The sequence below is a fragment of the Mycobacterium sp. VKM Ac-1816D genome (genome assembly GCF_000416385.1).
Taxonomy (GTDB): Bacteria; Actinomycetota; Actinomycetes; order Mycobacteriales; family Mycobacteriaceae; genus Mycobacterium; species Mycobacterium neoaurum_A.
In genome coordinates this window covers 1-57,671 of sequence record NZ_AOHQ01000118.1, presented here as the reverse complement: position 1 = coordinate 57,671, position 57,671 = coordinate 1, and the positions used below count along the sequence as shown (strand labels likewise).

Here is a 57,671-nt window from a genome sequence, read left to right as displayed (position 1 = left end):
TTCCGGTCCCAGCGCGCCACCATCACCCTCACCCCGTCGACCGTCGCGAAGGTCACCGAGCTGGCCCGCGAAACCGGGTCGACCCCGTACATGGTGCTGCTGGCGGCGTTCGGTGCGCTGATCCATCGCTACACCCATACCGATGACTTCCTGGTCGCCACACCGGTGCTCAACCGCGGCTCCCAGGATGTGCTCGGCTACTACGGCAACACCGTCGTCATGCGCCTGCGGCCGCAGGGCCGCAACGGGTTCCGGGAGCTACTGGCGGCAACCCGGGACACCGCCCTCGGGGCCTTCGCCCACCAGCGCATCAACCTCGACCGCGTCGTCGCGGAGATCAATCCCGACCGCCGGCACGGCGCCGAGCGGATGACCAGGATCAGCTTCGGGTTCCGCGAACCCGACGGCGGTGGCTTCCGCCCCCACGGTGTGCACTGCGTGCGCGGTGAGCTGCGCGGCCACGTGACCCAGTTGCCGCTGGGCTTCATGGTCGAATGGGACGGTCGTGAAAACGGGACAGTCACCGTGGAAGCCGAGCACCTCACCGAGGTCATCGGCGCCGACCTCGCAGCGAGGATGCTCGATTCCTTCGCCGTGCTGCTCGACGACGCGCTGACCGATCCCGACCGCGCGCTGGCGCGACTCGACCTGCTCTCACCCGCCGACGCCGAATGGTTGCGCGCGGTGTCGACCGGCGAGGACTTCCGCACGCCGCCGCTGACCCTCAGCCAAGCGGTGGAGAACCAGGCGGCCGCGACACCGGACAACATCGCCGTCGTCTACGAGGGACGGCACTACACCTACCGGGAGATCAACGAGACCTCGAACCGGTTGGCGCACTGGCTGATCGCCCAGGGCATCGGCGCCGAGGACCGGGTGGCGGTGCTCATGGACAAGTCCCCGGAACTGGTCATCAGCGCGCTCGGCATCATCAAATCGGGTGCGGTCTATCTGCCCGTCGACCCCGGCTATCCCGAGGATCGGCTGACCTACATCCTTGCCGACTCCGATCCCAAGGTGATCCTGCGTGAACTCCCCGCCGAGCTGACCGGCTGTCGGGACGACAACCCCACCGACACCGACCGGGTGCGCCCGCTGCACCTGGCGAACACCGCCTACCTGATCTACACCTCGGGGTCGACCGGCCTGCCCAAGGGCGTACCGGTGCCACACCGCCCCGTCGCCGAATACTTCGCCTGGTTCGGTGCGGAATACCAGGTGACCGAGGCCGACCGGCTGCTACAGGTGGCCTCGCAGGGTTTCGACGTGTCGATCGGAGAGATCTTCGGCATGCTCGCCGGCGGCGCCCGACTGGTCATCCCCAAACCGGACGGCCTCACCGATATCGGCTACCTGACCGACCTGCTGCGCGACGAGGGCGTCACCTCCATGCACTTCGTGCCCTCGCTGCTGGGACTGTTCCTGTCCCTGCCCGGCGTGAACGAATGGCGCACCCTGCAACGGGTCCCGATCGGCGGTGAGGCGTTGCCCGGTGAGGTCGCCGACAAGTTCCACGCCATGTTCGACGCACTGCTGCACAATTTCTACGGTCCCACCGAGACCGTGATCAACTGCTCCCGCTACAAGGTCGACGGCAAACAGGGATCACGGATCGTGCCGATCGGCACCCCGAAGATCAATACCACCATCCACCTGCTCGACGATCACCTGCAACCGGTTCCGGTCGGGGTGATCGGTGAGATCTACATCGGTGGTACACATGTCGCGCACGGATACCATCAGCGCTTCGGCCTGACGGCAGAACGGTTCGTGGCCGACCCGTTCAGTCCCGGTCGACGGATGTACCGCTCGGGTGACCTGGCCCGCCGAAACGCCGACGGGGACATCGAATTCGTCGGTCGCGCCGATGAGCAGGTCAAGATTCGCGGATTCCGCATCGAGCTCGGTGAGGTGTCCGCCGCCATCTCGGTCGACCCGTCGGTCGGGCAAGCCGTCGTCATCGCCACCGACGTTCCCGGCCTCGGCAAGAGTCTGGTCGCCTATGTCACCCCGGCAGCCGACGGCGCCACCGTGGAGATCGATCGTATCCGCAGCCGCGTCGCGGCTGCCCTGCCGGAGTACATGATCCCGGCCGCCTATGTGGAGATCGGCGAGATCCCGATCACCGCGCACGGCAAGATCGATCGCAGAGCGCTTCCCGAGCCGGAGATCTCGGTGGCCACCGCCTACCGCGAGCCCACCACCGATACCGAGCGGCAGGTCGCCGGCCTGTTCGGTGAGCTACTCGGTCGCGAGCAGGTCGGCGCCGACGACTCGTTCTTCGAATTGGGCGGGCATTCGCTACTGGCCACCAAGTTGGTCGCCGCCGTGCGGTCACGGTGCCGGATCGATATTGGTGTGCAGGAGATCTTCGAGCTGGCCACCGTCGGCGCCATCGCCGGGCACATCGACACCGTGATCGCCGCGGGCGGCGGCTCGGATCGCCCACCGATGGTGACGGTGCCGCGCGGTGGACCGCTGCAGATGTCGGCCGCCCAGCTGCGCCAATGGTTCCAGTTCCGTATCGACGGACCCAACCCGGTCAACAACATCCCGTTCGCCGCCAGGCTCACGGGCCCCGCCGACCCGGCCGCTTTCGTCGCGGCCATCAACGATGTGGTCGCCAGGCACGAAATCCTGCGCACCACCTATCGCGAGATCGACGGTGCCCCTTACCAGGTCGTGAATCCGGTCGCTGACGTCCCGGTGCGCCGGGCGCGCGGTGAGGGTGAGGCGTGGCTGCAGGCCGAGCTGACCGCCGAGCGCCGGTACTGCTTCGACCTGGAGAACGACCGGCCCCTGCGCGCCGCCGTGCTCAGCACCGGCGATGCTCATGTGCTGTCGCTGGTGGTGCATCACATCGCCGCCGACCACTGGTCGGCGGGCGTGTTGTTCACCGACGTGTTGACTGCCTACCGGGCTCGCAGCGCCGGGCAGGCACCGGATTTCGCGCCGCTGCCGATCCAGTACGCCGATTACGCGGCCTGGCAGGCGCAGCTGCTGGGTGGTCAGACCCCCAGCATCGAGGCTCAGCGCGACTACTGGGTGGAGCAGCTTGCCGGGCTGCCGGAGGAGAACGGGCTGCGCCCGGACTTCCCGAGGCCACCGGTACCCGATGGTGAGGGTGCTGCGCTGCCGTTCACCATCGACACCGACACCCGCGCCAAGCTGACCGAACTCACCAGGGAATTGGGCATCACCGAGTTCATGCTGTTACAGGCCGCCGTCGCCGTCGCGTTGCACAAGGCCGGTGAGGGCACGGACATCGCGCTGGGCACCCCGGTCGCCGGCCGGACCGAGCCCGAACTCGAGGGCCTGATCGGCTTTTTCATCAACATCCTCGTGTTGCGCAACAACCTGGACGGCAACCCGACCGTGCGGGAGGTGTTGCGCCGGACCAGGGAGATGGCCCTCAGCGCCTACGCACATCAGGACCTGCCATTCGACCGGGTGGTCGACGCGGTGGCGCCGGTGCGCTCGCTGTCGCGCAACCCGCTGTTCGGTGTCGTCGTGCATGTCCGTGAGGAACTGCCCGCCGACCGGGTCATCGCCACCGGATCCGATGGTGCCGGTGAAACCCGTTTCACCGCGCTGGAACCGACCTTCGACGTCGCGCACGCGGACCTGTCGCTGAACTTCTTCGCCGAGACCGCCGCAGACGGCGGCCCCGCCGGATACCAGGGCACCGTCATCTACCGCACCGAGCTCTACCGGCCGGACACCGCGGCGCGCCTGATCAGCTGGCTGGCGCGGGTCATCGAGGCGTTCGCCGACAACCCCGATGCCACCCTGCGCGATATCACAATCGCCGGTGGAGATCAGGTCGTGACACGGTTCGCCGGCACGACCGCGCCGCGGACCGGGCTACCCCAGACCGCAGGTGCCGACCGGGTTTTCGTGCTCGACGAATGGCTGAGCCCGGTGGCGGTCGGTGTCACCGGTGATCTCTACTACTCCGGTGGAGCCATCGACACCGCGGCCGCGGCCGCGTCGCCCGCCGCGGCGTCCCGCTACCCGGCGAACCCGTTCGGCAGCGGGTTCCTGTATCGCACCGGCGATCGGGCACGCTGGACCGCCGATGGTGAGCTGCAGTACCTGGAGAGCGGCGATCCCGAGGTTCAGGCCGCCCTGGAGGCGGTGCCCGGGGTGGCCGCCGCGCTGACCAGGACCTGGGAGACCCGCAGTGGCGCGGTGCTCGGCGGGTACGTGGTGCTGTCGGATGCCGGCGCCGAGTTCGACCGCAGCGCACTGCCCGAACACCTTGCCGCGCTACCGGTCACCGTGCTGGCGGCGCTGACCGACCCGTTGCCGCGCCCCGTCGTCACCACCACCGCACCGAGCGAGCCCGCCCGCACCGATACCGAGCGCGTGCTGGCGGACATGCTGACCGACCTGCTGGCCGCGGCCGAGGTCGGCCGACACGACGACTTCTTCACTCTCGGCGGCGACAGCATCCTGGCCGTGCAACTGGCCGCGCGGGCCCGCGACGCCGGTGTGCCGTTGACCGCGCGGATGGTGTTCGAGCATCCGGTCCTTGCCGAGCTGGCCGCCACCGTCGACGAGAAGTCACGGCTGGCCACCGCCTCCGGGATGAACAACGACACCCACCATGCACCGATGGCCGTCTCCGGGCTGTCTCCGGAGGAGCTGGCCGCCCTGACCGCGGGGTGGGGAAACGAAAAGCCATGAGTGACAAGCCACGAGTGACAAGACATGGGTGACGCACCGGCCATCATCGACGTGATGGCACTGAGTCCGCTGCAACAGGGGTTGTACTCGCTTGCCGGACTGACCGACAGCGAGGCCGGAGCTGACCCGTACATCATCGCGATGGCCGCCGACGTGTCCGGTGCCCTGGACGCCGATCTGCTGCGGTCGTGTGCCGAGGCGATGTTGGAGCGCCATCCCAACATCCGGGTCAGCTTCTTCCAGGGCAACCTCAGCAGACCGGTCGCGGTGGTCCCCGCGACCTTCGACCTGCCCTGGCAGCACGTGGTGGTCGCCGATGCCGACGAGGCCGCCGCGGTGGAACTGCAGGCCCGCGCGCGGCCTTTCGATCTGGCGCACGGACCGGCGATCCGGTTCGTATTGGCCGAACTGCCGGACGCGCAGTGGCGATTCGTGGTCGTCGCCCATCACATCGTGATCGACGGCTGGTCGCTGCCGGTGTTCGTCAGCGAGCTCATGGCGCTCTACGGTGCCGGCGGCGACACCGCCGTCCTGCCGCCGGCCCGGCCCTACCGCGACTACATCGGCTGGCTGGCCGCCAGGGACCCGGGGGCCAGCAGGCAACGCTGGCACACCCACCTGCACGGCCTGGACGGGCCGACGATGCTGACACCGGCGCTGTCCGGGGACACCTCGGGCGGGTTGCCCGAGCGTACCGAGGCCGATCTCGACGAGCAGACCACCGAGCGCCTGGTCGAGGCCGCCCGCGCCCGTGGCGTCACCGTCAGCACGTTGTTCCAGATGGCCTGGGCGACGATCCTTTCCGCGTTCACCGACCGCGACGATGTGGTGTTCGGGGTGACGGTGTCGGGGCGACCCGACGAATTGTCCGGTGTCGAGTCGATGGTGGGGCTGTTCATCAACACCGTCCCGCTGCGGATCCGGTTGAACCCGGCTGAGCGAGCGGGCCGGCAGTGCCTTGCGGTGCAGCGCGAAGCCGCCGAACTGCGCGAGCACAGCTTCCTCAGCCACGCCGAGCTACGCGCCGCGGGCGGCGTCGGCGAGCTGTACGACACCCTGCTGGTCTACGAGAACTTCCCGCCCGGCGGCCTGGTCGGTGGCGGCGATGTCACGATGGGCGATGCGGTGATCCGGCCCGCGGCGTTGGAGAGCCTGTCGCATTTCCCGGTGACGATCGCCGCGCACCCGACCGATGGCCGGCTGACGGTGCTTGTCGAAACCCTCGACGGCGCACTCGGTCTGCTCGACCCGGCCACGCTCGCCGAGCGGGTACTGGTGGTGGTGCAGCGGTTGCTCGCCGGCTGGGACCGTCCGCTGCGCGATATCGCCGTCACCCTCGACGGCGAGCTCGACGTGACGCAATCCCAACCCCGATCCGTGCCCGCCGGCGGCGGTATCCACGCCGCGATCACCGCGGTTGCCCTTACGCGTCCTGATGCGCCCGCGCTCAGCTGGGATTCCGGCAGTCTGACCTACCGTGAACTCGACACCGCCGCAGACCGATTGGCCGCGGGACTGCAGCGCAGGGGAGTGGGGGCCGAGACGCCCGTACCGATCCTGTTGGCCCGCGGACCCGATTACGTGGTGGCGATGCTCGCCGTGCTCAAGGCCGGTGGGTTGATCGTGCCACTGGACCCGGCGATGCCCTCGCAGCGCGTGCAGGAGATCATCTCCCAGACCGGTGCCGAACTCGTCGTCGACGATGCGCTGCTGGCCGGTCTCGGCGATACCGCCGCCGACTCCACGACCGTGGCGGTCCGCCCAGGCCAGGGCGCCTACGTCGTCTTCACCTCGGGCACCACCGGAAAACCCAAGGGTGTCATCGGAACCCACCAGGCCGTGCTCGCCTACGGCGCCGACCACGCGGCCCGGATGTTGCGACCGGCGCGGGACCGGCTCGGTCGGGACTTGCGGATCGCGCACGCCTGGTCGTTCACCTTCGACGCGGCGTGGCAGCCACTGGTGGCCCTTTTCGAGGGCCATTGCGTCCACATCGTCAGCGATGCGGTGCAACGGGACGCCGAGGCGCTGGTCGCCGAGATCGGCCGGTTCGGCGTCGACATGATCGACACCACCCCGTCGATGTTCAGCCAGTTGCGCGCCGCCGGCCTGCTGTCGACCGTGCCGTTGGCCGTGCTGGCCCTCGGTGGGGAGAACATCGACACCGCGGCGTGGCAGGGCATCCGCACCGAATGTGAACGCAGCGGGATGCGCGCGCACAACTGCTACGGGCCGACCGAGACCACCGTCGAGGCGGTGGTCGCCGCAATCGCCGACCACCCGCAACCGTGCATCGGCGACCCGACGGCGACGAGCGCCGCCCATGTGCTGGACTCGTGGTTGCGTGCGGTTCCCGACGGCGTGGCCGGCGAGTTGTACCTCAGCGGTGGGCAGCTCACTCGCGGCTATCTCGGCAGGCCGGGGGAGACCGCGGCCCGGTTCGTCGCCGATCCGACCCATCCGGGCCGCCGGATGTACCGCACCGGGGACGTCGTGCGGCGGCTACCGGGGTCGGGTGCGTTGCACTACCTCGGGCGCAGCGATGACCAGGTCAAGATCCGGGGCTTCCGGGTGGAGCCCGGTGAGGTGACCGCCGCGCTGTACCGGCACCCCGAGGTGCGACACGCCCATGTCGCGGTGCGCAGGCACCGCAGCGGTCCGCGGCTGACGGCGTATGTGGTGTCCGAGGTGGCCACCTCGGAACTGCGCAGGATGCTCACCGCGACGCTGCCCAAGTACCTTGTCCCGCACCACATCATCGATGTGAATGAGATCCCGCTGACCGCCCACGGGAAGGTCGACGACCGGGCACTGGCCGCACTCGACGCCGATCGCGGTGTCGGGGTGGCCGCGGAGTTCGCCGCGCCGAGCACCGAGACCGAGATCGCGATCGCCGAGGTGCTCGGGGATCTGCTCGATGCCCGAGTGGTCGACGTCAACGCCGATTTCCTGGATCTGGGACTGGACAGCATCGTGGCGTTGTCGGTGGTGCAGGCGGTGCGCCGGCGCGGAATTCCGCTGCGGGCCAGGCTGATGCTGGAATGTGCGACCGTGCGCGAGCTGGCGAGCGCCATCGACGGCGATATCGTCGGCGATCCGGTGGACACCGACGACACCGGAGTGATCCCGCTGCTGCCCGCGGCACACTGGCTACTGGCCCACGGGGATGCCCGCCGACTGGCCCAGACCGAGGCGATCCGGCTGCCCGCCGATGTCACCCGGGAGCGCCTGGAGCTGTTGCTGGGCAACGTGATCGACGGTCACGAGGTGCTCCGATGCCGACTCGACCGGGCCGCGATGAACCTGGTCGAGCAGTCGCGCGAGAGGGATCTGCTCACCGAGGCGCGGGCGACCGGTGATCTGGCGGCCGCCGTCGCCGAGCACACCGACTCCTCGATCCAACGGCTCGATCCCGAACGCGGCGTGCTGTTCGACGCGGTCTGGCTGCACCATGACAGCGGTGCCGAGGTCCTGGTGTTGACCGCGCATGTGTTGGCGATGGATCCCGCGTCCTGGCAGATCGTGCTCGGTGAACTCGAAACCGGCTGGCACGCACTGGCTGCCGACCACAATCCGATGCCGGTCCGCGAGCACACCTCGCTACGGCGTTGGTCGAGACTGCTCGCCGAGCGCGCGTTGAAACTGGACACCTGCGATTTCTGGGAACGTCAACTCGCGGGCCCCGATCCCGATCTGGGTGCCCGGCGGGTCCGTCCGGATACGGACCGGGCCGCCGATGCCGAGATCAGCATGGCGTTCGTCGGCAGAGCGCTCACCGCCCGGGTGCTGGCGGCTCCGGTCGGGGTGACCGAGGTGCTGGCGGCGGCGACCGCGCGCACGATCACCGCGTGGCGACATCGGCACGGACATGTCGTGGGCACACCGCTATTGGCCATCGAGACCCACGGCCGGGCCGATATCGCGGTCTCGGAAGGGGTGGCCGACGACAACCGGCAGATCGACACCGGCGATACCGTCGGACTGCTCAGTGCCATCTACCCGGTGCGGTTGGCCTCCGAGGATGCTCTCGGGGTGGCCGCCGAGCTGGCCGCCATACCCGGTGACGGCATCGACTACGCCCTGCTGCGATACCTGCGCGGTGACACCGCCGAACGTCTCGGCGGCCACCGCGACCCGCAGGTGCTGCTGAACTATCTCGGCCGGCTCCGCCAGGTCCCCGGGCGGTCGGCGCTCACGGTTGACCGGGCGCTGCTCAACGATGTGTCGCGGATCCCGGAGCCGAATCTGGCCATTCGCCACGAGATCACACTCAACGTGCTGATCGTCGAGAAGGACGGAGCTCCCGTGCTCGGAACCCAGTGGCGCACACTGCCTGACATCTTCACCGCCGAGGATGTCGCGACCTGGCAGGCGCTGTGGCAGGAAGCACTGAACGAGGTGATCTCATGACCAAGACGCTTGCCGTCATCGGTGCCGGGGTGAAGGCCATCGCGGTGGCGGCCAAGGCCGCCGAGCTGCGGGCGATGGGGGTTCCCGCCCCCGAGGTGGTGGCGATCGAGCGCACCGCGGTGGCGGCCAACTGGCAGGCCGCCGGCGGCTGGACCGACGGCCAGCACCGCCTGGGCACCGGACCGGAGAAGGATATCGGTTTCCCGTACCAGTCCGCACTCGTCGCGCGGCGCAACGCCGAGCTCGACGAGCGGATGATGCGGCACAGCTGGCAGTCCTATCTCGTCTCGTCGGGGCAGTTCGCGGAGTGGATCGACCGCGGCAGGCCCGCGCCGACGCACAAACGATGGAGCCAGTACCTGAACTGGGTGGCGAGCAATATCGGGATGCAGGTGCGCACCGGCGATGTCACCGAGATCGGGTTGCAATACACCGACGACGCGACCCGTTGGGAGCTGGGCACCCGCGAGGGCGTCGTGCATGCCGACGCGTTGATGATCACCGGGCCGGGGCAGGCCGAGCGGTCCCTGCTGCCCGGCAACCCACGGGTGCTCTCGATCGCGCAATTCTGGCATCGGGCCGCCCAGAACGAGCTGATCTCGGCGGACCGCGTCGCCGTCATCGGTGGCGGCGAGACGGCCGGCACCATGCTCGACGAGCTTTTCCGCCACCGGGTTTCGACCATCACGGTGATCTCACCGCAGGTCACCCTGTTCACCCGCGGCGAGGGATTCTTCGAGAACTCGCTGTACTCCGATCCCATCCACTGGGCAGGGCTGACACCCGCGGAGAAACGCGACGCGATGAACCGCACCGACCGCGGCGTGTTCTCGGTGCGGGTGCAGGACGCGCTGCTGGCCGATGACCGGATCCGGCACCTGCGCGGCCGGGTGGCGCACGCGGTGGCCCGCGACGAGCGGATCCGGCTCACCTTGCAGACCGAGCGCGGCGGCGAACGGCTGGAGACGGTGCACGGTTTCGACCTGGTGATCGACGGGTCCGGCGCCAACGCCATGTGGTTCGTCCCGCTGCTGCGGCAGGAGGCGCTCGATGTGCTGGAGCTCGGACTGGGCGGACCGCTGACCGCCGACAGCATCACCGAATCCATCGGCTATGACCTGTCGGTCGACGATGTCGACCCGAAGTTGTTCCTGCCCGGACTCGCCGGGTTGACCCAGGGACCCGGTTTCCCCAACCTCAGCTGCCTGGGCCGGTTGTCCGACCGGGTGCTGGGATCCGATGTTTTCGCCACCCCCGCAGTGCAGACCGACAACAGGAGGAAAGCCCATGAGCAACAATCCATTCGATGACGAGGACGGCGCCTTCTTCGTGCTGATCAACGACGAGGAGCAGTACAGCCTCTGGCCGACGTTCGCCGATGTGCCCGCCGGCTGGCGGGTGGTGTTCGGGGAGAGCACCCGCGCCGACTGCCTGGCCTATGTCGAGGAGAACTGGAACGACCTGCGACCCAAGAGCCTGCGCGACGCCATGTCCTGACGGTCGCCATTCTCCCGCGAGGAGACGCATGTACCCCCGCAAAGGTGGGCATTGAGGGGTATATGAGACTGCTCGCCGGTGAGGGGGTGGGGCCTGCCGCGGCGCTGTGGATCCTCGGGGCCGTCGGATACTTCGCCGCCGAGGCGCTGGCCGCCGCGGCGCTGCCGGGATACCGCTACGGCGACGACTACATCAGCGCCCTGGGCAACCCGGCCGTCTCACCGCACGCAACGTGGATGAACGTGGCGTTCGCCCTGCAGGGTCTCTGTTTCGCCGCGGCCGCCCTGCTCGCCACACGCGCATCGCGGCGACGCCGCTGGTTCTCGGCGTTCGCGGTGGCCAACGGTCTCGGCAACATCCTGATCGCGGTGGTGCACAGCGGGCAGGGCAACAGCTGGCATGTCATCGGGGCGGGGTTGGCGATCATCGGCGGTAATGCCGCGGCCCTGGGCGGCGCCGGGTGGCCCGCCCCGTGGTGGTACCGCGGCGCCTCGGCGCTGCTCGGCCTCACCGGGCTGGTATGCCTGGCGGTCACCGTCGTCGGACCGGCTGCGATCGGGGCGTGGGAACGCGCGGCCGTGTATCCGATCTTCGCCTGGCAGTTGATGACCGCCGGCTACCTGCTGAGCGGACGGAGTCACGCCGGCAGCGGGTCGTCCATGTTGTAGACGCGTGCATGCAGGACCGTCCGGTTGCGCAGGGCGGCGCGCACGGCACGGTGCAGCCCGTCCTCCAGATAGATGATTCCCTGCCAGCGCACGGCGTGCGGGAAAAGGTCGCCGTAGAACGTGGAGTCCTCCGACAGCAACCGATCCAGGGCCAGCACGGTGGTCGTGGTCACCAACTCGTCGAGCCGGATCTGGCGGGGCGGGATCTGCGCCCACTGCCGGTAGGACAGGCCGTGTTCGGGATACGGCTTCCCGTCGCGGACACCTTTGAAGATCACCGGCCGTCTCCCATGAAGGTGAGGTTAATCGCAAACGACCGGCGATGTCGGCAATGTCTTTGCCTTGTCAACCACGCACCGGCGACTCGATCCGGCGTTACGCGCCGTCGCTGCGAATCCGCCCTGCTGATGCCCGTAAAATAACGGCATAACCTGCCCACATCGAGGGTAAGTACAGGTGAACTTCCGGAGGTGAATGCATGGGTAGTGCCGATGACCGTCGCTTCGAGGTGTTGCGAGCCATCGTCGCCGACTTCGTCGCCACCAAGGAACCGATCGGGTCCAAGACGCTCGTGGAACGGCACAACCTCGGCGTATCGAGCGCCACGGTGCGCAACGACATGGCCGTACTGGAAGCCGAGGGGTACATCACCCAGCCGCACACCAGTTCGGGCCGGGTGCCCACCGAGAAGGGTTACCGCGAGTTCGTCGACCGTCTCGACAATGTGAAACCCATGTCGTCCGCCGAGCGCCGGGCGATCCTGGGCTTCCTGGAATCCGGGGTGGACCTCGACGATGTGCTGCGCCGCGCCGTGCGCCTGCTGGCCCAGCTGACCCGGCAGGTCGCCATCATCCAGTACCCGACGCTGTCGGCGTCGACCGTCCGCCATCTCGAGGTCGTGGCGCTGACACCGGCCAAGCTGCTGCTGGTGGTCATCACCGACAGCGGCCGCGTCGACCAGCGGGTGGTGGAACTGGGCGATGCCATCGACGATCATCAACTGTCCCAGTTGCGTGAGCGCCTCGGCGCGGCATTGGAGGGCAAGCCGCTGTCGGCGGCCTCGGTGGCGGTCGCCGATCTGGCGAGCACCCTCGACGGTCACGGTGGCCTGGGTGATGCAGTGGGCCGAGCCGCGACCGTGCTGGTGGAAACCCTCGTCGAACACACCGAGGAGCGCCTGGTGCTGGGCGGCACCGCCAACCTCACCCGCAACACCGCGGACTTCGGTGGCTCGCTGCGGTCGGTGCTCGAGGCACTGGAAGAGCAGGTGGTGGTGCTGCGGCTGCTCGCGGCGCAGCAGGAGGCCGGTAAGGTCACCGTGCGTATCGGGCACGAGACCGAGGCCGAGCAGATGCTGGGGACGTCGGTGGTCAGCACCACCTACGGCAGCTCGGGCAAGGTGTTCGGCGGCATGGGTGTGGTCGGTCCCACACGGATGGACTATCCGGGAACGATCGCCAACGTCGCCGCAGTTGCTCTCTACATAGGTGAAGTTCTGGGCACCCGATAGTCGGGGCGTCAACAGCAGTGGCATGCCGCCGATGGCGGTACGAGAGAGGTTTCAAGCGTGGCACGCGATTATTACGGCCTGCTCGGTGTGAGCAAGGGCGCCAGTGATTCGGAGCTCAAGCGCGCCTACCGCAAGCTGGCCCGTGAACTGCATCCCGATGTCAATCCCGATGAGGCGGCACAGGCGCGGTTCACCGAGATCCAGGTCGCCTACGAGGTGCTCTCCGATCCGGAGAAGCGGCGCATCGTCGACCTCGGCGGCGATCCGATGGAGAACGCGGCCGCCGGCGGTGGCGGATTCGCCGGTGGATTCGGCGGCCTCGGCGATGTCTTCGAGGCCTTCTTCGGCGGCGGCGCCGGCTCACGCGGCCCGATCGGCCGGGTCCGCCCCGGCTCGGACTCGCTGCTGCGGATGCGCCTGACGCTGGCCGAATGCGCGACCGGGGTGACCAAGCAGGTCACCGTCGACACCGCGGTGTTGTGCGATCTGTGCCAAGGCAAGGGCACCCACGGCAACTCCAAGCCCCAGACCTGTGGCACCTGCCATGGTCAGGGCGAGGTGCAGACCGTGCAGCGCTCACTTCTGGGTCAGGTCATGACCTCGCGTCCCTGCCCGGTCTGCGGCGGGGTCGGCGAGACCATCCCGGATCCGTGCCATCGCTGCGGTGGTGACGGCCGCGTACAGGCCCGCCGCGAGATCAGCGTGAAGATCCCGGCAGGCGTCGGCGATGGGATGCGAGTGCGGCTGGCCGCCCAGGGTGAGGTCGGCCCCGGCGGTGGCCCCGCCGGCGACCTCTATGTCGAGGTGCACGAACAGCAGCACGAGGTGTTCGTCCGTGACGGCGACGATCTGCACTGCACCGTCACCGTGCCGATGTTCGACGCGGCACTGGGCACCACGGTCACGGTCGACGCCATCCTCGACGGCCCGATCGAAATGGAGATTCCGGCGGGCACCCAGCCCGGCGCGGTGACGACCCTGCGCGGGCACGGGATGCCGCATCTGCGCTCCGGGGTGCGCGGCAATCTGCACGCCCATATCGAGGTGCTGATCCCGACCAGGCTCGACCACACCGATACCGAACTGCTGACCAAGCTCAAGGAACACCGCCCGCGTGATGTGGCGGAGGTGAGGTCGGCCAACGGCTCGGCGGCAGGAGCGGCCGGCGGGCTGTTCAGCCGGCTGCGCGAGACCTTCTCCGGTCGGTGATCGCGCCGAACCAGGCGGCCTGAGCTGCGATGCGGAGCCTGTTCTACGTCGACGCGCTGCCCGATGTCGGGACAGTCGTGGTGGTCGACGGTGACGAGGGTCATCACGCCGCCACCGTGCGCCGCACCCGCGTCGGGGAGGAACTCGACCTCGGCGACGGTGCCGGCACCGTCGCCCACGTCATCGTCGAAGAGGCGGCCAAGGGCCGGCTCGCGGCTCGGGTGCTGGCCGTCACCGAGGTCGCACCCGCACGGCCGGCGGTGACCGTCGTGCAGGCGCTGCCCAAGTCCGAGCGTTCCGAGCTGGCCGTCGAACTCGCCACCGAGGCCGGCGCGGACACCTTCCTGGCCTGGCAGGCCGGCCGCTGCGTGGCCCGCTGGGAATCACCGGCCAAGATCGACAAGGGACTCGCCCGCTGGGCGGCGGTCGCCCGCGCGGCCGCCCGACAGTCGCGGCGCCCACACATCCCGGCCGTCGAGGCGATGGTGTCCACCAAGGACCTGCTCGCCAGGGTCGCAGGCACCCCGACCCTGGTCCTGCACGAGTCGGCGACCGTGGGCATCGCCGAGGCACTGTCGGCCGGTGTCGAGGAGTTGATGCTGGTGATCGGGCCAGAAGGTGGGATCGCCCCGGAAGAGTTGGCCGCGTTGACCGAGGCCGGTGCGCAGCCGGTGCGGCTGGGGCCGTCGGTGCTGCGTACCTCCACGGCCGCGGCCGTCGCGCTCGGTGCCATCGGTGTGCTCAGCGGCCGCTGGGACCTGCAGAACTGACCGTTGGGCCACGTCGGTACCCGGCGGTAAACTCGGTGAGCACCATTCGAGAAACCAGAAAGCAGGCACGAAACTCCACGTGACGCCCCGCGAGACGACCGCTGGCCCGATCACCGGACCGGTACGAAGCAGCATCACAGTTCCGCCCGACACCATCGTGGGCCTGCTCGGCTCGGCCGACGAGAATCTGCGTGCGCTGGAAGGACTGCTCACCGCCGATATCCATGTCCGCGGTAATGCCATCACCTTCAGCGGTGAGCCCGCCGACGTGGCGCTGGCCGAGCGTGTCGTCGGCGAGTTGGTCGCGGTGGTGACACGCGGCCAGCCGCTGACCCCGGATGCGATCAGGCAGAGCGTGTCGATGCTCACCGGTGGATCCGATGCCTCCCCGGCCGAGGTGTTGACGCTGGACATCCTGTCCCGACGCGGGAAGACGATCAGGCCCAAGACGCTCAACCAGAAGCACTATGTCGATGCGATCGATTCGCACACCATCGTGTTCGGCATCGGGCCCGCCGGCACCGGGAAGACCTATCTCGCGATGGCCAAGGCGGTCGCCGCGCTGCAGGCCAAGGATGTCAACCGGATCATCCTGACCCGGCCCGCGGTCGAGGCCGGTGAACGGCTGGGCTTCCTGCCCGGCACGTTGACCGAGAAGATCGACCCCTACCTGCGTCCGCTGTACGACGCGCTGCACGACATGATGGACCCGGCGGCGATCCCGAACCTGTTGGCGGCCGGGGTCATCGAGGTCGCGCCGCTGGCGTTCATGCGCGGCCGCAGCCTCAACGATGCGTTCATCATCCTCGACGAGGCGCAGAACACCACGCCCGAGCAGATGAAGATGTTTCTGACCCGGCTGGGCTTCGGCTCCAAGATGGTGGTCACCGGTGACGTCACCCAGGTCGACCTGCCCGGTGGTGCGCAGTCCGGATTGCGGGCCGCCTCGGACATCCTCGCCGGTATCGACGATATCCACTTCTCCCGCCTCACCAGCGCCGATGTGGTGCGGCACCGGCTGGTGTCGGAGATCGTGGACGCCTATTCGCGCCACGAGGGGCAACCCGATCTGGTCAACCGTGCGCAGCGGCGCTCCTCGGCCGGTCGGCCGCGACGATGAATGACGGAAAACTACTGACATGAGCATCGAAGTCTCCAACGAGTCGGGCATCGACGTCTCCGAACAGGAACTCATCAGCGTCGCGAAATTCGTGATCGCCCAGATGGATGTCAATCCGGCCGCCGAGTTGTCCATGGTGTTGCTCGACGAGACCGCGATGGCCGACCTGCACATGCGCTGGATGGACCTGCCCGGGCCCACCGACGTGATGAGTTTCCCGATGGACGAGCTGGAACCCGGCGGTCGTCCCGACGCCGCCGAGCCCGGACCGTCGATGCTCGGCGATATCGTGCTGTGCCCGGAGTTCGCCGCCAAGCAGGCCGAGAAGGCGGGGCACTCCCTGGGTCAGGAGCTGGCGCTGCTGACCGTGCACGGTGTGCTGCACCTGCTCGGCTACGACCATGCCGAACCCGACGAGGAGAAGGAGATGTTCGCCTTGCAGCGTCGCCTCCTCGAGGAATGGGTGGCCGCCCAGGTCGAGGCATATCGCCAGGATCTGCAGAACGCGAAGGATCGCCGGCTGCTGGACGGGTCGCGATACTTCGATCAGCCGTGACCGGGATAGCACCGTTGATCGGTGCCGTGCTGCTGATCGGGCTCGGCGGACTCTTCGCCGCCGTCGACGCGGCGATCAGCACCGCCTCGCTGGCCAGGGTCGAGGAGATGGTGCGCGATGAGCGCCCCGGTGCGATGCGGCTGGCCCGGGTGTTGGCCGACCGGCCCCGCTACATCAATCTCGTTGTGCTGCTGCGCATCACCTGCGAGGTGAGCGCCACCGTGCTGTTGGTGTCCTATCTGGACGGTCCGCTCGGTGTCGAATGGGGCCTGTTCACCGCCGCGGCCACCATGGTGGTGGTCAGCTTCGTGGTCATCGGTGTCGGCCCGCGCACCGTCGGCAGGCAGAATGCCTACACCATCGCGCTCGCCTCGGCGTTGCCGTTGCACGCGATCTCGGTGCTGCTCACCCCGGTCAGCCGGCTCCTGGTGCTGATCGGTAACGCACTCACCCCGGGGCGCGGATTCCGCAACGGCCCGTTCGCCTCCGAGATCGAGCTGCGCGAGGTGGTCGATCTGGCCCAGCAGCGTGGCGTGGTGGCCGATGACGAGCGCCGGATGATCCAGTCGGTGTTCGAACTCGGTGACACCCCGGCACGCGAGGTGATGGTGCCGCGCACCGAGATGGTGTGGATCGAGAGCGACAAGACCGTTGCCCAGGCGACGTCGCTGGCGGTGCGCAGCGGGCATTCCCGTCTTCCGGTCATCGGGGAGAACGTCGACGATGTCGTCGGTGTCATCTACCTCAAGGACCTTGTGCAGCAGACCCGGCTGGAACGCGCCAGGATGGACATCCGGGTCGGCGACCTGATGCGCCCCGCGGTGTTCGTGCCCGACTCCAAACCGTTGGACACCCTGCTGCGGGAAATGCAGCGCGACCGAAATCACATGGCCCTGCTGGTCGACGAGTACGGCGCCATCGCCGGGCTGGTCACCATCGAGGACGTGCTTGAGGAGATCGTCGGGGAGATCAACGACGAGTATGACGCCGGTGAGGTGGCGCCGTGGGAGGAACTGGGGGACAGCACCTTCCGGGTGTCGGCGCGGGTGCCCATCGAAGATCTCACTGAGCTCTACGACGATCTGCGGATCGACGAGGACCTGGAGGTCGACACCGTCGGCGGCCTGCTGGCCCACGAGTTGGGCCGGGTTCCGTTGCCCGGCGCGCAGGTCAGCTGGAACGGGCTGCGGTTGCGTGCCGAGGGCGGACCGGACCATCGCGGGCGGGTGCGCGTCGGCACCGTGTTGATCAGCCCTGAAGAACCCAGCCCCAGCGAGGAGAGCGGTACATGACTGTGCAGGACGAGGACGCCAAGCTGGTGACGCTGGCGCGCGGGGCGATGGGCCGCGCCGAGGCGCCCGAGGGCGCGGCGGTGCGTGATCTCGACGGCCGCACCTACGCCGGTGCGCCGGTCCGGTTGGCGGCGCTGCAGCTGACCGCCCTGCAGGCCGCGGTGGCGGCCGCGGTGTCCAGCGGTGCCGCGGGCCTGGAGGCCGCGGTGCTGGTCGGCGGATCGGCAGACGACGCCGGGATCGCCGCGGTGACCGAGCTGTCGCCAGGGGCGGCGGTCATCGTCACCGACCGCGCGGGAACCCCACTGGAGTCCCGGTGAGTGTCGAGTTCCGGTCCGGTTTCGTCTGTTTCGTCGGCCGCCCCAACACCGGCAAGTCCACCCTGACCAACGCGCTGGTGGGGCAGAAGGTCGCCATCACCTCCAACCGGCCGCAGACCACCCGGCACACTATCCGCGGCATCGTGCACCGGGAGAATTTCCAGATCGTCCTCGTCGACACCCCCGGCCTGCACCGGCCGCGCACCCTGCTCGGGAAGCGACTCAACGAGCTGGTGAAGGACACCTACTCGGAGGTCGACGTGATCGGCTTCTGCATCCCCGCCGACGAGGGCATCGGTCCCGGCGACCGCTGGATCTTCGAACAGATCTGCGCCGTCGCACCGCGCACCACGCTGATCGTCGTGGTCACCAAGACCGACAAGGTGTCCCGTGAGAAGGTGGCCGAGCAACTGGTCGCCGTCCAGGAGGAGTTCGGCGCCAAGGCTGCCGATATCGTCCCGGTCTCGGCGACCGCCGGGCAGCAGATCGACGTCCTCACCGATGTGCTGGTCTCCCACCTCGAACCGGGGCCCGCGTTCTATCCCGACGGCGAGCTGACCGACGAGCCCGAGGAAGTCCTGATGGCCGAGCTGATCCGCGAGGCCGCACTCGAGGGCGTGCGCGACGAGCTACCGCACTCACTGGCCGTCGTCATCGACGAGGTCGAAGAACGCGAGGGACGCCCCGACGACGACCCGCTGTTGGACGTGCGTGCCATTCTCTACGTCGAACGGGACAGTCAGAAGGGCATCGTGATCGGCAAGGGCGGGGCGCGGTTGCGCGAGGTCGGTACCGCGGCCCGTCACCAGATCGAGAAGCTGTTGGGCACCAAGGTGTTCCTGGAGCTGCGGGTCAAGGTCGCCAAGAACTGGCAGCGTGATCCCAAACAGCTCGGCCGCCTCGGGTTCTGAGCCCTACGGCGTCCAGCCGGGAACCTGCCCGAAGTCACGGATGTTCGAGGGCACCGGCGGTGCGCCGTCACCCTTGCCGTACACCGCGACCACGACGGTGCGGTCCAGCACGCTCTCCGACCACACGCCGATGTCGACGTTGGTGCAATCGGCCATGATCGCGTAGTAGTCGGGCCGGTGATACCACTGGTTGATCAGCTCGATACCGCTGATCGCCAGCGCCGGGTTGATCGCCACCGTCTCGGCCACCGCACCGGCGTACCCGGCATTGCGGGCGCGGTCGGCGACGGTCGTGCCGTCGGAACCGATATCGGCGTTCAGCGCTCGGTTGTTCAGCACATCGTTGGTGTGCCACTGGGCGGCCAGCCGCAGCTTCGGGTTGATCTTCACATCGTTGTTGCAGCCGGCCTGGTGCTGGACGGTGTAGACATTGGCGACCACACCGTCGTTGAGGCGACGGTTGTCGGCATGGGCGGCCGGTGCGGTCAGCACCGTCCCGGCAGCCAGCGCCACCACCGGCAGGGCGGTCACCCAGCGGCGGGACGACATCGAGGGCGACAGCAGCAACGACGACATGAACGAGCACATTACGTGAGCGTCGGCTCCTGCCACCAGGGTTCGGGCTGCTGGGCCATCCACCCGTTGACCGCCTCCAGCTGACCGGCCAGCGAGATCAGCAACGGTTCGCTGTCGGCAGGCCCCATCAGCTGGACCCCGATGGGCAGGCCGTCGGCGGTGAATCCGGCGGGGATGTTGATCGAGGGCCAGCCGAGCAGATTCCACGGCCAGGTCACCGGACAGGCGCGGATCATCGCCCGATCGGTGGCCAGCGGACCGCGATCGTCGTACTCGTCGACCAGCGGCGGGGGCTGGGCCGTGGTCGGTGCGAGCACGACATCGGCGATATTGAAGATCCAGCCGATCCGGCGCTGGGCGTCGGCCTCGGCCGCGCGCGCCTTGCGCAGGGTGTTCTGGGAGAGCGCCCAGCCGGTGCGGATGTTGCCGATGGTGCGCTTGTCGAGGTCGACATCGGAGCCCAACCGCTGCGACCACTCCACCAGGCCTGCGGTGGAGCGGGACAGGAAGTTCCAGGACATCTTGAGGTGGTAGTCCGGGTCCGCCCGGACGGTGTGGTGGCCGAGCTGTTCGAGTTGGCCTGCGACGCGCTGCAGGGCCGTGGTGATCTCCGGGTGCAGTGTGGACCGGAAGAAGGTGAACGGCAGGGCGGTGGACACCGCCACCCGCAGCGCCCCCGGCGCCCGGCCGACATGGTCGGACACCCGCACCGGAGCCGGTTTGTGCAGATCGCCGTCGGCGTTGCCGGACGCGGCGTCCAGCACGATGGCGGCATCGGTGACGGTGCGGGCCAGCACGCCGTTGACGGTGATCCCGTTGAACGCCTCGGGCAGCGGCCAGGTGGATATCCGGCCACGCTGGGGTTTGATGCCCACCAGATGGGTCCAGGCCGCCGGGATGCGCACGCTGCCGGCCCCGTCGGAACCGATGGCCGCGGTGACTAGTCCGGCGGCCACGGCCGCGGCGCTGCCGCCGGAGGACCCGCCCGGGCTGTGCCGTGGTGACCACGGGTTGTAGGTGTGTCCGAAGCCGGGTCCGCTGGTGAACGGCCACTGGCCCAGTTCGCAGGTGTTGGTCTTGCCGACGATGACCGCCCCGGCCGCACGCAGCCGGCGCACCACCTCGGCGTCGGCGGTGGCGGGCGGCGGGTTGCCGACGGTCCCGAAACGGGTGGGCACGCCGGCGACGTCCACGTCATCCTTGACCGCAATGGGGATGCCGAGTAATGGAAGGTGTTGTCCGGCAGCGCGTTTGCGGTCGGCTTCGGCGGCGTCGGCGAGGGCCTGCTCGGTGAGCACGACGCGGAACGCGTTCAGGCGGGATTGGCTGGCCTCGATGGCGGTCAGGGACTGGCGTACCAGTTCCTCGGAGGTCGTGGCGCCGCTGGCGAGCCGGTACAGCTGTTGGGTGAGGGTGGGAAAGACGCGCATACGAACGGGATTCTTCTGGGTGACAGACATACGATGTCCGAGGATATCCGGCGTTGCGATGGCGCCGATGTCACCGTGCGGTGCGACACTGGGCGGATGCGGTTGTACCGGGATCGAGCGGTCGTGCTGCGCCAGCACAAGCTCGGCGAGGCCGACCGGATCGTGACGCTGCTCACTCGTGAGAACGGTGTGGTGCGCGCGGTGGCCAAGGGGGTGCGCCGTACCCGCAGCAAGTTCGGGGCGCGGCTGGAGCCGTTTGCGCACATCGATGTTCAGCTGCATCCCGGCCGTAACCTCGACATCGTCACCCAGGTGCAGTCCATCGACGCCTTCGCCGTCGACATCGTCAGTGATTACGGCCGCTACACCTGCGCCTGCGCGGTGCTGGAGACCGCCGAACGGCTCGCCGGCGAGGAACGCGCCCCCGTCCCGCAACTGCACGGTCTCACCGTGGCGGCGCTGCGGGCGGTCGCCGAGGGCCGCCGTCCCCGTGAGCTGGTGCTCGACGCGTACCTGCTGCGGGCGATGGGGATCGCCGGCTGGGCGCCTGCACTGACCGAATGTGCCCGCTGTGCCGCGCCGGGCCCACACCGGGCCTTCAATGTGGCCGCAGGTGGCAGCGTGTGCGTGCATTGCCGACCGTCTGGATCGGCAACCCCCGCTCAGGCTGTGCTGGAGCTCATGTCCGCGCTGCACGATGGGGATTGGGAGTTTGCGCAAGCCTCCACCACCTCGCACCGCAGCCAGGCCAGCGGTCTGGTGGCCGCGCACCTGCAATGGCATCTTGAACGTCAGCTGCGGACATTGCCGCTGGTGGAGCGGGTCTACCGGGTCGATAGTGCGGCCGTTGAACGCCGGACGGCGGTGTTCGGGCAGGATATGGCGCATGGCAATCAAACGGGGCAAGGTCACCTACCCGCAGCTGCCCCCGGCGCCTGAGGACTATCCGGAATTCCCGGACACCTCGACGTGGCCGGTGGTGTTCCCCGACCTGCCACCCAAGACCAACGGCCGGTTCTCCCGGCCGCCGCAGCACCCTTCCAAGGCGGTTCCCCCGCAGATCCCCGCCGACCAGGTCCCCAACCACGTCGCGGTGGTGATGGACGGTAACGGCCGCTGGGCCACCCAGCGTGGGTTGGGCCGCACCGAGGGACACAAGATGGGTGAGGCGGTGCTGATCGACATCACCTGCGGAGCCATCGAACTGGGTATCAAGCACCTGTCGGTGTACGCGTTCTCCACCGAGAACTGGAAGCGCAGCACCGAGGAGGTGCGCTTCCTGATGGGCTTCAACCGCGAGGTGGTGCGCCGACGCCGGGAGAACCTGGACGCGATGGGCGTCAACATGCGCTGGGTCGGATCGCGCCCGCGGATGTGGAGCAGCGTCATCAAGGAGTTCGACATCGCCGAGCAGATGACGGTCGGCAACGACGTCATCACCGTCAACTACTGCGTCAACTACGGCGGGCGCACCGAGATCGTCGAGGCCGCACGGCAACTCGCCGAGGAGGCGGCGGAGGGCAAGATCAACCCCGGCCGGATCAGCGAAGCGTCGTTCGCCAGGCATCTGCACCGTCCCGACATCCCCGATGTCGACCTGTTCATCCGGACCTCCGGTGAGCAACGTGCCAGCAACTTCCTGCTCTGGCAGGCCGCGTATGCCGAGTATGTCTTCCAGGACAAGCTCTGGCCGGACTACGATCGCCGGGATCTGTGGGCGGCGTGCGAGGAGTACGTGCACCGTAATCGTCGCTTCGGGCGGGCCGAATGATGAGCCTGAGCGGGAGGGCCTGATGAATCTGCAGGAGCGGCTGGCGGCCGTCGTGGAGGCCTTGCTGCCTGCCACCCGCGAAGAGGACGGCGCGCTGACGGTGCACCATGACGGCACGTTCGCCTCGCTGCGGGTCGTCAGTGTGGGCGAGGGGCTGGACATGGTGTCGTTGAACCAGATCCTGGCCTGGGATAAGCCGCTCGATGACGCGCTGCGCGGGACCGTCGCCGGGCACACCCGGAACACCCTGTTGGGCACCGTCTCACTGGTCGAAAAGGATGGGTCGGCAGATGTGCTGCTGCGCTACAACTTTCCCGCGTCGGGACTGACCGATGAGGCGCTCAGCACGTTGATCATGATGGTGCTGGCGACCGGCGCCGATGTGCGTCGCACGTTGGTGGCATGAGCGCCGTCATCCGGGTGGTCGCCGCCGTCGTGCTCGACGCGCGTGCGCACGTACTGGTGGTGCGCAAGCGCGGGACGACGGCGTTCATGCAGCCCGGCGGCAAGATCGAACCGGGGGAGACGCCACTGCAGGCCCTGCATCGGGAGATCGCCGAGGAGCTCGGGGCGGGTATCGTCGCCGACTCGGTGCGCGACCTTGGCCACCACGACGCGGCCGCGGCCAACGAGCCCGGTCACCGGGTGGCCGCCGATCTCTTCCTCGTCGAACTCGATGGTCCGCCGAGCGCGGCGGCCGAGATCGCCGAGATGGCGTGGATCGATCCGCACGCGCCCGGCGATATCGAACTCGCCCCGTTGACCAGGGACACGGTGCTGGAGTTCGTGCGGGTCAGCTGACCGCGCAGGGGCCGCACAGTCCGAAGATCTCGATGGTGTGGCTCACCTCGGTGAATCCGTGTTCGGCGGCCACCTCGTCGGCCCAGACTTCGGCGGCACCGCCGTCGACCTCCACGGTGCTGCCGCACACCCGGCACACCAGGTGATGGTGGTGATGGGCCGAGCAGCGGCGGTAGACCGACTCGCCGGTGTCGGTGCGCAGGGTGTCGACCTGGCCTGCGGCGGCCATCGACTGCAGGGTGCGATACACGGTCGTCAGCCCGATGCCCTCACCCTGCTTGCGCAGCTCATCGTGTAACTCCTGCGCGGACCGGAAGTCGTCGATGTTCTCCAGCAAGGTGGAGATGGCCGCGCGTTGCTTGGTCGATCGCACCGGTGTGCTCATCGGTCGTCCTCCGAGGCGTGTGTGACGGCGGCGATGACGATCTCGGCCAGGTGATGGTCGACCAGGCGGTACATCACCTCGCGGCCGCTGCGCTCCCCGGCCACCACGCCGGCGGATTTCAGGATCCGCAGGTGCTGGCTGACCAGCGGTTGGGGCACGTCGAGCGCGTCCACCAGCTCGTGCACGCAGCGTATCGACTCGCGCAGCTGCAGCACGATCGCGATGCGGAGCGGTGCGGCGAGCGCACGCAGCAGGTCGCCGGCGTTGTCCAGAACCGCGCGCGGGGGCAACTCGGGGAACGGCGCGCTCTCATGGGAGTGCGCGGAATGGTCCTCGGCCGTGGCAGAATTGGAAATGATTTTCATTACGAGTCAGAATACATGCAGATCCATGCATGTCAACGTCTGTCGGTCACCGGCCCGGGCGCAACCCGCGGCAGGTCCTCGCTACGCTATTGACCCGTGGCTTCGTCTCCTTCGATCATCGACACCGTTGCAAACCTGGCGAAACGCCGTGGGCTCGTCTATCAATCGGGCGAGATCTACGGCGGTACCAAGTCCGCCTGGGACTACGGGCCACTCGGCGTGGAACTCAAGGAGAACATCAAGAAGCAATGGTGGCGCTCGGTGGTCACCGGTCGCGATGATGTCGTGGGCCTGGACTCGGCGATCATCCTGCCGCGGCAGGTGTGGGTGGCCTCCGGGCATGTCGCGGTGTTCAACGACCCCCTGGTGGAGTGCCTCAACTGCCACAAGCGGCACCGACAGGATCACCTGCAGGAGGCCTACTTCGAGAAGCGGGGCGCCAAGGACGGTCTGGCCGACCCGGACGCCGTGCCGATGGCCGATATCGTCTGCCCGGACTGCGGGACCAAGGGGCAGTGGACCGAGCCCCGTGACTTCAACATGATGCTGAAGACCTACCTCGGGCCGATCGAGTCCGAGGAAGGCCTGCACTACCTGCGTCCGGAGACCGCGCAGGGCATCTTCGTCAACTTCGCCAACGTGGTCACCACCTCGCGCAAGAAGCCGCCGTTCGGCATCGGCCAGATCGGCAAGAGCTTCCGCAACGAGATCACGCCGGGCAACTTCATCTTCCGGACCCGCGAGTTCGAGCAGATGGAGATGGAGTTCTTCGTCGAACCGTCGACCGCGCCGGAGTGGCACAAGTACTGGATCGAGACGCGCCTGCAGTGGTACATCGACCTCGGGATCCGGCCGGAGAACCTGCGGCTCTACGAGCACCCGCTGGAGAAGCTGTCGCACTACAGCGCGGGCACCACCGATATCGAGTACAAGTTCGGTTTCACCGGAAACCCGTGGGGTGAGCTGGAAGGTATCGCCAACCGGACCGATCACGATTTGTCCAGTCACGCAAAGTCATCCGGGGTGGATCTGACCTATTACGACCAGGCGTCCGACACGCGGTATACGCCGTATGTGATCGAGCCGGCGGCCGGCCTGACCCGGTCGTTGATGGCGTTCCTGGTGGACTCCTACCGCGAAGACGAGGCCCCCAACGCCAAGGGTGGGGTGGACAAGCGCACCGTGCTCAAGCTCGACCCGCGACTGGCCCCGGTCAAGGCGGCGGTGTTGCCGTTGTCGCGGCATGCCGACTTGTCGCCCAAGGCAAAGGATCTCGCCGCCGAGCTGCGCCAGAGCTGGAATGTCGAGTTCGACGATGCCGGCGCCATCGGCCGCCGGTACCGCAGGCAGGACGAGATCGGCACCCCGTTCTGCGTCACGCTGGACTTCGACTCGCTTGAGGACCACGCCGTGACCGTGCGCGAGCGTGATGCCATGACCCAGGAGCGGGTGGCGATCTCTGAGGTGTCGAACTACCTCGCGGTGCGCCTCAAGGGCTGCTGACGACCTCCGTCGCCCGCGAGCGGGCGAACGTGGCCCTGGGTAGCCCTGAACTCGCTCCGCCCTGAATTGCCGCGTCGTAGGTGTGCTGGGCTCACCTAGGATTTGAGTGCAGGGATTCAGAGGGGGCGGCGATCAGCGTTCTTGCGGCATTTCTTTCGACGTGGGACAACGCCCGCGCGACGCTCGGCGAGGGCACACCGGTCGGTGGCACCGAGTTCGACCAGAGCCGCCCGCTCGATGGGCTGCGGGAGGTGGTTGCCTCTGCCGCGCCCGGGTCGGACTGGACGGGTGCCGCCGCCGACGCCTACGCCGGTCGCAACGAGCGGTTGGCCGGCAGCATAAGGGGGCTCGCCGAACTCGATCGGCGACTCGGCTCCGAGGTCGATCGCTCCGCTCAGGTGGTCGCTGCCGGTCGTCGGGACCTGGAGGAGATCAAGCAGTGGGTGCTGAGCGCGGCCGCCAGCGTGCCACCCAACGCGGCCGGTGAGCGTGTGTTGATCCCCGTCGTGTCACGCGGTGTGGGCGAGGTCGCAGACATCCTGCGCCGCTCCAATACCGATATGAACGGCATCGCGGCCCGCATCCGCGCCATCGGGGAGGGATATCAGGCGCTGGGGGACCGCGAGGGTCGCGACGGCGACACCGATGACCCCGACGGTCAGCCGACCGATCAGCCGCCTGCTGAGCCGGGCGAGAACGGCATCCCCGAACCACCGCCGTGGAGCAAGCACGATGAAGGGTCCGGTGAATGGGGCTCGCAGCCCTGGTATTCACGGGGCGACGACCTGGCGTTCAAGGCGGCGATCGAAGGCGGTCTGCCGCTGATCGAGCAGAAATGGCCGCACGCTGCGGAGCTCCTTGACCACTACTTGGACAACACGGGCAAACCGTACAACCTGGACGTGAACTCGATGATGAACGATATCCCGCAGATGCAGGCCCGCGGGGATGCGATGGTCAACGACGAGGTGAATCGAATCGTGGCCGAGGCCGCCGCGACCGGCCAGTACGGTCAGCCCGTCTCGTTCCGCACCCCGTGGCAGGGTTACTACATGGATCCTGACGCCAATCCCGACTGGTACCGCGCGGTCGGCGGGGTGGACATGTCGGCCGGTGGCGTGGTGACCGTCTACCCGCCGGACACACCGGGCGGTGAGCCCCGGGTTCACGTCGAGTCGCAGGTGAATGTCGCCGATCGATACAACTGGGACGCTGGAAAGGAAACCAAGATCGGCCCCATCACCATCACCGACGCTCAGATGGCAGGCCTGCAAACCGCCGGGCTGGCACGTGAATTCGACATCAGGGGTGCGTCGTCGGTCTCGACCTATGACGGAGCGCCCCGATGAGGCTGACTGTGGTCCTGGCGGTTGCGCTGCTGATGCTGTGTGCTTGCTCGAAGCCAGAAACCCCGCGCGACGGAGGAGACCAGAACATGCCGGTACCGGCGCAGACCGCAGCGCAATTCGGCGATGTGATCCTTCCGCCGGATGTCCAGGTTCTCGGCACCGACACCGATTCCGGTCGAGACACCCGCTACCGGTTGGCGTTACGGATGACCGAGGCGCAGCTGGGCGAGTTTCTCGCGCAGTTCTCCGAGGCGCCCCGGCCTTCCGATATCCCGAAGTCCACGAAAGTGATAGCCGGACCCGAGCTGAGCACGGCACCCGACCCCCGCTACGCGCAGGACCAGGTGGACACGGCCGCGCACGGCACGGTCACCCGCGAGATCATCGTCGACGAACGCGCACCCGATGAGGTGTACGTTCACCTTTCGCTGTACACGACCTAGAAGCGGCCACCGCCACCACCGAAGCTGCCACCACCGAAGCCGCCGCCCCCTGATCCACCGAAGGACGTCGAACGCCAGCTACCGCCGCCGACGCTGCCACCGATACCGCCGCGCAGCGCCCCGGACAGGATGTTGCCGATAATGATGCCGCCAAGCACCGCACCGGAATTCGACCCGCCACCGTAGTGCTGGGAGTTGTAGGCCTGACTGGCGTAGCTGACATCGTTGTTCGCCAGCTGCTGGGCCTGCATGGCCAGCGACGTCGCGCTGTTGGCGTGCGCGATGGCCGTCGGAAGGCTCTCGGTCGAGTTGTCGGCGGCCTTGTCCTGTGCGGCCTGCAGCTGCCGCACCGCCTCGGCCAGCCGGGTACGCGCCTCGGGACCGACGCTGCCGCGCCGGGTGTCGATGAAATCGCTGACCCCGCGCACCCGGGACTGCGCCGCGGCCAGCGCCTGCTCGTAGGACCGACGCAACCGCTCCTGGGCCTGCCGTTCCTCGGCGACGGCCGCCAGCAGCCGGTCCAGATCGGCGTCGGCCTGCGTCAGCGCGCTGAAGGCGCCCAGCGGGTCGGTGTTCCCGGACTCCTGCGCCGTCGCGACCGCCTGCGCGGCGGCATCGCGGGCCGCCTTCAGCTCGGCGGCCTCGTCGACACCGCCGCGGCTCAGTTGCGTATCGGCGGCCGCGATACCGGCCTGCACATCGGCGATCTCCTCGGGCAGCGTCGCGATCGCCCGGCTGATGTCACCGGCCGCGCTGTCGATCGCGTCGAGCATCGTGCGGGCCTGCCCCAGTGCGGATTCGGCGGCCCGCACGGAATCGACCAGCCCGGCCTGCTGCCCGGCCGGCCTGGCCACCAGCGCCCGGGCATTGGTGATGTTCTGGTCGGCGAAGGCCAGCCGCTGTTTGGCGGTGTCGATGTTGTCGGCCACCGAATGCAGCGCGGTCGGGGCGAATTGCCGGCTCAACTCGGCCAGCGCCTGCTCGGCCGGCGCGATGCGGGTGGTCAGGTCGACCATCTGCTGGGTCAGCACGTCGAGGCGGGCCGGCGCGTTGATCACCAGATCACGCAGTTGGCCGAATGCCTCGCGCTGCGTATCGAGTTCGCGATCGGCCCTGGCCGCCGCGACGATCACCCGGGTGAGCAGGTCGCGACGCTGGGCCGGGGTCTCGGGCACCGTGTCGTCGAGGATCTGCCGCGCGTTGAAGGCCTGCGTCAGCGCGGTCCGCGCCGCGGTGACGGCGGCACTGAACGGCGCGGTGCGCTGTTCGCCGAATTCCTCGACGGCCAGTGTCAATTCGTTGTCGCTGGTGCGCACCGCGTTGTCGACCTCGACGACGATCGACCGGGACAACTCGTCCAGCGTTTCCAGCGGCACCGCGGCCAGCGCACTCGGATCGGTCGGATCGACCCGCTGTGCGGCGGCCAGATCGGCCTCGCGGCGTTTGCGTGCGCGCCGCCGCGACCACAGCAGCAGGCCGAGCACGCCAATCCCGAGGATGGCCAGCATCACCAGCACGCCGAACCAGTTCAGCCCCGGCGATGAGCTGGTGGTCTTGGCGTCGAGTCCGTCGGCGGCGGCGACGGCCGCGGCGGCCCAGTTCCCGTCGCGCAGCGCGGGCTCGATCTCGGTGCGCCGCAGCGTATTGGCCTCGGAGTTGCTGGCCGCCGCGGAACCGGTGAGGAAGGCATAGGCGCGGTCGGCGGTCGCGACGGCGAGCAGCGCGTCGTACTCGCCGAGATCGCTGGCTCGCAGGGTGGCCTGCGCCCACGGCTCGGCGTTCTGCCCGGAGAAGCTGTCCACGTAGACGACCCACAGCCGCACCTGGCGATTCTGGTAGAGCCGGTCGATGGCCTGACCGACCTGTTCCTCACCTGTGGCGCCGAGGACGTTGGACTCGTCGACGATCTGGCTGGGCAGCCGCAGTGGAGGTCGCGCCGCCGCCTCGGGCGCCGTGAGTAGCGCCGCGGGTGCGATCGACAGGGCCGCGGTGAGGGCCACGAGCAGCATGCTGAGCAATCGGGCTAGGCGCATGCCCGTCAATCTAGTGACTCGCCGAGCGAAGTGGCGGCAGTCATGTCCGAACCCCGGTTGTGGTGCTGGCAGACTGTCGGACGGTGGCCACGCAACGCACTACCTCCGATTACCACGACTTCGACCGGCAGCGGCTGGTACCGGAGTCGCCAAAGGGTGTCGGCCTGGGATCGTCGAAGTTCGCCGACAGTGTCATCGGGGCCACCGAGCACCGTACCGACTTCGCGCGCGACCGGGCCAGGGTGTTGCACTCGGCGGCGCTGCGCAGGCTGGCCGACAAGACCCAGGTGGTGGGGCCCCGCCATGGTGACACCCCGCGCACCCGGCTCACCCACTCGCTGGAGGTCGCGCAGATAGGCCGGGGGATGGCCGTCGGCCTCGGCTGTGATCCGGATCTGGTCGATCTGGCCGGCCTGGCCCACGATATCGGTCACCCGCCGTACGGGCACAACGGTGAGCGCGCGCTCAACGAGATCGCGGCCCCGTTCGGCGGTTTCGAGGGCAACGCGCAGAACCTGCGGATCCTGACCCGGTTGGAGCCGAAAGTCCTTGCCGAAGACGGTCGTTCGGCCGGGCTCAACCTCACCCGCGCGGCCCTGGATGCCGTCACCAAGTATCCGTGGGCGCGCTCGCAGAACCCGAAGAAGTTCGGTTTCTACGACGACGACATGGCCGCCGCCAACTGGTTGCGCGACGGCGCACCGGCCAACCGCCCGTGCCTGGAGGCGCAGGTGATGGACTGGGCCGACGATGTCGCCTACTCGGTGCACGACGTCGAGGACGGTGTCATCTCCGGGCGCATCGACCTGCGGGTGCTGGCCGACCGCGACGCCGCCGACGCGCTGGCCCGCCTCGGCGCCGGGGCATATCCGGCCGTCTCACATGACGATCTGCTCGCCGCGGCGCAGCGCCTCTCGCAGATGCCGGTGGTCGCCGCCGTCGGCAAGTACGACGGCACCCTGGCGGCCTCGGTGGCGCTGAAAAACCTGACCAGCGAGCTCGTCGGCCGGTTCGCCAACGCCGCGATATCCCAGACCCGCGCGGTGGTGGGCGGCGCACCGGTGCTCAAGCGCTTCGACACCGACCTGCACGTGCCCGCCGAGGTGCGTGCCGAGGTCGCGGTGCTCAAGATGCTGGCGCTGCAGTTCATCATGTCCGACCACCAGCACCTGCAGATCCAGACCGATCAGCGGACCCTCATCCAGGAGGTGGCACTGGCGCTCTGGGCGCAGGCTCCCAGCAGCCTGGACCCCCAGTTCGCCGCGGAGTTCACCCTCGCCGCCGACGACGGCGCCCGGCTGCGGGTCGTCGTCGACCAGATCGCCTCCTACACCGAGTCGCGGCTGGAAAGAGTGCACGAGGTGCGCTCGCCCCGGCCCCTGTGACGGGCCGATAGACTGCGCCGATGGCCAATGATGCGATGCGGGGCGGCCGGGGCCGCATCCCCGATCGTGACATCGCGGCCATCCGGGAACGGGTCCGCATCGAGGACATCGTCGGTGACTACGTGCAGTTGCGGCGCGCCGGGGTGGACTCGCTCAAGGGGCTGTGCCCCTTCCACGACGAGAAGTCCCCGTCGTTCCATGTCCGGCCCAACCATGGGCACTTCCACTGCTTCGGTTGCGGTGAGGGCGGTGACGTCTATGCGTTCCTGCAGAAGATCGAGCACGTCAGCTTCGTCGAGGCCGTCGAGCTGCTCGCCGACAAGGTCGGCTACACCGTCACCTATACCGGCGGCGCGGCGACCAATGTGCAGCGCGACCGCGGTAGTCGCAGCAGGCTGATCGCGGCGAATGCCGCCGCCGGCGAGTTCTATGCCGAACAGTTGCGCTCCGAGGAGGCCGCACCGGCCCGGCAATATCTGATCGACCGGAACTTCGACGCCGACGCCGCCGCCCGGTTCGGCTGCGGATTCGCCCCGTCGGGTTGGGACAAGCTGACAAAGCACTTGTTGCGCAAGGGGTTCGAGTTCAAGGAGCTCGAAGCGGCCGGGCTCAGCAAGGAGGGCAAGCGTGGGCCGATGGACCGCTTCCATCGCCGCCTGCTGTGGCCCATCCGAGTCTCCTCCGGTGAGACCATCGGGTTCGGTGCGCGTCGGCTCTTCGACGACGACCATATGGAAGCCAAGTACGTCAACACCCCGGAAACCGTGCTGTACAAGAAGTCTCACGTGCTGTTCGGGCTGGACCTGGCCAAGCGTGATATCGCCAAGGGCCACCAGGCCGTCGTCGTCGAGGGGTACACCGACGTGATGGCGATGCATCTGGCCGGCGTGACCACTGCGGTGGCCGCCTGCGGCACCGCCTTCGGTGACGAGCACCTGTCGATGCTGCGTCGACTCATGATGGACGACAACTTCTTTCGCGGTGAGCTGATCTACGTTTTCGACGGTGATGCTGCGGGCCGCGCCGCGGCGGTGAAGGCCTTCGAGGGCGAACAGAACCTGGCCGGACAGTCCTTCGTGGCAGTGGCGGCCGACGGTATGGACCCCTGCGATCTGCGGCTGCGCTCCGGTGACGGTGCGCTGCGCGACCTGGTGGCCCGCCGCGCCCCGCTGTTCGAGTTCGCCATCCGCACCGCGCTGACCGATCATGACCTCGACAGCGCCGAGGGCAGGGTCGCCGCGCTGCGTCGGTGCGTGCCGATGGTGTCGCGGATCAAGGATCCGACGCTGCGCGACGAGTACGCCCGACAGTTGGCCGGCTGGGTCGGTTGGGAGGACGTCGGGCAGGTGCTGGGCCGGGTGCGCGAGGAGGCAGGCCGCAAGGGCCCCCGGACGGGCCGTTCGGGTCAGCAGACCAACCGGCGCGCCGCCAACCCGCCGGGGGCCAACGGCCAGACGTCGATCGCCCGGCCCAACCCGATGGACCCGACGCTGCGTCCGCAGCGCGAGGCGTTGAAGTCGGCGCTGCAATACCCGGGTCTGGCGGGACCGGTGTTCGACAGCCTGGGCGCGGAGAGCTTCACCCATCCGGCCTATGTGACGGTGCGGACGGCGATCGCGGCGGCCGGCGGTGTTTCGGCCGGGCTCTCCGGTGCGCAGTGGATCGAGACGGTGCGCGATCTGGCGGGCGAGGCCGCGGCGCTGGTCAACGAGCTCAGCGTGGACGCCATCAAGATCGACGACGACGAACGGCTCGCCCGCTACATCGGCGGTGTGCTGGCCAGGCTGCAGGAGGTGTCCATCGGGCGGCAGATCGCCGAGGTCAAGTCCAAGTTGCAGCGCATGTCGCCGGTGGACAACAGCGACGAGTACCACGCCCTGTTCGGCGACCTGGTGGCCATGGAGACCTACCGGCGTAGCCTGCTCGAACAGGCCAGTGGCGACGACTTGACTGCATGATCGCGACGCAACCGTTATGGTGGGGGCGCAGCTAACTGTCCAGAAAGGTCCCACCGTGCCATTCCTGAGCAATCGGACACGCACGATCCTCGTCGCCGGCGCCTTCGCGGCCGCCGTCGCCGCGGCACCCGTGGTGGCCTTCTCGACGACGCCTGCCCCGACGGCCGAGGCGGCCCCGGCCTGCCTGGCCTGGTTCGGCAACAAGGACGACGGCAACTGCCTGTCCTACTCGAACGGTAACGGCGTCGGAGTCGGCACGCCGAGCATCGGGATCGGCCCCGGCGGCCTCTACTCCGGTCCGGTGCTGCCGGGTACCAGCTGGAACACCAGCATCCCTATCGGCTGATTCAGCCCCTGCGTTTTCGCCTGGCCGGGTTCCGGAAGTCACTTCCGGAACTCGGCCAGCCTATTTCTCGGCGTCCGCGCACCGTATGCGAATGGTCATCGTGTCGCGTCCCTTTCGTTATCTGGCAACGCGAGACTCAAGACTCGATCTGCACCAGGGTGCGCGACAGGAAGGCGTCGATGTGAGCGCTGAGGACGGCTACCGTGCGATCCCCGCGACCAAGGGGGTCGGCGTCCTGGCAACGGCGGTGGTCACCACGCTCGGTATCGCGCTCTATGGCGGCACCCTGGACAACGACGAGTGGCGGGCGCCACGGGCGGCGCTGGAGCTCACACCCAGCGAGACACCGTTCGGTGGCCCGCCGGCCCCTGTGGACGGGGCACCGGCCGATATCGCCGCCCTGCGATCCGAGGGCGGCACTCCCTAGCCGGAATCAGTCCTTGGCGCCGTTGCGCGGCCGGACGCCGGTCTCCTCGGGCGCCAGCACCGAGGTCTCGGCGTCGATGGCGGTCAGCCTGACCAACTGGGGGTCCGGGGACACCCGATCGGCGACCTTGCGACGCCCGGCGTCCAGGACAGCCTTGGTGGCCGGGTTCTCGGTGACCGCCTTGTACGTCGCGGTGATCTGTTCGTAGCGGCGGCGGCCGGCTTTCGCGCCGAGCACGTAGCCGACACCCAGTACGAAGACGATCCGGAACACGAGGCTCCCTCCACGGTGACAGCAGGACTCTCACCATCCTGCCTCACGCGCCGGAGGAGGTGGTGACGGGGCTTCTGACCAGTCGATTCTTCGACCGCGGGGTACATGCGCTAAAGTCTGTCCTCGGTTCAATCCCCTGTAGCTCAATTGGCAGAGCTCCCGACTGTTAATCGGGCGGTTATTGGTTCGAGTCCAATCGGGGGAGCTTTTCATCTCGGTCGTAAGCTCGTCTCATGTCACTGACGAGCACGCATCCGCCGACAGCGACGCAATGGTCGCGATCGCGCCGAATCCACCGCCGTAGCGTCGCTTTCGCGGCGGCATCGTTGGCCGCGCTGGCCGTCCCGTCGTTGGCCTCGTGCGGCTGGAGCCCGAAGAACTCCGCGCCGCAGACGACCGCGGAGTGCTCGGCCGAGGACACTCCGACCGCCGAGACCCTGCGTACGGCGATCGAAGGCGTGGGGCAGCGCTGGACCGAAACCGCACGCGGCCACACCGGCGATTGCCGACTGCACTGGGTCGTCATCGGCACGGGCGACAAGGCCCCCGATGCGGCCGTGCAGGTGCTCTTCTTCGACCGCAACGAGCCGCTGGGCCCGCCGACGCCGCGGCCCCGGCCGTACACCACGGTGGTGGCGATGGGCGACAGTACGGCCGCGGTGCAGTATCAGTGGCTGCAGGGCGAGGACAAGCCCTGTTGTCCGACCGGAATCGGTCAGGTGCGCTTCCAGATCGGCGACGACGGCTCGCTCAAGGCGCTGGATCCGATCCCCGGCCCGTGAGACGCTCGCCGTGCCGGGGATCGGGTACCTGCGCTATTTGGGTTCGATCGTGCCGGAGCTGACGGCGTCTTTCTCCTGGTGCTCGTCGGCGTCCGGGATGTGCTCGGGATGCAGCATTTCGGCGTAGCGCAACTGCTCGGGGATGCCGAACCCGTCCACCAGGAGCTCCGCGTGCGGGCGCAACCGGCGGCACCGGTCGTTGATACCGCGGGTGACGGCCTTGGCCCGCTCGGTGGACAGGAAACGGTGTTCGACGAACCACGCCTTGTCCTCTTCGATCACCGACAGCGCGTACAGGTCACAGACCAGGCCGAGGATCTCGCGGGCCTTCTCATCCTCGCAAGCGTCGATACCGGCGACGAAGGCCTCCAGGATGATGCGGTCGATATGCGCCTGCGCGGTGTGCAGCACGTGATCCTGCACCGAGTTGAACGCCTCGAAGGGTGACATCTCCTTGGCCTTGCTCTGCAGCCGGCGGGCCACCGAGGCGAGCATGTACTCCTCGCGGTCCTCGAACATCTTGACCTGCGTGCCGCGGTTGAACAGCGAGCCCTCTTCCTCGTTGTCCTCGCGGGTGTCGATGATGGTCTGCATGATGGTCTGGGCCGCGGTGCGTTTCAGCACCCGCTCGCCGGCGAAGTTGGCGGCGAACCGCACCCACTCCACCGGGCTCATACCCTTGATGTCGTCGGCGTAGGAGGTCAACAGTTCCTTGGCCACCAGCTGGGTCAGCACGTGGTTGTCACCCTCGAAGGTGGTGAACACATCGGTGTCGGCCTTCAGGGCGATCAACCGGTTCTCGGCGAGATAGCCTGCGCCACCGCATGCTTCACGCGCCTCCTGGATGGCCCGGGTGGCATGCCAGGTGTTGGCCGCCTTCAGCCCGGCCGCGCGGGACTCCAGCTCGCGCTGCTCCTCGGCGTCGGGATTCTCCGCGGTCTGCAATTCGTGGCATTTGGCGACCAACTCGTTCTGCGCGAACTGCAGCGCATAGGACTTCGCGATCAGCGGGAACAACCGGCGCTGGTGGACCAGGTAGTCCATGATCAGCACCTCGTTCTCCGAGCCGGGTGCCTCGAACTGCCTGCGCTCCAGCGCATATCGGGTGGCGATGTCGAGCGCCACCCGCGCGGCGGCACCGGCGCTGCCGCCGACGGTCACGCGGCCGCGGATCAGGGTGCCCAGCATGGTGAAGAAGCGGCGGCCCTTGTTCTCGATGGGCGAGGTGTAGGTGCCGTCCTCGGCGACGTCGGCATATTTGTTGAGCAGGTTCTCCCGCGGAATCCGCACCTGGTCGAATTGGATGCGCCCGTTGTCGACGCCGGGCAGGCCGCCCTTGTAGTGGCAGTCAGAGGTGGTGACGCCCGGCAGGTCGTTGCCGGCATCATCGCGGATGGGCACCACGAAACAGTGCACACCGTGGCCCTCGCCCTTGGTGATCAGTTGCGCGAACACCGCTGCCACCCGCGCCGTCTGCGCCGCGCCACCGATGTAGTCCTTGCGGGAGGACGGGGTGGGGGAGTCGATGACGAATTCCTGGGTCTGAGGGTCGTAGGTGGCCGTCGTCTCCAGGGATTGCACATCGCTGCCGTGGCCGGTCTCGGTCATCGCGAAGCAGCCGAGCAGTTCGAGATCGATGAGCTTGCGCACGTAGGCGTTGTGGTGGCGCTCGGTGCCCAGATTCTCGATGGCCCCGCCGAACAGGCCCCACTGCACACCGGCTTTCACCATCAGCGACAGATCGCTCATCGCGAGCATCTCGATCTGGGTGACGGCGGCGCCGACGTCACCGTTGCCGCCGTGCTCCTTCTTGAACCCGTCCTCGGCGGCACCGCGCGCTGCCATGATCTTCAGCTGCTCGGCGACCTTGGTCCGGGCGATGACAGTGTTCGGGGTGTAGTGCGGACGGAACACTTCGCCCGAGAGCTCCGTGCGGACCTGGTTCTTCACGTCTCGCCAGCGGCCGTCGAGGGCGTTGCGGAGGTGATCAGCGGTAGTGGTCATAGCAGACGGTAACGTGCCCGTTCTCCCGGCAAGGCAAACCTGAGTAAGACCTCAGGAAATGCCAAGCGTTCAATGGCGTCATGTCCGATCCTCAGTCGCCGACGGGTCTGCCTCATGTGCCCGACCACAAGCATGCCGACGTCACGGGTGGTTGGCTGCGCGCGGCCACCTTCGGAGCGATGGACGGTCTGGTCAGCAACACCGCCCTGATAGCCGGTGTGGCGGCCAGCGCCAGCCCGCAGACCGTGGTGCTCGCGGGTGTCGCCGGCCTGTTGGCCGGTGCGTTCTCCATGGCGCTGGGGGAGTTCACCTCGGTGACGACGGCGAACGAGCAGATCGACTCCGAGGTGAAGGTGGAACGTCGCTCGTTCCGCAACCAGCCTGATGCCGAGCGCGATGAGCTCGCCGCGATGCTCGTCGAGATGGGTATGACCCCGCAGACCGCGGCCACCGCCACCGAAGAGATCCACCGCGACGAGAACCGCGCGCTGAACTTTCACCTCGTCCAGGAACTGGGCGTGGACCCGCGCGAGAAGCCCTCCCCGTGGGTGGCGGCGATCTCGTCGTTCGTGATGTTCACCATCGGCGCCATCGTGCCGGTGATCCCGTACTTGCTCGGATTCGCCTCGTTGTGGGCCGGGTTGGCTTGCGGCGGATTGGGTTTGGCGATCACCGGGGCGCTGGCGTCGAAGTTCACCCGCACCCCGCCGCTGTTCTCGTCACTGCGCCTGCTGCTGTTGGGCGGCGCCGCGATCGCGGCCACCTATCTGGTGGGTTCCGTGGTGGGGGTCGCCGTAGGTTAGAGCGCTGGTCGGCTGACTCAGTTGCCGACGGTGACGGCGGTGGCCTCGTCGGTCAGTTCGTCGATCTCATCCTCTGGCGCGTCGACCTCGCTGAGGTGTCCGCGCGCGGCGAACAGCAGCGCGGCACCGACGGCCACCGCACCCGCGCCCACCCAGTAGGGCAGATGGATGCTGACGTGCTCGCCGAGCGTGCCCGCCAGCCACGGGGCCACCGCCGCGCCGCCGAAACGCAGGAAGCTGTAGGCCGCCGATGCGACACCGCGCTCGACGGGTGCGGCCTTCATCACGGTCTCGGTGATCAGCGTGTTGTTGATACCGATGAACAAGCCGGCCACCACCACGCATGTTGCCAACACCGCCTTGTCGGCGGTCCCGATGGCCATCACGGCCAGCGTGACCGTCAATGCCAGCAGATTGACCACCAGCGTCGGGATGGTGCCGAACCGATGCTGTAGCCGCGGTGCCACCACCACCGAGGTGAAGGCCAGTGCCACCCCCCAGCCGAAGAAGATCAGCCCGATCTGCTGGGCGTTCATGTCCAGCGGGAACGGGGTGAACGCGAGCAGCGTGAAGAAGCCGAAGTTGTAGAACAGGGCGGTTACCGAGACGGCCAGCAGGCCGCGGTGCCGCAACGCCCGGAACGGGTCGACGATGCTGGTGGCGCGCGTCGGGCGCGGGGTGGACGGCAGCAGGAACACCGTCACCACCAGTGCCACGGCCATCAGCGCCGACACCCCGAAGAACGGTCCGCGCCAGGAGATGGAGCCGAGCACGCCGCCGACCAGTGGGCCGATCGCGATGCCGAGGCCGAGGGCGGCCTCGTAGAGGATGATCGCCTGTGCCACCGATCCGCGGGCGGCGTTGACGATGGTGGCCAGTGCGGTCGCGATGAACAGTGCGTTGCCCAGCCCCCACAGCGCCCGCCAGCCGACGATCTCCATCACCGTTTCGCTCATCCCAGCCAGCCCCGCGCCGGCGATGATGATCACCAGGCCGATCAGCAGGGTGTTCTTCGGGCCGATCCGGCTGGACACCACGCCGGTGATCAGCATGGCGACACCCATCACAGCCATGTAGCTGGTGAACAGCAGGGAGACCTGCGACGGGGTGGCGTTCAGATTGTCGGCGATGGGCTTGAGGATGGGATCGACGAGGCCGATGCCCATGAAGGCGACGACGGAGGCGAAGGCAACGGCCCAGACGGCTTTCGGTTGACGCCACATGGCGTGGAACTCCTTACTTCGGTCGGCGGTCCTGCTGGGCGTCGTCGAGCAGCCCACGCAGCACCTGTATCGCGTCGACGAGCGCGCCGCGCTGCGCGTCGTCGAGGTGGTCCAGATACGGATTGATCGCGGCACTGCGATCGGCGCGCACCCGGTTCAACATGGCCCGGCCCGCGTCGGTGATCTCGATCAGCACGACTCGTGCGTCGGCGGCGTCCTCGGTGCGCGAGACCAACCCGGCGTCTTCGAGCCTGCGCACCTGGGTGGTCATGGTCGGTTGCGAGCAGTGGTCGATGGCGGCCAGATCGGAGATCCTGGCTCGGCCCTGGTCCTCGATCGTGGCGAGCAACCTCGCCTGAGCGAACGGCAACGGCAACTCGATCCGTTGGTTTGCCAGTCGGTTGATCCGCGCGACGACGGCCAACAGGTCGGCGCCGAGTGCGGCGGGGTCTTGGCGATCCACTCGACCGAGGTTACATAGATTTACTATGCATCTGCAAATCTGCGGGCGTGGTCACCGTCACAGTCGGCGAATCCAGAGTGCCGTCGCCACCTGGCAGAATCGGGTGATGCCCCCAGGTCCGCCGCACCCTCGCCGGGCCGGCTCATTGCTTCCGGGGGAGTTGGCCCAAGCCTCCGTCATGGCCGCGCTGTCCGCGGCCATCGCGATCATCGCCGTCGTCGTCCCGTTCGCCGCGGGGTTGTCCCTGCTGGCCACCGTGCCCATGGGGCTGCTCGCCTACCGCTACCGGCTGCGGGTACTGCTGGCCGCGACCGTCGCCGGGGCGCTGGTCGCCTTCATCATCGCCGGTACCGGCGGCCTGATGACGGTGCTCAACTGCGCGTATGTCGGCGGACTCGTCGGCTTCGTCAAACGTCGCGGGCGCGGTCTGCCCACCGTGGTCGTGGTGTCCGCGGCCGCCGGCGCGGTGTTCGGCGCGGCCGTCGTGCTGGTGCTGTTGGTGGCCAGCCGCATGCGTGAACTGGTCTTCGCCGCCATGACCGCCAACGTGGACGGCACCGTCGCGATCCTGAGTTACGTCCCCAACCTGCAACCGCTCGCCGAAAAGGTGCGCGAGATCTTCGGTGTCCTGCTGGATCACTGGCCGATCCTCATCTTCTCCTACGGTCTGATCGCCATCGTCTTCGTCGGGCTGGTCGGCTGGTGGGCGTTGTCGCGGGTGCTCAGCCGGCTGGCAGGCGTCCCCGATGTGCACAAGCTGGAATCCCTCGACGAGACCGATCCGGTCGCCCCGACACCGCTGCAGCTGCGCGATGTCGTCTTCCGCTACCCGGGCACCGACCGCGACGCGCTCGGCCCGGTCTCGATGAGCGTGCAGTCCGGCGAACACATCGCCGTCACCGGTGCCAACGGCTCCGGGAAGACCACCCTGATGCTGGTGCTCTGCGGCCGTCCGCCGACCGAGGGGGTCGTCGAACGCCCCGGCGCGGTCGGCCTCGGGGCACCCGGCGGGACCGCGGTGATCATGCAGCATCCGGAGAGTCAGATCCTGGGCACCCGGGTGGCCGACGATGTCGTCTGGGGCCTGCCCGCCGGGGCGACCGTGGACGTGCCGGCCCTGCTGGCCGAGGTCGGCCTCGACGGGCTCGACGAGCGCGACACCGGCAGTCTGTCCGGCGGTGAGTTGCAGCGTCTGGCCGTCGCCGCCGCGCTGGCGCGCAAACCCGCGCTGTTGATCGCCGATGAGGTGACCAGCATGGTCGACCAGCAAGGCCGCGACGGGTTGATGTCGATGCTGGCCGAGCTGACGCGGCGCCGGAACATGGCCCTGGTGCACATCACCCACTACAACGGCGAGGCCGAAGCCGCCGAACGGGTGGTCAACCTCACCGGCGGGTCGGCCATGGTGGAGTCCGCCGAACCACCGGAGCCGACCGGTGAGCGGCGCAGCGATGTCCCGGTCCTCGAACTGTCCGGGGTGGGGCACAGCTACGGCGACGGAACCCCGTGGGCCACCACGGCGCTGCACGATATCGACCTGACCGTCTACGAGGGCGACGGCGTGCTGATCCACGGTCTCAACGGCTCGGGCAAGTCGACGCTGGCATGGATCCTCGCGGGTCTGACCGAACCCACCACCGGCACCTGCCTGCTCGACGGGCGGCCGGTGGCCGACCAGGTGGGCGCGGTGGCGCTGTCGTTCCAGGCCGCCCGGTTGCAGCTGATGCGCAGCCACGTGTTCCGCGAGATCGCCTCGGCCGCGGGGTTCTCCGCGCGCGACCGGGCCAAGGTCAATGCCGCGCTGGCCACCGTCGGCCTGGAACCCGAACTGGCCGACCGGCGCATCGATCAACTCTCGGGCGGGCAGATGCGCCGGGTGGTGCTGGCCGGTCTGCTGGCCCGGGCGCCGCGGGCCATCGTGCTCGACGAACCGCTGGCCGGACTCGACGCCACCAGTGCCCGCGGATTGTTGCGGCTGCTGGAGGAACTGCGCCGGGGCGGGCTGACGATCATCGTGATCTCCCACGATTTCGCGGGTCTGGAAGAGCTGTGCCCGCGCACCCTGCACCTGCGCGACCGGGTGTTGGTCCCGGTGCCGGCAAGCACATCGGGGGCGCCGTCATGAGCGAAGCTTGCGAGCGAATCATCGTTACCGGATGCGGGACCCGAGCCTGCGAGGGAATCGCATGAGTGAACAGAAACGGCCGCTGGTCCTGCTGCGCCCGGTGCCCGGCGACACCGTCATCCACCGGCTCTGGGCCGGGACGAAACTCATCGGCGTCGTCGCGCTGGCCGTATTGATGGTGCTGTACCCGGGCTGGATCCCCATCGCGATGATCACGGCCCTGCTGGCCGTCGCGATCGGGCTGGCGCGGGTGCCGCGCGGTGCGCTGCCGAGCATCCCCGGCTGGATCTGGCTGCTCATCCTGCTCGGTGGGGTGACCGCCGCGTTCGCCGGTGGCACCCCGATCGTCACGCTGGGCGGGTTGGAGCTCGAGCTGGGCGGGCTGCTGAAGTTCCTGCGGGTGACGGCGGTGTCGATCGTCCTGCTGGGCATGGGTCTGCTGGTCTCGTGGACCACCAACGTCGCCGAGATCGCCCCGGCGGTGTCGACGCTCGGCCGACCGTTGCGCTGGCTGCGGCTACCGGTCGACGACTGGGCGGCCACCGTGGCGCTGTCGCTTCGTGCCTTCCCGATGCTCATCGACGAATTCCGCATCCTCTACGCGGCGCGGCGGCTGCGTCCGCGCGAACTGCCCGAAGGCCGCCGCGAACGCATGAAGGCACAGGTGTCCGACCTGATCGACCTGCTGGCCGCCACGGTGACGGTGTCACTGCGGCGTGCCGACGAGATGGGTGATGCCATCACCGCGCGTGGGGGCGCCGGTCAGCTCTCGGCGCACCCGTCGCGGCTGCACACCGCCGATGTGGTCGCCCTGATCGTGTTGGCGCTGGTGTGCGGGGTCGCGGGTTATATCGAGGGGTTCACCTTCCTGGCCACCACCTAGGCTGCGAATCGTGATCACCTTGGATCGCCTGGTCAATGTGCTGGGCGGGTATGGCGTGGTGACGCGGCTGTGCGCGGTGCCGCGCAGCACCGAACTGCGCAGTGTGGTGCTGCCCGAGACCGCCAGCGGTGAGCCGGTGCTCGGTGACGTGCTGCTGGCCATCGGTGCCGACTCGGTGCATCAGGCGTTGGCCTGGGCGATCTCGGCGCACGCGGCGGTGGTCCTTGTCCGCGGCGCCGATGACGAGGTTCCCGCGCAGCTTCCCGACGGTGTCGCGGTGCTGTTGGTGGACGCCGCGTTGCCGTGGAGCGAGCTGGCGGCCGTGGCCTACGGGCTGGTGCTGGAGGGCCGGGAGACCGAATCGGGCCGCGGTCCCACCGATCTGTTCGCGCTGGCGGACAGCCTGGCGGCGGCCATCGGCGGCGCGGTCATCATCGAGGATCGGCACGCGCAGATGCTGGCCTATTCGCGATTGCAGCAGACGGCCGATGCGGCACGCGTGGAGACCATCCTGCGGCGCGAACAACCCGCGCAGGTTCGTGATGAGCTGGCCCGCCGCGGTGTCTTCGCGCATCTGGGCTCCTCCGACGAGCCGATCTTTGTCGATCCGGACCCGCGGCTCGGGCTGACCGGCCGGATGGTGGTCGCCGCCCGCGTCGGCCGCGAGCTGTTGGGCTCGGTGTGGGTGGCCTGTTCCGAGCCGCTGCAGGGGGCGGGGCTGACCGCGCTGCGCACCGGGGTGCGCACCGTCGCGTTGCATCTGCTGCGCTCGCGCGCCAGTGCCGACCTGGAGCGCCAGGTGGAGTCGGAGTCGGTGCAGCGTCTGCTCGAGGGTGCCGCCGATGCGGTCGCGGTGGCCAGCCGGGTGGGGCTGCCGCTGGGACCGCTGCGGGTCATCGCGCTGCGCGCCCGGCTGGAACCCGACCGGCACACCGCGTTGCTGGTGACCTTCGAGAAGGCCACGGCCGGCTTCGGGTGGTCGCGTCCCGGGCGCAGCGCGCTGGCGGAGAACACCGTGTACACGGTGCTGCCGGGCGAGAGCGCCGACACCGCCCGGGCGTGGCTGGACGAACTGCGCGCGGTACTGCCGGGGCAGGCGACGCTGATGGCCGGTATCAGCGGCGCCGCCGAGGCGGGCGAGCTGGCCGCCGCCCGCTGGGAGGCCGACGAATGTCTGGCGCTACACGAGACCGGGGCGCCGGATCTGCCCCCGCCGGCCTATGACGAATCGTGGGACGACCTGGTCCTGCAGCGGCTGCGCACCGCGGTGGACAACGGCCGCGGCCCGAGCCGGGGACCGGTCATCGATCTGCACCGGCACGACCGCGAACACGGCACTCCCTATGTGCGGACCCTGCGGGTGTGGCTGGAATGCCAGGGTGATCCGGTGCGCACCGGCGCGGTTCTCGGCGTGCACGAGAACACCGTGCGCTACCGGTTGCGCAAGATGGCCGAGGTGGCCGCGGTGCAGGTCGACGATCCGCGCAAGCGGCTGGCCATGATGATCGAATTGGCAACCCTCGACCGGGGCTGATTGTCGGATCGCCACAATCGGCTGGTGCTCAACTGTCGGATACCGCAACACCACGCCCTCAGATCGGCCGCATGATGGCCCTGTACGGCGTCGGACGACGACGCCGTTCCGAAGCATCGGAGTCAGGAGGGCGCGCCATGGGCGAGGGGATGGCCGGGGTCGATCGCATCGACGGCGGACCGCGGCAGGTCGTGGTGGTGGGTGCCGGCATCGTCGGACTGTCCACCGCGTGGTTCCTGCAGGAACGTGGTGTGCAGGTCACCGTCATCGACCGGACCGGGGTGGCGGCCGGCGCGTCGTGGGGTAACGCCGGCTGGCTCTCGCCTGCACTGACCATTCCGCTGAACCAGCCCGCCGTGCTGCGATACGGGCTGAAATCGCTGTTCAATCCGTCTGCGCCACTGCATATTCCGCTGCGCGCCGATCTCGGCCTCGCGCGTTTCCTCGCCACCTTCGCCCGGCACTGCACCACGGCCGCGGCCGAGCGTGCGGTGCGCGCCAACCAGCCCTTCAACGCCGAATGCCTGGAGGCCTTCGACGTACTTTCGGGCAACGGGGTGGACGTACCGGTCACCGAATCGGCGATCACCGCGCTGTTCGAGACCGATGCCCAAGCCGGTGAACTACGGCACGAGATCGCGATGCTGGAGCGGGCGGGCCTGGCGGTCGAGGTGAACGAGCTGCGCGGTGCCGGTCTGCGCGAGGCCGTGCCGCTGACTTCGGGCGTGGCCACCGTGGCCGTCGCCGTCGATAGGCAGCGCTATATCGACCCGGGCCGGTTCGTGACCGCCCTCGGACAGGCAGTGGCCGAACGCGGCGCGGCAATGCCGGTCGACCAGGTCATCGGGGTGAGCCCGCAGGGCAGCCGCGTCATCGTGCGCGGTGCCGGGGGCACCGACTACACCGCCGATGCCGTCGTCGTCGCCACCGGGGCATGGCTGAACGAACTGACCCGGCCATGGGTGCGGGTCCCGGTCCGGGCCGGCCGCGGGTACTCGTTCACGGTGCCCATCGACCGGGCGATGCCGGGGCCGATCTACCTGCCCACCGAACGGGTGGCCTGCACGCCCTACCAGGGTGCGATGCGCGTGGCGGGCACCATGGAATTCCGGGAACCACAGGCACCCATCGCGCCTGCTCGGGTCCGCTCGATCGTCAGGTCGGCCGCACGCCTGCTCGACGGGGTGCGATGGGACGAGGCGCGCGATGTGTGGGTCGGTCCGCGACCCGTCAGCGCCGACGGGCTGCCGGTCATCGGTCAGGTCAGTCCCAGCGTCTACGTGGCGGGCGGGCACGGAATGTGGGGACTGGCCCACGGCCCGGTGACCGGCCGGTTGCTGACCGAGCAGATCACCACCGGCAAGCAACCCGAGGCGTTGCGTGCGTTCGACCCGCTGCGCTGACCCGACTTTCACCCTGTCGTCAGGGGCGGAGGGATACCCCCGCCCCTGACGGCCAACCATCGATACGAGGAGTTTCCATGACCACCGCGACGCCTGTCTGGCTCACCCCGGACGCCCATGCCCGATTGCTCGAGGAGCTGGAGGTGCTGCGCACCTGGTCGATCACCGGCGTCGACGGTGACGACAGCGACGCGGCCGACAGCAACGCCGTGGCGGTGCGGCGGGCGCAGCAGGGCCGCATCCAGCAGATCCACGACATGCTGGCCGCCGCGATCGTCGGCGAGGACCCGCCCAACGACGGTGTCGCCGAACTCGGCATGGTGCTGACCGTGCGCTTCGAGGACGGGTCGGCCAACCCGGAAACCGAGACGTTCCTACTCGGGGTGCGCGGCGCGGACTACGGCGATATTGAGGTCTACTCGGTGAATTCTCCTCTGGGCGAGGCGATCTGCGGTGCACGCTCCGGTGAGAGGCGGGAGTATCGACTGCCGACGGGTCAGCTCCAGGCGGTGACGCTGGTCTCGGCCGTGCCCTACGGGATGCACACACGCTGACCGACGGCCCGCTACGGTGGGGGCCGTGACTGCCCACTCGGTCGATGCCGATTTTCTCGCGTTACCTCGCCGGGCACTGGCCGACGCCGCCCTCTCGGCGGCGTTGGCGGCCGGCGCCAGCTATGCCGACCTGCGTATCCACCGACTGACCACCGAGGTCGTCGCGCTGCGTGACGGCAGCCTGGAAACCGCCGATATCAACCACGAGGTCGGGTTGGCGGTGCGGGTCATCGTCGACGGCACCTGGGGTTTCGCCGCGCATGCCGAGTTGGCCTCCGAGGTGGCCGCCGAGACGGCCCGCCGTGCCGTCCGGGTGGCCACCACGCTGGCACCGCTGAACGCCGAGCGCATCGAATTGGCCGAGGAACCGGTCTATGACGACCTTCGCTGGGTGTCGAGTTACCGGATCGACCCGTTCACGATCCCGACGGCCGACAAGATCGCGGTGCTCGGGGACTATTCGGAGCGGCTGCTCGCCGCGGACGGTGTCGATCACGTATCGGCCAGTCTGCAGGCGGTCAAGGAACAGACCTATTACGCCGACAGTTTCGGCACCTCCACCACCCAGCAGCGGGTGCGGGTGCAGCCACAGCTGGACGCCGTGAGCGTCGACGCGGCGGCGGGTTCGTTCGAGACGATGCGGACCCTGGCACCGCCGATGGGGCGTGGCTGGGAAGCCGTCGTCTCCGACGATGTGTGGAACTGGAGCGCCGAACTGGCGGAGTTGCCCGCGCTGCTCGCCGAGAAGGTGAAGGCGCCCAGCGTCACCGCCGGGGCATGCGACCTGGTGATCGACCCGACCAATCTATGGCTGACCATCCACGAATCCATCGGGCACGCCACCGAATACGACCGGGCGATCGGTTACGAGGCGGCCTATGCCGGCACGTCCTTCGCGACACCGGACAAGCTGAACACCATGCGGTACGGATCGCCGGTGATGAACGTGACCGCCGACCGCACTGTCGAACACGGCCTGGCCACTGTCGGTTTCGACGACGAAGGGGTGCGCGCCCAGAGCTGGGACCTGGTGCGCGACGGCCTTTTCGTCGGCTATCAGCTGGACCGGGTGTTCGCCCCGCGGCTCGGGGTGCGCCGGTCCAACGGATGCTCCTACGCCGATTCGGCGCAGCACGTGCCGATCCAGCGGATGGCCAATGTGTCGCTGCAGCCCGCAACCGAGGACCTCACGACGGCCGACCTGATCTCCCGGGTGTCCGACGGCATCTACATCGTCGGCGACAAATCGTGGTCGATCGACATGCAGCGCTACAACTTTCAGTTCACCGGGCAGCGGTTCTTCCGGATCCGCGACGGTCGGCTGGACGGTCAGCTGCGTGATGTCGCCTACCAGGCCACCACCACCGATTTCTGGGGTTCGATGGAGGCCGTCGGCGGACCGTCGACATGGCGCCTCGGTGGCGCGTTCAACTGCGGCAAGGCCCAGCCCGGTCAGGTCGCCCCGGTCAGCCACGGCTGCCCGTCGGCGCTGTTCCGCGGTATCAACGTCTTGAACACCCAAGCAGAATCGGGTCGCTCATGATCGCGCCACAGCAGGTCGTCGACCAGGCCCTCGCCGAGGCCGCCCGGCTCGGGCGTGCCGAGGAGACCATCGTCATCGTGACCGACCGCGCGGACGCGTCGCTGCGCTGGGCCGGTAACTCGATGACCACCAACGGCGAGACCGTCGGGCGCAGCACCACGGTCATCTCGGTGATCCGGCGCGGCGAGCAGGCCCATGTCGGATCGGTGAGCAGCACCGAGGTCGATCCTGCGGCGATCACCGCGCTGGTCGCGGCCTCCCAGGATGCGGCCGCCGCGGCCCCTGCCGCCGGTGATGCCGCGCCGGCCCTGCCCGCCGACGCGGGTCCCGCCGACTGGGATGCCGTGGTGCCCAGCACCGGCGCCGATGTGTTCACCGATGTGGCAACGGGTTTGGTGCACGGCTTCCGTGCGGCCCGGGGCGTCGGCGACCAGCTCTACGGGTATACCCGCCACGTGCTGGAGACCACGTTCGTGGCCACCTCGACCGGCCTGCGGCGGCGTTACACGCAGCCGACCGGTTCGGTGGAGATCAATGCCAAACGCGGCGGAGCCAGCGCGTGGGCGGGTGTCGGCACACCCGATTTCGCCGATGTGTCCACCGACGTGATGTTGGCCGACCTGTCACTGCGACTGGGTTGGGCCGAGCGCACCGTCGAGCTGCCCGCCGGCCGCTACGAGACCCTGATGCCACCGTCGACCGTCGCCGACATGCTGATCTATCTGGCCTGGAGCATGGACGGGCGCGGTGCGCAGGAGGGCCGGTCGGCGTTGTCGGCGCCGGGTGGGACCAGAGTGGGGGAGAAGCTCACCGACCTCGGGTTGACCATGTATTCCGATCCGGCGGCGCCGGGGCAGGAATGCCGGCCGTTCGTCGCGGTGCCGACGTCCTCGGACCAGGCCGCGGTGTTCGACAACGGGATGGATATCGGCCGGGTGGATTGGATTCGCGACGGTGTCATCAACGCGCTGGCCTACCCGCGCGCGGCCGCCGCGGAATTCTCTGCGCCGGTGGCGGTTCCGGCCGACAACCTGTTGGTCACCGGTGGTAGCGCGGAGCTGGCGGACATGATCGCCTCGACCGAGCGCGGGCTGCTGCTGACCACGCTGTGGTACATCCGCACCGTCGACCCGACGGTGCTGTTGTTGACCGGGCTGACCCGCGACGGGGTCTATCTGATCGAAGACGGGGAAGTGACCGCCGCGGTGAACAACTTCCGGTTCAACGAGAGCCCGCTGGATCTGTTGCGTCGGGCCTCCGAGGCCGGTGTGAGTGAACCGACGTTGCCCAGGGAATGGGGTGATTGGGCCACCCGGGCGACCATGCCGTCATTGCGGATCCCCGATTTCCACATGTCCTCGGTCAGTCAGGCGCAATAGGTCCCTGGCCCGCCTTCCCGGCGAGCGTGCGTGTTTGCGGCCCGACACGCCGTAATTAGGGCGAAGTCTGCGCACCCTCGCGCGAGGCCAGATTGGTTGACCGCGGGTTGCGCCGCCGCGATGGGCGGACGCGGGTGGCCGAGGGAACCGAGGTCTACCGGCTGGGCGAAGACGGGATCCCGGTGTTCAGCTCGTCAGACGTCATCGACTGACCGGATCGACGGCACTGCGTTGCCGCTGCGCCAGATCCGCACGGGTGGGGTTGGCCTCCCAGTCACCGCGGGCGGTACAAGCCAGTGCGCCGCAGGCGACCGCGGTAGCCAGTCGCACGCGCAGGCCGGCGCCGCGGGCCTGTTCGGCCAACCATCCGGCGACGAATGCGTCACCGGCACCGACGGTGTCGACCACCGGTACCTCGATGGCCGGCACCGAGTCGTAGCCACCATCACGGGTTGCCGCGACTGCGCCCCGCTGACCGCGTTTCACGACGGCCTGGTGGGCGCCCCACTCCAGCAGGGTGTCCAGTTGCGCTCGTAGATCGCGGCTTTCGGTGACCAATGCCGCCTCATCGTCGCCGGCGAACACGATATCGGCGCGGCGGGCAAGGGCCCGGTATGTCTTCGTCGCGAGTTCCACGTCAGCCCAGAGAGACCCACGATGGTTGACATCGAAGGACACGAGCGTGCCAGAGTCCTTGGCGTCATCGATCGCGCGATGGACCGCCGCCAAGGGGCCGGCGCCGAGCGCCGCCGAGATACCGGTGACATGAAGGATCTTCGCCGACGCGACCGCACCCTGGGGCACATCATCCGTCGTCAGCCGACTGCCGGCCTGCGATTGCCGGTAGTAGCGCACACGACTGGACCCGGGCACCGGCAGCTCTTTGAGCATGATCGCCGTCGCGGCCACCGGGTCGATCGTGGCGTGTGTCTGTACGGATTCGGCGCGAAGCTCCCGCAGGATCAACGCGCCGACGGCGTCGGCACCGAGGCGGCCGATCCAGCCCGCCGCGCCACCGAGTCTGGCGACACCGATGGCGACGTTGCTCTCTGCGCCCCCGAACGTCAGTCGCATCCGGCTTCCGTGCCGCAATGCGCCTGTTTCCTCGCTGCTGAGCAGTCCGAGACTCTCGCCGACGGTGACGACGTCGAGTGTGCGGGGCTCGGTCACCGCGGCAGACCCACGGCCCGGCACGCGGTGACGGCTGCGCGGGCGGCCTCGGCCACGGCCGCCGCACCCGCGGGGGCCGAGGCCGTGATCCAACTGCCGCTGACCGCGAATACCGATGGCAAGCAGGAGAACTCGCCGACATTGTGTTGATTCACGCCCGACGACGGCATGAATCGGGTGTTCGGGAAGACGTCGGCATAGGCGCCGAGCATCAGGCGGGCGTCCACGGCCGATGCGGGAAACAGTTTGAGGTGCGTGAGTCCGAGCCGCGCGGCGGCCACCACTTCGGTGGGGGTGAGCACACCGGGTATCACCGGGTGGCCTGCGGCGGTCACGCGCTCGACGACCTCGGCATCCAGACCCGGCGCCACGATGAAACCGGCGCCCGCATCCATCGCCTCGGCCGCCTGCCGGGTGGTCAGGACGGTTCCGGCCCCGACCCGCAGATCACCGCGCGCCGCGAGGCGCCGAATGGCCAGCAGGCCATGCGGTCCGCGCAACGCCACCTCGACCACCGGCAGGCCCGCGGCGACGAGACCGTCACCGATGGCGTCGATATGCTCCTCGGCGCGCACCGTCGCCAGGGGGATGACGGGATGATCGAGCAGTGGATGCCCGGCCAGCGCTGACATCACGCGGCCGCCGCGAATGTCGGGTTGGTCCCGTAGCGGTTCAGCGCTTCGGGGCACAGCGCGGTGCCGAGCCCCGGTCGGTCCGGCACCGTGAGCAGGCCGTCGGTGTCCAGTTCCCAGCCACCGACGACGAGTTCGTCGATATAGGCCGCTCCGGTCTTGTACTCCACCAGATCGGTGCCTGACAGTGCCGATGCCAGGTGCAGGTCGGCGGCCAGTCCCACGGCGGTGTTCCAGCCGTGCGGCACCAGACGGATCCCGCGATCCTGTGCAGCCCAGCCGATTCGTCGCGATTCGCTGAGCCCGCCGCCCTTGGTCGTATCGGGCTGGACGATATCGAAGGCGCCGGCGTCGAGATAGGGCGCGAAGGACTGTCGACGGGTGAGTACCTCGCCGCCGCTGATGGGTACGCGGGAGTGTGCACGTAGCGCCACGAATCCGTCGATGTCATCAGGATCGAGAGCTTCCTCGAACCAGGCGACCTCGTAGTCGGCGAGCATATCGGCGGTGCGTTTCGCCCAGGACAGCGTCCCGGGGAAGAACGCCTCGGAACCACCGGCGTCCACTGCCAGTAAGCGATCGCCTACTGCGGCCCTGGCGGCGGCGACCGTGCGTTCGTCGGTGGAGAAATCCACCCGGCCGAACTTCCACCAGCCGATCTTGAACGCCGAAAAGCCCTGTTCCACAAGATCGGTGAGGTTCTCCGACATCACCGGTGCCTCGTCCATCAACACCGATGCGTAGGGACGTACTCGTTCACGGTAACGCCCGCCGAGCAGGCGGCCGACAGGCTGACCGAGTGCCTGGCCGGCGAGATCCCACAACGCGATGTCGATGGCGCTCGTGGCGTGGGTCAGGGTGCCGCCGCGGCCCATCCAGAATGCGCTCTGGTGCAGCGTTTCGGTCAGCCGTTCGACCTCCAGCGCACTCTGTCCGACGATCTGTGGGGCCAACAGGTCCAACGCCGCCCGGATCAACCCCTCCGAGGTGAATGCGCTGCCGATCCCGACGTGTCCGGTGTCGGTGTGAACGGCGACCAGCGTGTGGACCACGTCATCGGGCCGCAATTCGTTGGACCATCCGCCCTCCGGGGTGGCGCCACGCAGGCCGCAGGTGTCGATTCGGGTGATTTTCATGGTGAACGTGCTCCTCTTTGTCGTCCGTTGCGGTGGACGTCGTGTGATGGTGCGGGGGATCAGGTACGTGACAACAGTTGTCCGGGACGACGGCCGGTGTGCACGGCATCGGTGACCACAGGGACTCCGTTGACCCAGACGTGGCGCGCCGCATCGGCGTAGCCGTCGGGCAGAGACCAGGTGTCGGTGCGGGCCAGAACATCGGGATCGATCAGCACCAGGTCGGCGTAGTGGCCCTCGGTGATGCGACCGCGTCCGGTGATGCCGAAGTGGTCGGCGACCTTACCGGTCATCCGGTGAACGGCATCCTCCAACTTCAGCGTTCCGGCCGGGACATGGTGGGCCAGATAGTGGGTGTGGCCGTAGTAGAACAGTGGATGCCGGGTGCGGGCGCCCAGCGGTCCGGTGCATCGTGCGCTGAACGCGTCGACGCCCAGCAGGAAATGGTCATGCCCGATCGCCTGGGCAAGGTGATCCTCGGTGAAGAGCTCACCGAGGAGTTGGACGGATCCGATATCCGGTCCGGCTGCCGACAGGATGTCGAAAAGGCAATCCCATTCATCCTTTCCGTGCAGTTCGGCGATGCGCGGGAAGCTCAGGCCCTCCCATTGGGGGTGCGTCGCACTGACCCCCAACCGAACCCGGTCCCACTGGCCGCGGTGGATGAAACGCCAGTAGCGATCGGAATCCTCGCGCACCCGTCGGCGGATGTGGGAATCGCGCAGCAACTCGGCGATATCGGCGGACGGTCGATCCGCCAGCCACGGTGGCAACAGGCCTGTCGCCATGCCGATACCGTCGGGGTAGGGCGTCATGTCCGCCAGCACCGCGCATCCGCGTTCACGCTCGGTGACCACGCGCTGTACGGCGTCGTGCCAGGCTCCCTCGGATGCACCGGTACCGTGCCGCACGTTCAGATGTGAGATCTGCGCTCGCACTCCGCCGCGGTGGACGACGTCGAAGAACTCGTCCACCGCCGCAGCCAGCCCGGTATCGCGATTGCGAATATGGCTGCTGTACATGCCGTCCCGCCTACCGCAGACCGATGCCAGCTCGGCCAGCTCGTCGGTGTCGGCGAAGCGCCCGGATCCGTACTCCAAACCACTGGAGAAGCCGATGGCGCCGGCTTCCAGGGCCTCTTCCAGCAGGCGGATCAGTTCGGCGCGGCGGTCGACACCGTCGTGGGCGGCACGGGATGCCGCCGCGGTGCGTAATGCGGTATGGCCGACGAACCACATGAGGTTCTGGGTGGTGCCCCCGCCGTGCACGGTGTCGAGTAGTTCGCCGAAGCTACGCCAGGTGATCTGTTCGGTGTACCCAAGGGAGGCAAGTGCGCTCTGTGCCGCGTGCACGTCGGCATCATGCAATGGTGCGTAGGTGACGCCACAGTTGCCGACCACCTCGGTGGTGACGCCCTGCCGGATGGTGCTGTGCGCCTCCGGATTACCGAGCACCGACCAGTCGGTGTGGCTGTGCGGATCGATGAAGCCCGGTGTCAGGAGCAGGCCACCGGCATCGACGGTGACGGTGGCCTCGTAGTTTGAGGACGTCCCGACATGGACGATGCGGTCGTCGAGAATGCCGACGTCGCACGGTCGGCCGGGTGCTCCGGTGCCGTCGATGACCCGTGCTCCCGTGATGAGGGTGTCGAGCATCGATATCAGAGCACCTTGCTCAGGAACTCGCGGGTGCGTGTCATCTGGGGCATTCCGAAAAGATCTTTGGGAGAGCCGGTTTCGACGACTCTGCCGTCGTCCATGTAGATCACGCGATCGGCCACCTCGCGGGCGAACCCCATCTCGTGGGTCACGACGACCATCGTCATTCCGTCCTGTGCGAGGCCCTTCATCACCGCGAGTACCTCGCCCACGATCTCCGGGTCGAGTGCCGAGGTGGGCTCGTCGAACAGCATCACCTTCGGTTGCATCGCCAGGGCCCGCGCGATGGCAACCCGCTGCGCCTGCCCGCCGGACAGCGAGTCGGGATACGAGTCGGCCTTGCCCGCCAATCCGACGCGCTCCAGCAGAGTGTGCGCGCGCTGGGTTGCCTCTTTGCGGTCACAGCCCAGGACACGTTGGGGCGCCAACGCGATGTTCTGCGCGGCGGTCATGTGCGGAAAGAGGTTGAAATGCTGGAAGACCATCCCGACATCGCGGCGGACGACCGCGAGGTCGGTCCGTTTGTCCTGCGGACCCAGCGCGTGTCCGTTGACGACCACACTGCCGTGAGTCGGGCGTTCCAGCCCGTTCATGCAGCGCAGCAGGGTGCTCTTGCCGGAACCGGAGGCGCCGATGATGCAGACCACCTCACGAGGCGCGACGCGGCAGGACACTCCGTGCAGGACCTCGTGATCACCGAAACTCAGTCGTAGGTCGCTGATCTCGATCATGTCGGCGGTCATGAGTGTGCTCCTGTCGGGGTGAGGGCGTCGGTGACTCCGGGGGGTTGCACCCGTACGCCGAGGCGTCGTTCGTAGCGGCGGCCGGCGGCCGAGAGGGCGTAGCAGATGACGAAATAGCAGGCGCCGACGATCAGGTAGGTCGCGATGGGCTCTGCCGTCAGTGAGCTCACGATGTTGCCGGCACGAGTGAGCTCCACCAGACCGATCACCGCGACAAGGGAGCTGTCCTTGATGAGGATGACCAGGAATCCGACACCCGGTGGCACCATGATGCGGGCCGCCTGGGGAAGGATGACCCACCGCATCCGGGCCGGGTAGGACAGTCCGAGTGCGTGCGCCGCCTCGAACTGACCGCGCGGGATCGCCTGGATGCTGCCGCGGACCAGTTCGGCGATGTAGGCCGAGGCAAAGACCGACAGGGCGATGACGCCCGCCCAGTAGTCGGGCAGGCTGGTGCCCGGAACAAGCAGGGGAACGCCGAAGTAGACGAAGAAGATGATCAGCAGCACGGGAATGCCTCGGATCAGCGCCACGTACACGGTGCTGACAATGCGCAAGACCTTGATGCTGCCGGTCGCCATCAAGCCTAAGAGTAAGCCCAGGATCGATCCGAAAAGCAGTGACAATACGCAGATCTGGATGGTGACGACAGCGCCGTTGAGGATCAACGACAGATGTTGCAGGCCGAGTCCTTCGAACATCACGCCACCTTCCACTTGATGAATCGGGTCTCGATGAGCCGAGAGGAACTCGCGATCAGCAGCGCGACGGCGAAGTACATCAAGCCACCGACGGTGAACGTCTCGATGGTGCGGAACGTCGTCGAGGTGATGCCCAGCATGGTGTGCATGAGGTCGGGAAGGGCCACCACTGAGGTGATCGACGAGGCGAGGAACAACAGGATCGTCTGATTGGTGATGGCGGGCAACACGTTTCGCATGGCCGGTGCCAGCTGCACCCGCCAGAAGATGTCCCGCCGGCCCAGTCCCAGCGCGGCGCCGGCCTCTGCAAGGCCCGCGGGCACGGATTCGAATCCCGCCCGGTAGATCTCGGCCATGTAGGCGGCATTGTTCAGGGAGAGCGCCAAGACTCCGGCCGCCACCGGGTCGAGGTTGACGCCCGCTTGGGGGAGGGCGAAGTAGATGAGGTACAGCTGCAACAGCAACGGGGTGTTGCGGATGATCTCGATATAGCCGGCCGCCACGGCGCGGATGACGCGGATCGTCGACGACCGGCCCGCGTAGAGCACCAGCGCGAGGCTGCCGCCGCCGACCACCGCGGCCGCGCTGACCGCGATGCTGATCAGCAGGCCGAGTAACAGGGGATGCAGATAGGGGATGAGGTCGCCGTAGTAGAGCTGCATGGCGGTCGGTTACTTGATCAGGTCCGGGACATCGACCCCGAGCCAACGGTTGTAGGAGTCGTTGGCGGACTTGCTGATGTTGTAGTTCATGATGAAGTTGTTGAGGTAGTTCAGCCACAGCTGATCACCCATCTTCGCTCCGAACGACACCAGCGAGGGCGACAGCGCCGGGGCGTCGAGGACGCGGACGGCGTCGCCCTGGCTGCGGCGGATATCGGCGACGACGGCGGTGCTCTCCATGAGCGCGTCGACCTTGTTGCTCCGCAGCGCCTGGATGGAGTCGGCCACTGCTTCGAAGAGGCTTGCGCGCGCCTGCGGGAACTGGGTTTCCAGAATGGTGGCCGGGACGCTTCCGCGGGTGGCGGCGACGGCGCGGCCGTCGAGATCGTCGTAGGTGCGGATATCGCTGTCGGCCGGCACGACGACCAGTTGACCCTCGGATGCGTAGGGGCGGGTGAGCGCGATGACCTGCGCGCGCTCGTCGAGGTTGGTCAGGGCGGCGATGATCACGTCGACCTTTTGCGTCTCCAGCATGGGGATGCGACTGGCGTTGGTGGTGCTGACGTATTCGATCTCGGCACCGAGTGATTCCGCCAGTGCGGTGGCCTTGTCGATATCGAATCCTTCGTACTGGCCCGAGCTGTTGAGCACCGAGTACGGGGGAGCGTCGGCGAATACTCCGATCGAGATCTTCTTGGAGGTAAGGACTTTTGTCAGTGTGCTCTCACCGGCCTGCAGCGGTCCGTTCTGACCGGATGAGGTGCATCCCGCGGCGGTCAGCGTGAGGGTGGTGGCGAGAACGGTGATCGCGACCCGAATGCGACGACGCATGGCTCTCCTCTGATGGGTGTCGGATGGGAAGGCGACGGCCTGTGATCGGCAGCACGTCTTGGAACAGATTGGAGATTATCTATAATCTGTGATCGCCGCAACCCTGCGGTGAGCGGATTAGGATCTGAGTGCGCGGGACGACTGCCCGCGGAGCGGAGTGACATCTAGTGATCGAGGCTGTGCAATCGTTGGCCGTGGCGGCCCCGGTGGTGTCATCGCGCCGTCACCAGGTGGCCGACTGGCTGCGTGAACAGATCGTCAAGGGTGCGCTCGCGCCGGGAGCCCAGCTCAAGCAGGATGTGTTGGCTGCCCACCTGGGGGCCAGCCCCGGCCCTGTGCGAGAAGCGTTGCGGCAGTTGGAGAGCGAAGGGCTGGTCCATCACATCCCGAATCGGGGAGCCTTCGTTGCGTCGGTGAGCCCCGCGGAGTTGCTCGGCGTGCTGCTGCCGGTGCGGCTGGCGATCGAGTCGTTCGCGGTCGAGGCCGCCAGCGCGGATCCCACTGTCGTGGCCGAGCTGGAGCGTGTAGTCGCCGCCATGGCCGAGGCGGCCGAGGCGGACGATCTCGATGCGCTCAACGAATTGGACGTGGCCTTCCACGAGGCGATCGTGCGAAGCGCTCGGTCAGAGCATGCGATGCAGCTCTGGGCCAGCGTGCAACCGCGAATCAGGATGCAGATTCACCGATTGGCCAAACGGCACACCACGCCCTTTGCGATCTTGGAGGAGCATCGGGTGCTACTGGATGCCATCACCAGCGCGGACGCGGCGGGACGTGTCGCGGCGTTGGACACCCATATCGTGGCCAGCGCCCGTGATCTGTTGGCTCGGGAGGAGTCCGACGGTGTCAGCTCGGCGTCGTCGTCTTCTTGAGAAAAAGGGCCGGTAGGACGACCGTCGCCACCGCGGTGACCAGCCAGACGACCACGGTGGCCGCGATCCACGAGCCGATGCCGGCGATGCTGATGCCGCTGGAGAACAGCGAGGCCAGGAACAGGGCGGCGAAGGTGGAGACCAGCCCGATTCCGCCGAGGAAGGCCGAGGCGTAGCGGTTGGCCATCTTGAGAAAGAACGGGGACAGGATCGCCTGGGCGACGGTGAAGATCACCACGGCAGTGACGAATCCGAGTGGACGCAGTGTCACCCCCGAGACCAGCCAGGATGCGACCAGCAACCCGATGGCCGACGAGCCCAGGAAGATGGCGATGCGCAGCAGGAATCTGACCACGCGCTGAGCCTAACCGCGGTGGGAGCGTTCCGCGGGCGCTGTGCGAACATAGGTGCCGCGCAGTGCGCCGGGGCGGTAGCTCAGTTGGTTAGAGCCGGGGACTCATAATCCCTTGGTCGCGGGTTCGAGCCCCGCCCGCCCCACTTCAGTGGGTGTATTACCTCGGTTGATGGGTGACTTTTCTATTCCGGCTGATGGTTGACGTTGTTTCGGCTGAT

The 57,671-nt window shown here is 68.2% G+C and carries 53 protein-coding genes and 2 tRNA genes (1 of these 55 running past the window's edge); 36 read left to right on the top strand and 19 right to left on the bottom strand.

Annotated features, from left to right (window positions below):
• From G154_RS05935 to G154_RS05915, 5 genes are all read left to right on the top strand, one after another.
• Positions 1-4,689, top strand: partial view of a non-ribosomal peptide synthetase gene (locus G154_RS05935; RefSeq protein ID WP_045546602.1) — the 3' portion only. It extends 669 nt beyond the left edge of the window; 4,689 of the gene's 5,358 nt are visible here — the last part of the coding sequence; its start codon lies off the left edge, out of view; it ends in the stop codon at positions 4,687-4,689.
• 24 nt (positions 4,690-4,713) lie between these two features.
• Entirely contained in the window at positions 4,714-9,099 is a 4,386-nt protein-coding gene (locus tag G154_RS05930) for a non-ribosomal peptide synthetase (RefSeq protein WP_019514596.1), read from the top strand.
• A complete protein-coding gene (gene mbtG / locus G154_RS05925; protein WP_019514597.1) occupies positions 9,096-10,409 on the top strand; it encodes an NADPH-dependent L-lysine N(6)-monooxygenase MbtG in 1,314 nt (437 codons plus the stop codon). Before G154_RS05930 ends, mbtG begins: the two co-directional genes overlap by 4 nt.
• Complete coding sequence (locus G154_RS05920; protein ID WP_019514598.1) at positions 10,387-10,596, top strand: MbtH family protein; 210 nt, start codon at positions 10,387-10,389, stop codon at positions 10,594-10,596. Before mbtG ends, G154_RS05920 begins: the two co-directional genes overlap by 23 nt.
• A gap of 62 nt (positions 10,597-10,658) precedes the next feature.
• Positions 10,659-11,264 carry a DUF998 domain-containing protein gene (locus G154_RS05915; protein WP_019514599.1) on the top strand — a complete coding sequence of 202 codons (606 nt, stop codon included), beginning with the start codon at positions 10,659-10,661 and terminating at the stop codon, positions 11,262-11,264.
• Here G154_RS05915 and G154_RS05910 read toward each other — a convergent pair.
• A complete protein-coding gene (locus tag G154_RS05910; protein WP_019514600.1) occupies positions 11,234-11,542 on the bottom strand; it encodes a type II toxin-antitoxin system VapB family antitoxin in 309 nt (102 codons plus the stop codon). The two genes, G154_RS05915 and G154_RS05910, sit on opposite strands and share 31 nt — an antisense overlap.
• A 200-nt stretch (positions 11,543-11,742) precedes the next feature.
• Here G154_RS05910 and hrcA point away from each other — a divergent pair, with 200 nt between their 5' ends.
• The 8 genes from hrcA to era all read left to right on the top strand — a co-directional run bounded on the left by hrcA (position 11,743) and on the right by era (position 18,952).
• Positions 11,743-12,774, top strand: a complete 1,032-nt coding sequence (gene hrcA, locus G154_RS05905; RefSeq protein WP_019514601.1) for a heat-inducible transcriptional repressor HrcA — start codon at positions 11,743-11,745, stop codon at positions 12,772-12,774.
• A gap of 57 nt (positions 12,775-12,831) precedes the next feature.
• Complete coding sequence (gene dnaJ / locus G154_RS05900; RefSeq protein WP_019514602.1) at positions 12,832-13,983, top strand: molecular chaperone DnaJ; 1,152 nt, start codon at positions 12,832-12,834, stop codon at positions 13,981-13,983.
• Between the two features lie 29 nt (positions 13,984-14,012).
• A complete protein-coding gene (locus tag G154_RS05895; RefSeq protein WP_019514603.1) occupies positions 14,013-14,753 on the top strand; it encodes a 16S rRNA (uracil(1498)-N(3))-methyltransferase in 741 nt (246 codons plus the stop codon).
• Between the two features lie 79 nt (positions 14,754-14,832).
• Complete coding sequence (locus tag G154_RS05890) at positions 14,833-15,873, top strand: PhoH family protein (RefSeq protein ID WP_019514604.1); 1,041 nt, start codon at positions 14,833-14,835, stop codon at positions 15,871-15,873.
• A gap of 19 nt (positions 15,874-15,892) precedes the next feature.
• Complete coding sequence (gene ybeY / locus G154_RS05885; RefSeq protein WP_019514605.1) at positions 15,893-16,429, top strand: rRNA maturation RNase YbeY; 537 nt, start codon at positions 15,893-15,895, stop codon at positions 16,427-16,429.
• Complete coding sequence (locus G154_RS05880) at positions 16,426-17,721, top strand: hemolysin family protein (protein ID WP_019514606.1); 1,296 nt, start codon at positions 16,426-16,428, stop codon at positions 17,719-17,721. Before ybeY ends, G154_RS05880 begins: the two co-directional genes overlap by 4 nt.
• Complete coding sequence (locus tag G154_RS05875) at positions 17,718-18,041, top strand: hypothetical protein (protein ID WP_019514607.1); 324 nt, start codon at positions 17,718-17,720, stop codon at positions 18,039-18,041. Before G154_RS05880 ends, G154_RS05875 begins: the two co-directional genes overlap by 4 nt.
• Positions 18,038-18,952, top strand: a complete 915-nt coding sequence (gene era, locus G154_RS05870; protein ID WP_019514608.1) for a GTPase Era — start codon at positions 18,038-18,040, stop codon at positions 18,950-18,952. The genes G154_RS05875 and era overlap by 4 nt, the downstream gene beginning before the upstream one ends.
• 3 nt (positions 18,953-18,955) lie before the next feature.
• Here the strand turns inward: era and G154_RS05865 are convergent, their stop codons facing one another.
• Positions 18,956-19,501 carry a CAP domain-containing protein gene (locus G154_RS05865; protein ID WP_023986023.1) on the bottom strand — a complete coding sequence of 182 codons (546 nt, stop codon included), beginning with the start codon at positions 19,499-19,501 and terminating at the stop codon, positions 18,956-18,958.
• A 38-nt stretch (positions 19,502-19,539) separates the two neighbouring features.
• The gene (locus G154_RS05860; RefSeq protein WP_045546601.1) at positions 19,540-20,988 is read right to left on the bottom strand and encodes an amidase; all 1,449 of its coding nucleotides are present in this window, start codon (positions 20,986-20,988) and stop codon (positions 19,540-19,542) included.
• Positions 20,989-21,054: 66 nt separating this feature from the next.
• Here G154_RS05860 and recO point away from each other — a divergent pair, with 66 nt between their 5' ends.
• The 4 genes from recO to G154_RS05840 are packed head-to-tail and all read left to right on the top strand — an operon-like array spanning position 21,055 to position 23,530.
• Positions 21,055-21,897 (top strand): DNA repair protein RecO, encoded by an 843-nt coding sequence (gene recO / locus G154_RS05855; RefSeq protein ID WP_023986022.1) that lies wholly within the window; start codon positions 21,055-21,057, stop codon positions 21,895-21,897.
• Complete coding sequence (locus G154_RS05850; protein ID WP_019514612.1) at positions 21,845-22,729, top strand: decaprenyl diphosphate synthase; 885 nt, start codon at positions 21,845-21,847, stop codon at positions 22,727-22,729. Before recO ends, G154_RS05850 begins: the two co-directional genes overlap by 53 nt.
• A 22-nt stretch (positions 22,730-22,751) precedes the next feature.
• Positions 22,752-23,135, top strand: a complete 384-nt coding sequence (locus G154_RS05845) for a hypothetical protein (RefSeq protein ID WP_019514613.1) — start codon at positions 22,752-22,754, stop codon at positions 23,133-23,135.
• Positions 23,132-23,530 carry an NUDIX domain-containing protein gene (locus G154_RS05840; RefSeq protein ID WP_019514614.1) on the top strand — a complete coding sequence of 133 codons (399 nt, stop codon included), beginning with the start codon at positions 23,132-23,134 and terminating at the stop codon, positions 23,528-23,530. The genes G154_RS05845 and G154_RS05840 overlap by 4 nt, the downstream gene beginning before the upstream one ends.
• Here the strand turns inward: G154_RS05840 and G154_RS05835 are convergent.
• Positions 23,523-23,915 (bottom strand): Fur family transcriptional regulator, encoded by a 393-nt coding sequence (locus tag G154_RS05835; protein WP_019514615.1) that lies wholly within the window; start codon positions 23,913-23,915, stop codon positions 23,523-23,525. The genes G154_RS05840 and G154_RS05835 overlap by 8 nt on opposite strands.
• The gene (locus tag G154_RS05830; RefSeq protein ID WP_019514616.1) at positions 23,912-24,280 is read right to left on the bottom strand and encodes a metalloregulator ArsR/SmtB family transcription factor; all 369 of its coding nucleotides are present in this window, start codon (positions 24,278-24,280) and stop codon (positions 23,912-23,914) included. Before G154_RS05830 ends, G154_RS05835 begins: the two co-directional genes overlap by 4 nt.
• 96 nt (positions 24,281-24,376) lie before the next feature.
• On the opposite strand from G154_RS05830, the gene G154_RS05825 reads away from it, so the two are divergent.
• The 3 genes from G154_RS05825 (at position 24,377) to G154_RS05815 (ending at position 27,575) form a co-directional block, all read left to right on the top strand.
• Positions 24,377-25,783, top strand: a complete 1,407-nt coding sequence (locus tag G154_RS05825; RefSeq protein ID WP_019514617.1) for a glycine--tRNA ligase — start codon at positions 24,377-24,379, stop codon at positions 25,781-25,783.
• 80 nt (positions 25,784-25,863) lie between these two features.
• On the top strand, positions 25,864-27,132 hold the full coding sequence (locus tag G154_RS26335) for an EspA/EspE family type VII secretion system effector (RefSeq protein ID WP_234713137.1): 1,269 nt from the start codon (positions 25,864-25,866) through the stop codon (positions 27,130-27,132).
• A complete protein-coding gene (locus G154_RS05815; protein WP_019514619.1) occupies positions 27,129-27,575 on the top strand; it encodes a hypothetical protein in 447 nt (148 codons plus the stop codon). Before G154_RS26335 ends, G154_RS05815 begins: the two co-directional genes overlap by 4 nt.
• On the opposite strand, the gene G154_RS05810 is transcribed toward G154_RS05815, so the two are convergent.
• Complete coding sequence (locus tag G154_RS05810; RefSeq protein ID WP_023986020.1) at positions 27,572-29,608, bottom strand: TPM domain-containing protein; 2,037 nt, start codon at positions 29,606-29,608, stop codon at positions 27,572-27,574. The genes G154_RS05815 and G154_RS05810 overlap by 4 nt on opposite strands.
• Positions 29,609-29,691: 83 nt before the next feature.
• Between G154_RS05810 and G154_RS05805 the strand changes: the two genes are divergently transcribed.
• From G154_RS05805 to G154_RS05790, 4 genes are all read left to right on the top strand, one after another.
• Positions 29,692-30,993, top strand: coding sequence for a deoxyguanosinetriphosphate triphosphohydrolase (locus G154_RS05805; protein WP_023986019.1), 1,302 nt, complete (start codon positions 29,692-29,694; stop codon positions 30,991-30,993).
• A 35-nt stretch (positions 30,994-31,028) separates the two neighbouring features.
• The gene (gene dnaG, locus G154_RS05800; RefSeq protein WP_023986018.1) at positions 31,029-32,951 is read left to right on the top strand and encodes a DNA primase; all 1,923 of its coding nucleotides are present in this window, start codon (positions 31,029-31,031) and stop codon (positions 32,949-32,951) included.
• Positions 32,952-33,006: 55 nt separating this feature from the next.
• The gene (locus tag G154_RS05795; protein WP_019514623.1) at positions 33,007-33,297 is read left to right on the top strand and encodes a hypothetical protein; all 291 of its coding nucleotides are present in this window, start codon (positions 33,007-33,009) and stop codon (positions 33,295-33,297) included.
• Positions 33,298-33,478: 181 nt separating this feature from the next.
• Positions 33,479-33,724 carry a hypothetical protein gene (locus G154_RS05790; protein WP_019514624.1) on the top strand — a complete coding sequence of 82 codons (246 nt, stop codon included), beginning with the start codon at positions 33,479-33,481 and terminating at the stop codon, positions 33,722-33,724.
• A gap of 6 nt (positions 33,725-33,730) precedes the next feature.
• On the opposite strand, the gene G154_RS05785 is transcribed toward G154_RS05790, so the two are convergent.
• Entirely contained in the window at positions 33,731-33,997 is a 267-nt protein-coding gene (locus tag G154_RS05785; RefSeq protein ID WP_019514625.1) for a hypothetical protein, read from the bottom strand.
• A gap of 132 nt (positions 33,998-34,129) precedes the next feature.
• Here G154_RS05785 and G154_RS05780 point away from each other — a divergent pair.
• Both G154_RS05780 and G154_RS05775 read left to right on the top strand, forming a co-directional pair.
• Positions 34,130-34,202 (top strand) — tRNA-Asn (locus tag G154_RS05780).
• Between the two features lie 28 nt (positions 34,203-34,230).
• Complete coding sequence (locus G154_RS05775; protein ID WP_019514626.1) at positions 34,231-34,779, top strand: LppP/LprE family lipoprotein; 549 nt, start codon at positions 34,231-34,233, stop codon at positions 34,777-34,779.
• Positions 34,780-34,812: 33 nt separating this feature from the next.
• Here G154_RS05775 and G154_RS05770 read toward each other — a convergent pair whose 3' ends face one another.
• Positions 34,813-36,783 (bottom strand): acyl-CoA dehydrogenase, encoded by a 1,971-nt coding sequence (locus tag G154_RS05770; protein ID WP_023986016.1) that lies wholly within the window; start codon positions 36,781-36,783, stop codon positions 34,813-34,815.
• An 80-nt stretch (positions 36,784-36,863) separates the two neighbouring features.
• Between G154_RS05770 and G154_RS05765 the strand changes: the two genes are divergently transcribed.
• Positions 36,864-37,586, top strand: a complete 723-nt coding sequence (locus G154_RS05765; RefSeq protein ID WP_023986015.1) for a VIT1/CCC1 transporter family protein — start codon at positions 36,864-36,866, stop codon at positions 37,584-37,586.
• A gap of 17 nt (positions 37,587-37,603) precedes the next feature.
• Here G154_RS05765 and G154_RS05760 read toward each other — a convergent pair whose 3' ends face one another.
• Both G154_RS05760 and G154_RS05755 read right to left on the bottom strand, forming a co-directional pair.
• Positions 37,604-38,809, bottom strand: a complete 1,206-nt coding sequence (locus tag G154_RS05760; protein WP_019514629.1) for an MFS transporter — start codon at positions 38,807-38,809, stop codon at positions 37,604-37,606.
• Between the two features lie 13 nt (positions 38,810-38,822).
• Positions 38,823-39,272, bottom strand: coding sequence for a MarR family winged helix-turn-helix transcriptional regulator (locus tag G154_RS05755; protein ID WP_019514630.1), 450 nt, complete (start codon positions 39,270-39,272; stop codon positions 38,823-38,825).
• Between the two features lie 106 nt (positions 39,273-39,378).
• Here G154_RS05755 and G154_RS05750 point away from each other — a divergent pair, with 106 nt between their 5' ends.
• The 7 genes from G154_RS05750 (at position 39,379) to G154_RS05720 (ending at position 48,693) form a co-directional block, all read left to right on the top strand.
• Positions 39,379-41,397, top strand: a complete 2,019-nt coding sequence (locus tag G154_RS05750) for an ABC transporter ATP-binding protein (protein WP_023986014.1) — start codon at positions 39,379-39,381, stop codon at positions 41,395-41,397.
• Positions 41,398-41,458: 61 nt separating this feature from the next.
• On the top strand, positions 41,459-42,280 hold the full coding sequence (locus G154_RS05745; protein ID WP_019514632.1) for an energy-coupling factor transporter transmembrane protein EcfT: 822 nt from the start codon (positions 41,459-41,461) through the stop codon (positions 42,278-42,280).
• Between the two features lie 10 nt (positions 42,281-42,290).
• Positions 42,291-43,814 (top strand): CdaR family transcriptional regulator, encoded by a 1,524-nt coding sequence (locus tag G154_RS05740; protein ID WP_019514633.1) that lies wholly within the window; start codon positions 42,291-42,293, stop codon positions 43,812-43,814.
• 149 nt (positions 43,815-43,963) lie between these two features.
• A complete protein-coding gene (locus G154_RS05735) occupies positions 43,964-45,217 on the top strand; it encodes an FAD-binding oxidoreductase (RefSeq protein ID WP_023986013.1) in 1,254 nt (417 codons plus the stop codon).
• Positions 45,218-45,294: 77 nt separating this feature from the next.
• Positions 45,295-45,771, top strand: coding sequence for a GreA/GreB family elongation factor (locus G154_RS05730; protein WP_019514635.1), 477 nt, complete (start codon positions 45,295-45,297; stop codon positions 45,769-45,771).
• Positions 45,772-45,796: 25 nt separating this feature from the next.
• Positions 45,797-47,314 (top strand): TldD/PmbA family protein, encoded by a 1,518-nt coding sequence (locus tag G154_RS05725; protein ID WP_019514636.1) that lies wholly within the window; start codon positions 45,797-45,799, stop codon positions 47,312-47,314.
• Positions 47,311-48,693, top strand: coding sequence for a metallopeptidase TldD-related protein (locus tag G154_RS05720; RefSeq protein WP_019514637.1), 1,383 nt, complete (start codon positions 47,311-47,313; stop codon positions 48,691-48,693). Before G154_RS05725 ends, G154_RS05720 begins: the two co-directional genes overlap by 4 nt.
• A gap of 201 nt (positions 48,694-48,894) precedes the next feature.
• Here G154_RS05720 and G154_RS05715 read toward each other — a convergent pair whose 3' ends face one another.
• From G154_RS05715 to G154_RS05680, 8 genes are read right to left on the bottom strand one after another with little or no spacing between them, the layout of a single operon-like run.
• Positions 48,895-49,863 (bottom strand): sugar kinase, encoded by a 969-nt coding sequence (locus G154_RS05715; RefSeq protein WP_019514639.1) that lies wholly within the window; start codon positions 49,861-49,863, stop codon positions 48,895-48,897.
• Positions 49,860-50,495 carry a bifunctional 4-hydroxy-2-oxoglutarate aldolase/2-dehydro-3-deoxy-phosphogluconate aldolase gene (locus G154_RS05710; protein ID WP_019514640.1) on the bottom strand — a complete coding sequence of 212 codons (636 nt, stop codon included), beginning with the start codon at positions 50,493-50,495 and terminating at the stop codon, positions 49,860-49,862. The genes G154_RS05715 and G154_RS05710 overlap by 4 nt, the downstream gene beginning before the upstream one ends.
• Positions 50,495-51,631 (bottom strand): mandelate racemase/muconate lactonizing enzyme family protein, encoded by a 1,137-nt coding sequence (locus G154_RS05705; RefSeq protein ID WP_019514641.1) that lies wholly within the window; start codon positions 51,629-51,631, stop codon positions 50,495-50,497. The genes G154_RS05710 and G154_RS05705 overlap by 1 nt, the downstream gene beginning before the upstream one ends.
• Before the next feature lie 59 nt (positions 51,632-51,690).
• On the bottom strand, positions 51,691-53,286 hold the full coding sequence (locus G154_RS05700; RefSeq protein WP_019514642.1) for an amidohydrolase family protein: 1,596 nt from the start codon (positions 53,284-53,286) through the stop codon (positions 51,691-51,693).
• Between the two features lie 5 nt (positions 53,287-53,291).
• Positions 53,292-54,032, bottom strand: coding sequence for an amino acid ABC transporter ATP-binding protein (locus G154_RS05695; RefSeq protein ID WP_019514643.1), 741 nt, complete (start codon positions 54,030-54,032; stop codon positions 53,292-53,294).
• A complete protein-coding gene (locus G154_RS05690) occupies positions 54,029-54,733 on the bottom strand; it encodes an amino acid ABC transporter permease (protein ID WP_019514644.1) in 705 nt (234 codons plus the stop codon). Before G154_RS05690 ends, G154_RS05695 begins: the two co-directional genes overlap by 4 nt.
• A complete protein-coding gene (locus tag G154_RS05685; protein ID WP_019514645.1) occupies positions 54,733-55,395 on the bottom strand; it encodes an amino acid ABC transporter permease in 663 nt (220 codons plus the stop codon). The genes G154_RS05690 and G154_RS05685 overlap by 1 nt, the downstream gene beginning before the upstream one ends.
• A 9-nt stretch (positions 55,396-55,404) precedes the next feature.
• Positions 55,405-56,226 carry a transporter substrate-binding domain-containing protein gene (locus tag G154_RS05680; protein ID WP_019514646.1) on the bottom strand — a complete coding sequence of 274 codons (822 nt, stop codon included), beginning with the start codon at positions 56,224-56,226 and terminating at the stop codon, positions 55,405-55,407.
• A 167-nt stretch (positions 56,227-56,393) separates the two neighbouring features.
• On the opposite strand from G154_RS05680, the gene G154_RS05675 reads away from it, so the two are divergent.
• Positions 56,394-57,098, top strand: a complete 705-nt coding sequence (locus G154_RS05675; protein WP_019514647.1) for a GntR family transcriptional regulator — start codon at positions 56,394-56,396, stop codon at positions 57,096-57,098.
• Here G154_RS05675 and G154_RS05670 read toward each other — a convergent pair.
• Complete coding sequence (locus G154_RS05670) at positions 57,073-57,453, bottom strand: phage holin family protein (RefSeq protein ID WP_019514648.1); 381 nt, start codon at positions 57,451-57,453, stop codon at positions 57,073-57,075. The two genes, G154_RS05675 and G154_RS05670, sit on opposite strands and share 26 nt — an antisense overlap.
• Before the next feature lie 69 nt (positions 57,454-57,522).
• Between G154_RS05670 and G154_RS05665 the strand changes: the two genes are divergently transcribed.
• Positions 57,523-57,596, top strand: a tRNA-Ile gene (locus G154_RS05665).
• Positions 57,597-57,671 lie beyond the last annotated feature (75 nt).

Bases quoted from the DNA above. Each gene is read 5' to 3' on its own strand.
- G154_RS05930 (WP_019514596.1), top strand. From the start codon at position 4,714: ATGGGTGACGCACCGGCCATCATCGACGTGATGGCACTGAGTCCGCTG.
- mbtG (WP_019514597.1), top strand. From the start codon at position 9,096: ATGACCAAGACGCTTGCCGTCATCGGTGCCGGGGTGAAGGCCATCGCG.
- G154_RS05920 (WP_019514598.1), top strand. From the start codon at position 10,387: ATGAGCAACAATCCATTCGATGACGAGGACGGCGCCTTCTTCGTGCTG.
- G154_RS05915 (WP_019514599.1), top strand. From the start codon at position 10,659: ATGAGACTGCTCGCCGGTGAGGGGGTGGGGCCTGCCGCGGCGCTGTGG.
- hrcA (WP_019514601.1), top strand. From the start codon at position 11,743: ATGGGTAGTGCCGATGACCGTCGCTTCGAGGTGTTGCGAGCCATCGTC.
- G154_RS05895 (WP_019514603.1), top strand. From the start codon at position 14,013: ATGCGGAGCCTGTTCTACGTCGACGCGCTGCCCGATGTCGGGACAGTC.
- ybeY (WP_019514605.1), top strand. From the start codon at position 15,893: ATGAGCATCGAAGTCTCCAACGAGTCGGGCATCGACGTCTCCGAACAG.
- G154_RS05875 (WP_019514607.1), top strand. From the start codon at position 17,718: ATGACTGTGCAGGACGAGGACGCCAAGCTGGTGACGCTGGCGCGCGGG.
- G154_RS05865 (WP_023986023.1), bottom strand. From the start codon at position 19,501: ATGTCGTCCCGCCGCTGGGTGACCGCCCTGCCGGTGGTGGCGCTGGCT.
- G154_RS05860 (WP_045546601.1), bottom strand. From the start codon at position 20,988: ATGTCTGTCACCCAGAAGAATCCCGTTCGTATGCGCGTCTTTCCCACC.
- recO (WP_023986022.1), top strand. From the start codon at position 21,055: ATGCGGTTGTACCGGGATCGAGCGGTCGTGCTGCGCCAGCACAAGCTC.
- G154_RS05850 (WP_019514612.1), top strand. From the start codon at position 21,845: ATGGCAATCAAACGGGGCAAGGTCACCTACCCGCAGCTGCCCCCGGCG.
- G154_RS05845 (WP_019514613.1), top strand. From the start codon at position 22,752: ATGAATCTGCAGGAGCGGCTGGCGGCCGTCGTGGAGGCCTTGCTGCCT.
- G154_RS05840 (WP_019514614.1), top strand. From the start codon at position 23,132: ATGAGCGCCGTCATCCGGGTGGTCGCCGCCGTCGTGCTCGACGCGCGT.
- G154_RS05835 (WP_019514615.1), bottom strand. From the start codon at position 23,915: ATGAGCACACCGGTGCGATCGACCAAGCAACGCGCGGCCATCTCCACC.
- G154_RS05830 (WP_019514616.1), bottom strand. From the start codon at position 24,280: ATGAAAATCATTTCCAATTCTGCCACGGCCGAGGACCATTCCGCGCAC.
- G154_RS05815 (WP_019514619.1), top strand. From the start codon at position 27,129: ATGAGGCTGACTGTGGTCCTGGCGGTTGCGCTGCTGATGCTGTGTGCT.
- G154_RS05810 (WP_023986020.1), bottom strand. From the start codon at position 29,608: ATGCGCCTAGCCCGATTGCTCAGCATGCTGCTCGTGGCCCTCACCGCG.
- dnaG (WP_023986018.1), top strand. From the start codon at position 31,029: ATGCGGGGCGGCCGGGGCCGCATCCCCGATCGTGACATCGCGGCCATC.
- G154_RS05775 (WP_019514626.1), top strand. From the start codon at position 34,231: ATGTCACTGACGAGCACGCATCCGCCGACAGCGACGCAATGGTCGCGA.
- G154_RS05770 (WP_023986016.1), bottom strand. From the start codon at position 36,783: ATGACCACTACCGCTGATCACCTCCGCAACGCCCTCGACGGCCGCTGG.
- G154_RS05765 (WP_023986015.1), top strand. From the start codon at position 36,864: ATGTCCGATCCTCAGTCGCCGACGGGTCTGCCTCATGTGCCCGACCAC.
- G154_RS05760 (WP_019514629.1), bottom strand. From the start codon at position 38,809: ATGTGGCGTCAACCGAAAGCCGTCTGGGCCGTTGCCTTCGCCTCCGTC.
- G154_RS05750 (WP_023986014.1), top strand. From the start codon at position 39,379: ATGCCCCCAGGTCCGCCGCACCCTCGCCGGGCCGGCTCATTGCTTCCG.
- G154_RS05745 (WP_019514632.1), top strand. From the start codon at position 41,459: ATGAGTGAACAGAAACGGCCGCTGGTCCTGCTGCGCCCGGTGCCCGGC.
- G154_RS05735 (WP_023986013.1), top strand. From the start codon at position 43,964: ATGGCCGGGGTCGATCGCATCGACGGCGGACCGCGGCAGGTCGTGGTG.
- G154_RS05730 (WP_019514635.1), top strand. From the start codon at position 45,295: ATGACCACCGCGACGCCTGTCTGGCTCACCCCGGACGCCCATGCCCGA.
- G154_RS05720 (WP_019514637.1), top strand. From the start codon at position 47,311: ATGATCGCGCCACAGCAGGTCGTCGACCAGGCCCTCGCCGAGGCCGCC.
- G154_RS05710 (WP_019514640.1), bottom strand. From the start codon at position 50,495: ATGTCAGCGCTGGCCGGGCATCCACTGCTCGATCATCCCGTCATCCCC.
- G154_RS05705 (WP_019514641.1), bottom strand. From the start codon at position 51,631: ATGAAAATCACCCGAATCGACACCTGCGGCCTGCGTGGCGCCACCCCG.
- G154_RS05700 (WP_019514642.1), bottom strand. From the start codon at position 53,286: ATGCTCGACACCCTCATCACGGGAGCACGGGTCATCGACGGCACCGGA.
- G154_RS05695 (WP_019514643.1), bottom strand. From the start codon at position 54,032: ATGACCGCCGACATGATCGAGATCAGCGACCTACGACTGAGTTTCGGT.
- G154_RS05690 (WP_019514644.1), bottom strand. From the start codon at position 54,733: ATGTTCGAAGGACTCGGCCTGCAACATCTGTCGTTGATCCTCAACGGC.
- G154_RS05685 (WP_019514645.1), bottom strand. From the start codon at position 55,395: ATGCAGCTCTACTACGGCGACCTCATCCCCTATCTGCATCCCCTGTTA.
- G154_RS05680 (WP_019514646.1), bottom strand. From the start codon at position 56,226: ATGCGTCGTCGCATTCGGGTCGCGATCACCGTTCTCGCCACCACCCTC.